We start from the raw sequence: 57671 nt of genomic DNA on the forward strand, positions 1-57671 counted from the left end.
GGTTTGGCGTAAAACCAGTAAGAAGAACTTCAAGAATACTCAAGTCCTCGCGATACTGCAAGGCTAGTTCCGGAGAGAAGAATCCAAGTTTGGCCTTGTGATCCCAGATGTTGAGACCGTGGCCCGGGCGTTCCCCCAGGAGGGTAATGTCATTATTGTAAATCTGCGGATGGTCCGCCGTAAGCATTCCCATGAGGGTACTCTTACCGGCACCATTCTCGCCCATCACAGCCCAGTGTTCGCCCTTACGAACAGTCCAGTTCAAATTCTTGATAACGTCAGTTTCGCCAAAGCGAACATTGATGTTCTTCAATGAGAAAAGCTCTTCGCCATCAGATTCAGACTTGAATTCAGCCGCAATGTAGGATTTACCGGCCTTCAGGTCCACCACTTCATAATCCTTCAATTCCTTCTTGGTGAACTTGGGCTGGGCTGCCACTTCAGGCAACTTTCCTTCGTACTGGGTAAAGGTCTTATCCGCATATACAAAGGCAGGAATTTCCGGCAGCAGTTCGTCTTCGCGGGCAAGGCGTACGGCAATCTTCAGCCCCGGGCGTTTTGCCAAGTCTGCAACACGGCCAGCCAAGTGGGCGCGATATTCGGGATCGAGACCGCCAAATAAATCGTTAAAGTAGACCCATTCCGGATTTTCCATCCACATGCGGGCCAAAAGCACGCGACGCAATTCGCCGTTAGAAAGACTCAGCAACTTGCGATCCAAAATACCTTCCGCAAGATCTGCAATCTTCAATGCTTCTTCCAGCTTTTCAGGATCCGTTTCCGGCCAGGCCATGTCGTCAATATAGCGGTCCGTCTGCAAAAAGAACTTCTTGTTCAAAAGCAGGTTTCGAACCAAAGGGGCCTCGGAATCACCCAAGCTAATAAAGCGCTGCTGGAAGAACGGAGCCAAGGCCTGCTGGATCTTACGCTGCATGGCCTCCGACATGGTGGAGACATTCTTCTGCTGATTCAAGAAATGAGTAATGACCCGGTCAAGATCCTCGCCCTCGGTGCTGAAAATCTGCACCTGCGGGAACTTCTCGATCAAAGCCTCAAAACGTTTAAATTCCATGGCGCCAAATGTAGAAAAATTTCATTTCGCCTACCACGAAAAAACTCCCGGCGAATCCGCCAGGAGTTTTACATCGAGAGAATTTTTCCAGTCGAATCACGCGAATGAACTTCGTGAGCCACAAGCGACTTGTATTAACAAGTCGTGGTGGCGAGAGCTTTGCTCAGCCGCAGGTTCTAAGCCCGCGTTTAGAGCAAAGCGGTCATATTAGAACTGGGTGAAGAATTCCCATGTTACCTGAGGTACCCAGGACTTGGTCTGGCCAGGATCCTTGTGGTCCCAGATATGGCCACCGTTCTGAGTACACCACTTCACAGGGAAGCGTTCATCCACAGTCTTGTAGTCATAGCAGAGATGAGGACCGGAGCCCTTGTATTCTTCGGCCTGTTCGCCGCTGGCATCCGTAAAGTTCGGGCCATTGTGCTTGAGGGCTGTGTTACGTGCTGCACGACCAAGGTCCGGACGGCACAGGTCGTCCTGCAGGCCAAGCACACCCATCCAGGCAATGGACTTGCCGGAGTGAGGCGGAACATAAATGTTGATTTCAGCCGTTTCGTAAGCTGCTACACCACGAAGCACATGCTGATGGTCGCGGGAAAGGCCGTTGGTGAACATGGAGCCATAGCTGAAGCCGGCGGAGAACACGCGGGAAGAGTCAATGCAGAGATTGCTCTGGAGATCAGCCAAAAGTTCATCGAAGAGGATGTAGTCATCCTGAGCCCAGGGAGCCTGATTGCCGTTACCCTCGGGAGCCACAAAGATAGTGGTCTTTTCTGTGTCCAGAGGCTTCATGCCATAGTAGCCTTCCTGCTGAACGCCACCTGCCCAGCCGCCCATGCAGTGCATACCGAACACAAGGCGATAAGGCTTGTTGTTGTCGTAGTTGTCGGGAATGTCGATTCGGATGGTTCGCTTACCCTTGCTCCACTGGAAATCATAGCTACCAGACTTCACGCGGTTCCAGGTCTTGCCGCAACCGCGGGTAGGAACGGGAGCATTGCCCTTGGCCCAGCCAAAGTCAAACTGTTCTTCAACACCGGCAGCCTTTTCCAAGGTCAGTTCCACGTTGGTATCCAGATTGGCAAGGGCTACATTCAAGGTGTCGAAGCCATCAGCCACCACCTGGAGATTTCCGCCGGCAGCATCCTTCTTCAAGGCGTGTACAACAGGGTTGCCGTAGGAAGCGCCATAAGTGCCACGAGCAGTAAACTTCATATTCTGAATGGCATTGCCCATCTTGACTCGGGCAAAGTAAGTTCCTTCAGCCTTTACAAAACCGCGGAGATCTACAGAGCCGGAACCGTAAAGATTCTTGTCCATGACGCGAAAACCCATGGCATCAAAAATCTGCACTTCTACAGGGCCCGAACTTGCCTGGGAAAAAGAAAGAACGCCATTATTGACACCCACGTAACCCGGGTTCACAACATTACGGATTGCTGCAGGATCAGTAGGCTGTGAGGGATCACTAGGTTCATCCACAGGATCTGTATTCATGGGCTTATCGCGAAGCGTAAAGCTACCAACGCCATCGGTACTTGTAGAATATTCAGTACCGACCAATTTGACGGAAGCCCCCTTGACAGCCTTGCCCTTGGTATCGGACACAGAACCTGTCAAAACAAATGCATTTGCGCCTACAGCCAAAGCTGTTGCCAGGCCAAAGGTAGCCAAACCAAACAGTCTCATAATATCTCCTTTTTATATGAGAATCCATTCACTCATTTTAAAGATACCTCCAAAACAATTCAAAACACACTGGTCAAAAAGTGATTCCGTGGACAATTAGTCCACACCCAATACAGGAAAATTCCGCATATCCACAGAACTAATCCAAAGCAAAAACCATATTCTTTGCTATCTTAAAAAACGATGAATGAATTACTGCAAAAAGCAATTGACGGTGCCAAGAGCTCTGATCCGTCAAGATTTCGCCTCAGCCCTGCCGAAGGCCTGGAAATCCTAAAGAACATTCCCTGGACCCAGGTAGTGGAGGCAGCCGATCAGGTACGACACGCCAAGCTCCCAGGAAACAGGGTGGGCTACACCGCCTTCAGGATTGTGAACTACACCAACGTCTGCGAAATCACCTGCAGTTTCTGCAGTTTCTGCCGCCCGTACCACAGCCCCGAAGCGTACGTCCTTTCTCTGGACGAAATCCGCCAGAAAACCATAGAAGCCAAGGCCAAGGGCGCAGACCAGATCTTTTTGCAGGGAGGCGTCAACAAGGACATCCCTCTTAGCTACTACACCGATGTACTGAAAATGCTCACCCAGGAAATGGGCGTCACCGTCCGCGGTTTCTCGCCCGTGGAACTGGTCCGTATGGCTGAGTTTAACAACATGGAGCTGGACGAACTTCTTGACATTCTCAAGGATGCAGGCCTCAGCTCCGTTCCAGGTGCAGGTGCAGAAATTTTAAGCGACCGTATGCGTCAGATGCTCTCCCCCAAGAAGCTTACCGCGCAGAAATGGTGCGACACGCTGGCCGCCTGCCACAGGAAGGGCCTTCCCGGCAGCGCCAACATCGTGTTCGGTAGCATCGAAACTCCGGAAGAAGTCATCGAGCATCTGGAATACGTCCGCAAGACCCAGGACCTGGCCCGAAAAGCCAACGTTGCCGGCTTTAACAGCTTTGTGGTATGGACTTTCCAACCCCAGACAGACAAGTTCCCCATCCGTCACGTCCAAGGGGATGAGTACCTCAAGCTTTTAGCTCTTTCCCGACTGTACCTGGACAACATCCCCCATATTGAGGTATCCCTGCTGGGGATGGGGCTATCTTTAGGTGAATTAGGTCTTCATTCCGGCGCCGACGACATCAACAGCATCGTTATTGAAGAAAATGTGCTTACAAATCACGGACTCACATCCATCGAACAGGCAGAAACCTTCATCAAAAATGCAGGTTTTGTCCCGTACCGTCGCGATTTGAACTTCACTTGCGACAAATAATCCCCAGAATCCTATAAAAACAAAAAAAAACGGTCCCCCTCAGGGCCGTTTTTCGCTTTTTTTTCAAGAAAACTCGCGATTAAGCGTGCTTCTTGTTGTACTTCTTGATGCTTTTGACCAACAGGGCAGCGAGAATGCAATACATAGAGACTCCTTCTTTACTCAGTATTACGTTTTTCTTTTTTAGCGACTTTTTATCGCCGTTTTTTGACGTTTCGTCGTTGATTTTTACACCTTCGATTTAACGGCGCCAATATTAACATTTTTTTACTAACGTTTCAAGGGAAAAAATGATATAGGGAATAAAAATTTTATTTACGAACATTACATTTTCAGGTCGTTTTACCTTTATCGGCAAAATCGCCTTCAATTCCCCATCTACAGCACTAAATTTTGGTAATTTTGAGCCTATGAAACGATTTTTGTTTGCATGTCTTAGCTTGGCGATGATTGCGAATGCCCGTCCCTCCCTCCAATTGGACCGGGAGCGTATTGAAGCGGGCAAGGCCTTTGGATTACAGCTTGTATACCCTCTGCAGGAAATCCCCGAAAACAGGGCCTCCCTGCAGCTCGAACCGCAAAACGGATTCGTCTTCTCGGGTATTGACAGTACCGACCAGGTTATCCGTCCCGGATTCGACGACATGTTCGATTCCTTCTTTGGCGGTGGTCGAAACCGCGCCGGCTACAAGGCACGTGTATACACCTTCAAAATGAAGGCTCCCAAGAAAACTGGCCAGATCAACGTGGGCCAAATTTCCTGGGTCATTGACGGGCAACACCATACCATTGCAGGGAACATTCCCGTCAACGTTCAGCGCGCCTACTCCGACGACGCCCTGACCGTCTCCCTAAAGCCCAGTAAGACCACCATCTACGAAGGCGAACAGATCTACGTTACCCTGGGTTTCCACACCTACGAGCATTTCGAAGGCAACCTGCAGGCAACAGACATGAACACCGGCGACGACTTCATCGTCCATCGCAGTGATCTTTCCGAAATGAAGTTTGAACCTGTGGAGAACGCCCGCCGCGAACTTCAGGCAAGCGCCAAGTTCGCCTGGCTCTCTCCCACCAAGAGCGGCTCCCTCCAGATTCCGCCCTTCAAGTTCAAGTACACCAAGAGAGGCGAACCCAAGGTTGTCGAAGAAAGCAAGCAGATGGGCGGCATGTCCTTCTCTAGCCGAAGCGTCAAGCAGGAATCCATCGACGCCGAAGCCACCACCCCCACAGTAAAGATTACCGTAAAGCCCCTGCCGGAAGAAGGCAAACCCGCCGATTTCGATCGCATGGTTGGCAACTACAGCTTTAGCGCGGAATTCGACAAGACCAACCTGAAGGTAGGCGAAGCCCTGACCCTGAACATCAACATCAAGGGCGACGGCCTTCCCGGTTCCATTACAGACCCCAAGCTCCCCGACTTCAGCGATTTCCGCTCGGTACCTCCCGAGACCAACATCAGCAAGAAGATTTCTGGAAGCAAGGTCATTACCACCAAGAGCATCAAGGTATTCCTGTATCCCAAGAAAAAGGGAACCTTCACCATTCCAGAAATCAAGTATTCCTGGTTCAACCCTACAAAGAAGAAGTACGAAACTGCAGTAGCCGGCCCCTGGGATATCGAAGTTGAAAAGGGTGACGCCACTGCCGAGGCCATTTTCCAGTCTCCTGTAGCAAGCAATAACGGCCCAGCCGCCGTTCAAAAGCAGGAAATCGAGGCCCTGGGTTCCGACATCCGTTTCATCCACAGCATCAAGGGCATTTCCGATAACGCAGCCCCCTACAAGAGCATCCTCTACTGGATTCTCTTTGCCGCAGCAATTCCCTTCTACTTTATTGTTACTGTCGCGGTCAAGACCAAGCGCAAGCAGAATAGCAACGCCGCCCTGGTCCGTAAGGGCAAGGCCAACAAGCAACTGAAGGCACGATTCGCCAACGCCAATGCCGCTCTCCAGAAGGGCGACGCAAAGGCTCTGTTTGCCGCATTGGAAAACGGTCTTGTAGATTACCTCAGCGACCTCACCAATACAGAATTCAAGGGTATGACCCGTCCCCAGATGAAACAGGAACTTGAATCCAGGGGCGTCAAGGCAGAAACCATCGCCGCCATCGACAGTTGGCTTGAGAAGTGCGCCTTTGCAAGATTCGCTCCGGTGAACCCCTCCGCAGAGGAACAGAAGCAAATGCTTGCCGATGTGGAAAAGCTCTGCGAAAACCTTGGAAGTTTGAAATAATCTGGAGTGATCACCTTAGTGTGAAACTAAAGAAAATAGTCGAGATTAGCGAATATGAAGAACGTTCTTAAAATCTGGTTGGCCGCAGCCCTGCTATGCGTTGCAGGACTGGGCTCCGCAAACGCCAAGGAAGCTTCCTGCCCGGGAATCGAAGCAGGCGCCAAGGCCTACAATGAAAATGATTTCGAAAGAGCCGTAGACGAATGGCGCAGTTGTGTAGACAACGGCATCCAGGATGCAGACCTTTACTACAATCTAGGCAACGCCTACTTCCGTAGCACCAAGCTGGGCTTCGCCATTTTCTACTACAAGTCAGCCTTGCGCCTCCGTCCGAACGATCCAGACATTCAGCACAACCTGGCTTACGCCCAGGCCATGACCAAGGACAAGGTCGAGGAGGATGACGAAGAGAACCCCCTGCTTGCAGGACTTTTCAAGGCTCATCACGCCTTGAGTCTTAAAGTTCAGTTGTTCATTCTGCTCGGTCTCTTCTGGATTATCGTTCTCGCTGCCGTGGGCAACAAGATTTCCGTAAGCGAAAAGGCAAGGAACGTATTCATGGGAACCATCTTCGCCCTGACCGCAATCTTCTGCGTCATCGCAGCAAGCGCCGGCTACAAGGTGTTTGTCGCTGAAACTGAAATCACTGGAGTCGTCACCGCCGCAGACGCCGACGTCACCAGCGCTCCAAGCGACAAGTCCCAAACCCTAAACACCCTCTCCGAAGGAACCTCCTTCGAAGTTCTTTCCGAACAGGGGCAGTTCGTAGAAATCCGTCTTGGCGAAAAAGTCAAGGGATTCGTAAAACATAGCGACGTGGGAATCATCAAGTAATTTCGGAATGTTCATTAGGCGATAGTCCACAGCACATTGCCATCATAAGAAAAGGCCTCCCGAGGGGAGGTCTTTCTAATTGTCTCGACTAGTTGAATCGTAGCATCAAGGCGATTTCAAATTGGAGAATCTGCCTCAGGTGCGGAGTTTCGTCATCCAGCTTTTCGTGAATCTGGCGGTATTCAATATAGGAGCTCATGGAAGCCATCTTATTGAACTGGTAACTTGCTGCCGGACGCAGGAACCATTCGTGAGTTCTAGACGGAACCGTACGATCGGTCAAGCTAAGCTTCGGATTGTAAACCGTAACTTGCTGCTTATCCTCGCCCTTGACACCGGAATCAAAAGTCCACTGCCTAAAGATGCCATCGGTACCGCTGTCCTTGTTCCACATATCATAGCCTTCGTCAGGATCGTATTCCTTACGGATGGTTTTCTTGTAGTCATAGCCCGCTGTAAACTTCAGGTCTATGCTGTTCTTGAACTTGAAGAACCACTTGAAGAACTTTACGGCCTTGTCAAGCTTCAGCGGGTAGGTCACAGTCACGTCGTCACCGATATTGAAGGCGAAGTCGTTGTACAGCGAAGTATGGATCCAGGGAGTATTCCAGAAGTACTCGGAAGTATCGCGGCTATTGCCGACGGAATCAGGCCATGCAGTACTGTTGATTACTTCTTCCTTCGGGCGGCGATCCGTATCGTCAATCTTCATGCGGACCGCATTTTCAATGCGCATGTTGTTCTGCAGCAAGAAGGTAATGCGGACCAGCGGGTTGAAATTGATCGTCTGACTCCAGGAATCTTCAGCACTCTGGAAAGGGTGTACCGTCGTGGTGTAGGTGTATTCAAAGCGATGGTTCGTAGAAACACTGCGGAAGCCATTCAAGAAACTGACTCGCTGGGCAAAGTTCGGAACATTGACGCCAATGCCAATCTTGGGCCATACGGTGGTGGTATCAATGTACAACGGGTACTCACGAGACTGGGAGAAATCTTCCTTCCACTGCAAATCACCGGTAACGCCGATATCCCAAATAGGCAGTGTAATGCCGGTACCCATCTGGAACTGGCGAGACACAGAATGACGGAAGTTACCCTGGTACACAAGGGTATCAACATGATGGTTGCGGTACTGGGCAAAATGACGGTAATCATCGCGATGGTCCAAGCCCATGTCACCAGAAACAATGTTGTAGAGGCCTCGATTACGATAACCGTTGCCTAGACCAAGGCCGTACAGATAATACTGCATCGGGGTAACGCCTTGTTCTTCATAAAGCTGTGCCAGGGTGAAGTTTTCGCCCACCGTATTGGTACTTGCGTTCCAGTTAAAGCGAATTTCACGCCACTTGATCTTGTCAAGGGCTCGAGCAACCATGGATTCCTTGCCGAAGCTCCGCACGAAATCCAGGATCTTAAAGGTCGGAGAAAATTCAAAGCGGTTGGTCTGGGAAATAGTCCAGTAGTTCTTCTCAATGGTTGTTTCATCCCTAAAGTCAAAATCGTTGGGGATAGTCTTCTGCTGGTTAAAGTCGGAACTAAACGTAGAGTTAAAGGGGATAAACGGAATCAGGCGAGGATTGAAACCAAGTCTGAACTGTTGAGAACGGGCTCGTTCGTTACGGAGAATACCATAGGAACGGCCGTATTCCCTATGACCAACGCTATCAACCTTATAGAACGTAGTACTGTCGTAGAGAATTTCGTAGGAATCCGGATCCAGCATGTCAATGGGCAGCGTATCACCATTGGCCGAAATCTTCGGGATGGTATCGTACGGAATAGCCACAATACTATCAGCAGACACATAAACCTTGCGGTCGGTATGGTCGAAGTCAAAGATGTAATCGTTGGCGAAGAGGCCGCCATCTCGAGAAGTAAAGAAGTTTTCCTTTACGAAGCCTTCCCTATCGCCACCGCCGTACATATCACGCTTAATGTTCAAGGAGTAGCTTGTTGTCAAGAAGGACAAGATATTCCAACGCATGTTCAGCTTGTGGTTCAATTCGGTCGTGTAGGTAACAACCTTGTCTACCTGAGGTTCAACAAAGTCCGGATCACGGCTCTGGTTCACATAGCGAACATAGTTCAAGTCAAACAGAGTAAGGTCGAAAGTCTGGGGCCAAGGTTCAAATTCAGTTCTAGAAATATCCTTAAGCCAGTCATATTTCTTCAAGCCGTCGAGGGGTTTGAACTTAAAGAGGCTAAAGGTACCCAGCTTATATTCCAGGATGGTGTGGTAAGAGTAAGTCGAGTCAGATGCTGTTGTGGCACGGCCTTCGGATTCCGTGTAGGAGTAACTTACTGCAGGACGTTCCAGGAACATCTGAGAAAGCACTTCGCCAACAGCGGTCTCGCTGGCCTTGTAATCCTTACGGTAGCTGATGCCGAAGTTCTTCTCGCGAACGTAGGACTGGTAACCCTTGGACTCAGCATCGTCACGAAGAGCCTGTTCTTCCTTGTCCGTCTCGACACTCAATTCCTGCTGGAACATGTCTCCGGTCAAGTCAACAAAGCTGCTCTTCTTCAAAAGCACATCATCCGTAGGCTTCATGTAGGGGCGCTTGGTGGAGCTATGGTAGCCTAAGGAAAGAGGAATATGGAAACCAGCGCTATCATTCAGGAACTTATTCAAGTTCATGGTGAAGTCGCCAGCAATATCCAACTGAGAAGCAGCCTCGGAAGTTCTCGGCTTGGGAGAGCCATTGGATGTAGAAAGCGTAGCAAAGTCACCATCCTGATAGCGGACCGTTCCGGACAGCGAGATAAAGTCAGAGAAGTTCACCTGGCCAGCAACACGGGCTGCATAGCCCCAGTCCGTATCCATGTCGGAAAGGCGCAGGTCGTTCAGCCAGAAGGTACCCTTCAGGTCATCGGCAGAGGCGCTGGAATCCGCAATAATGACAAAGCGCATCCAGTCGATGCTGGTAACAGAGGGATTACCAACAAGGCGAAGCTTTTCTTCACGGTCACCACCGAGGTCCTTTTCTACAGCCTTTATGAAAGGCGGACGGCGTCCACGCTTCAAGTCGGTAAAGTCAGCAACATTCAGTGCAAATGCATTGTCAAGCCAGTTCTGTTCGTGGCAATCCTGTTCGCGAGCGCAATCGTTTCTCAGGTTGACCGGGCGGAAACTCCATTCGTAGTAGTCATTGGAGCCTTCCAGGGAACCTTCACCGAACTGGATTGCAAAGCGAATCGGAACATTGTCCGCCTTGGTCTCGTAATGGATTTCCATCTTCACAGACTTATAGCTGGAGAAATCCTTCTTGTCGGTTTCAAAGATTCTTGTAACACCAACTTCCTGGCCCGGACTCATGTTGTGGTAATCCAGGACAAGGGCGGTTTCCTTCAGAGGGGCGTTGGAATCGGAATCACGCTCTGTGGTGGTATTCGGAGACTTATGATACTTGTTCTTGTCTTCACGGTTATTAATGGTGGAGACGCTGATGAAAGTCGTATCCTTGGAGCTGACGGACTCGGATACCTGAGTTTCCACGCCGTTCACTTCTACGATCTGGGAATTTTCTGTAGAAGAAGTACGGTAGTAATCCGCGACAGTGGTTTCCTCCCAGGAATTTCCAACAACAGCCAGATGGACAATCTGGGCCTTGGCTTCGGCCACACCAGAAGTAAGCTTACCCATCCAAAGTCTTGTATACTGGGCTTCGGCAAGAATAGTCAAATAATCGCTACCCATTGCAGAAACTATGGTATCATACTGATTCAAAGGAATACGCCACTTGCGCCAGCCATTCTTCAAAACTTCAAAGTTAACCTGGTCCGTATCAGACAAGTCAATGCGGTAACGGACAAAGCTGATATCCGTATCCAAGGAACCGTTCTTATTGATATCTTCGGTATCGTAGGTTCGTTCACCGGAGTTGTTTTCAGTACCGTTGATATATATGGGAGGATCGCTTTCGTCGTCAAGGTCGTCATTGAAATTATCGCGAGCAATATCCGTAGTAGAAGCATCGGAATTCAATGTGTTATAGATGGTGGATACACATCCAGAAATTCGGCAGTCCCAAACCTGACGAGTTTCATCAGAACCGGAAACCCCATCCAAGCCCTTGTCGTGAAGTGCCGTGGTCGTACCAAGATCATTTTCACCATCGTAACGACCGTTAGGAGCATAACCGTTAATGGAAAGGTCTTCACTGACAAGACCAAGATCCAGATAGATGGAACCCACGTTACCGCGAGCAACAACTTCGATATACTTCATGTCGCTCAGATCCTGGTAATAGGAACTGTTCGGACGCATCACGCCACCCCAGGAGTTTCCAGACAGATTGTCGTTCGCCCTAAGGGTCATCTTCAAAACGGTCAAGTGCTGGTTGTCCACATCGGAATTACCGACACCCGGATAGATGTTCTTATAAAGTTCAGTATTGTTGCTGTGCCAAATGAATTCACCCTGATGACGGTAGTCAAGGTTCTCGATGTAAGTGGACGGCACATCTTCCACGCCACCCGGAGGGGACGCATGGTACCAAGAAAGCCTAGACAAGGAATAAGTCAAACCGGACTGGGTAGATTCGAAATCTTCCACCAAGGCAGACTTGGCATCGCTCGTATTTGCATTATGGTGACTTGCGGCAAATTCTGCTTCAAAGCGCCAGCTGGAAGGATCCGTCGCGTTGATTCCCGGAATGGCGTTCACCAGTTCGGTCAAGGCGCGCACCGTATCCTGCAAACGCAGGTTCATACCCCAGAGGAAGCTGGAGTAGGGTTCGTTACCCAGGGTCGGAGTCTTTGCCGTCGTACTCTGGCTCTTGTAGAGAGCGGTAATACCGAAGACAGAACCGGCGCCCATGCCATACAGGTCAAGGGGAAGCTCAGCACGGGCACCAAGCAACAGCTTGTTGTCGATAGAGAAGAACGGTTCGCATTCGTAACTGACCTTGATTTCCTTGTTGGGATCAAGAGCTCGTTCACTCAAAAGTTCAATCTGGCCCAGTTCATAGTTGACTTCGTAGTCCGTTCCGCGGATCAAGGTCGTAGAGCCTGCAGTAACCTTTTCGGTTCCCGGAGAAATATCCATACAGGAACTACCGTTGACGGAATAGCTGGAATTGGGATCGCGAACGCTAATCATGGAGTTGCGGCGTTTACCCACAGATTCAAAATAGAAGCGGCTTGTATAGCGAGACAAGTTGTAGACAGGCAGCGTATAAAGCTGAGCCATGGCCGCAGAAGAGTCAAGGTTACGCAAGGGTTCCAAGCAGTTCTGGGTAGCACGTTCCAAAGCCCTTGGACCATCGTACTCTTTCAACTGCTTACAGGGCAGCCACATTTCACCCGTATAGGAACCAGCCGGAGTCTTGGTAAAGATGGTTGCATCGTTCACCATCGGGCTTCCGGTACTCTTGTCCACAAGGCCCAGGGAATCCAGGTAAGTGCCTGCAATACCAGACTTGTTCTTCATGCGCAAGATATAGTTGGAAGCGCTAGCATCGGAAATACCGACAGAGTAGACATTTCGAAGCATCAACTGGTCGATGTCTACCAACTCAGAAAGGGTTGCGTCCCACTGAATAAGGACAACCTTTGCACCATCACGAACCGTGGTTGTGTTTCCACGACCGGAGCCATCGCCACTCCAGCTTGCAGCCACCAAGGTGTTGCGATTCACACCGTTAATTTTCACAATACCCGTCTTGGCATCATAGGTAAATTCCGTGGAAGGAATTTCAACCATACGTTCCACAAGCTTTTCGATGATCTTGCCCGAAGGGGTCTTATAGACCACAGTCACATTGTCAATAACGCCCGTCGTGGTGTTCGTGGCGCCACGCTTATAAAGCTTCAGGTTTGTCGCAGGATAGTTGGAGGTAGAACGCCCACCAATATGGGCCTTAATGTATTCCGTCCTGGCATCATGGTTCAGGAAGTAGTAACGATAGGCAATGAACTGCTTATCCAGCACCTGGAATTCAGAGGTGGACTCGCTGGCCTTAAGAGTATAGTCTTCCTGTTCACCCCCATCCTGGGAAGCAATGGTTGTCAGGCGCCAGTCACCCAATTTCCAGTCAGCCTTGATACCGAACAGGCCCTGGTGGTTTTCGGAATAACCGGTAAGTTCCGTACCCGTTAAAGCAAGATTCGTGGTACCAGCTTCCACACGCTGCAGAATGTAGTCCTCGAACTCGTCCTTGTAGGATTCCTCGTAAACAACGCGGACCTGATTCTGGGCCCCAAGGCCTTCTTCCACATTGTTGATTTCAACAGTGATGTAGGGGCCAATCTTACCCTTCACCATAAAGTTGGGAGTATAGTTCAAGGTGGGGCTGGGCCAAAGGCTCGTCTTGGTACTGCCTTCGGCATCGTCCTTTTCGCCATAGCCCTTCAAACGGATGTCCATGGTACCCTGAAGCATCAGCTTCGGCTTATCCAGCCCAAAGTCACGCATCCAGGCCGGCATGGTCACAGGGATAGTAATGTCGAATACGGAACCCGTTTCCGGTGTCTCATAGCCTTCGTTAGCCTGACCTACAAGACCATTCAACCACAGGCTTCTACGGCCGGTGTTGTACATGTCGTTCACGTAATCCGTAAGTTCCGGGTAATGAGCAGTCCACAAGGTGGTCGTGTCGCGAGAAACAGAGTTCACGTGCTTTTCGCTAATGTCCATTTCACGGGTTGCCACATCAATGTCATGGCTAAAGACCTGGCCCTTGGAGTTGTTCATCAACCTTGGAGAAGAGCCTACACCACCAAAGGGAAGCATTCCACTTAGGGGATCTACAGAAGGCGGCAGCGAGATATACTGGTAAGTAGGCTGCCATTCCGTTTCCGCAGGGTCTGCAGAGGCTACGGTCACAGATTCGTCAGAGGGCGTAGCCGGCGGTGCCGGAGGAGGCTCGACAGAGGAAGAACTTTGCGGGATTTCTACGGATGAACTGACAGGTGCGGGAGCGGGTTCAGCAGGAGCAGGCTCAACAGGTGCGGGCTCAGCAGGAACTTGTTCGGCAGAAGCGGTTTCCTCGACCTTCGGGGTTTCTGCAACAGGAGCTTCAGAAGATGCAGCAGAAGATTCCTCCGCGGCTTCTGTAGGAGCAGATTCTGCAGTCGCCGTCTCTGTTGGTGCAGGCGCAACGGTAGCCGCAGAATCAACGGATTCCGGTTCTGCAGGAACAGAATTTGCCACAGAAGCGGAATCACTCTGTGACCAGGCGAATCCTGCGGCAAAGGCTACTCCAAGAGCAAGCCACCAATGTTTAAAACCTTCAAACGACACGTAATCTCAGTTCAAAAAAGCCTAACAATCCCTAGACAATTATCCACCATACAAAATACTGAATTTCAAGTCAAAAAATCCAGTTTCAAAGGGCGGATACGCCTAGAATTTGCGGGAAATTAGCAAAATATTCCAAAGAAAAATGGATTATTCCATCAAGCAAGCCTTTTTACGCCCCATTTTTCGTTCCAAGCACTAAACAAGTGTTTAGAACAAACTAATAAACACCGAAAGGAATCCTTTTATACGTAAAAAAGCACTTGGCTTTATACCAAGTGCTTTTTTGAAAATTATTCTGTAAAAATTACAGCGGAATATTAGCGTGTTTCTTCCAAAGGCGCTTCTGATCCTTAGTCTTCAGAGCGTCAAAGGCGCCAACGAGACGCTTACGTACGTCTTCCGGCTTGATGACTTCGTCAACCACGCCCATGGCAGCGGCAACGTAGGGGTTCATCAATTCTTCTTCGTACTTGGCGATGCAAGCGGCACGAGCAGCAACCGGATCCGGTGCAGCAGAGATTTCCTTCTTGTTGATGATTTCAACAGCACCTTCTGCACCCATCACAGCCACCTGGGCAATAGGCAGAGCAAAGACGTAGTCTGCGCCCACATCCTTGGAGTTCATGGCGATGTAAGCACCACCGAAGGCCTTACGGAGAATGAGGGTCACCTTAGGCACGGTTGCTTCGGCGAAGGCGTACAGGAGCTTTGCACCATGGCGGATAATGCCGGAGTATTCCTGCTTGCTACCAGGCATGTAACCCGGAACGTCTACGAGAGCCAGCAGCGGAATGTTGAAGGCGTCGCAGAAGCGAACGAAGCGGCCAGCCTTGGAGGAACCGTCTACGTCGAGGGAGCCGGCGAGAACCTTGGGCTGGTTAGCAACGATACCGATGACTTCACCGTTCAGGCGGGCAAAGCCGATTACAACGTTCTTGCCCCAGTCCTTCTGGACTTCGAAGAAACTGTCGGAGTCAGCGAAAGCAGCGATCACGGCGCTAACGTCGTAAGCCTGCTTGTAGTTATCCGGAACGATGTCCTGGATAGTGGAGCTCTTGTCTTCAACAGCTTCGCAGGTTGCTTCCTGCTTATTGAGGAACTTCTTGAAGAGTTTCTTGATGCCGTTTTCATCCGCCTTTTCTTCCAGCTGTTCTGCAGCAGGAACGGGCTTGCACTTGTTACCCTGAGGCAGGTAGGAAAGGAGCTTGCGGACGCCTTCCAAGGTCTGCTTGTCGTCATCGAACATGAAGTGAGCCACACCGGACTTTGCGGTATGCACAGGAGCACCACCCAGTTCTGCAGCAGTGATGTTTTCGCCCATGACCTGCTTAACAACAGCGGGACCAGTGAGGAACATCTGGGAAGTGGACTTGGTCATGAAGATAAAGTCAGACAGAGCCGGAGAATAGCAGGCGCCACCAGCGCAGGGGCCCATGATCACGGCAATCTGAGGAATCACGCCAGAAGCCCAGACGTTACGGGCCATGATGGCACTATAGCCAGCCAGGGAGAACACACCTTCGTCGATACGAGCTCCACCGGAGTCGTTCATGGCGACAAAGGGGCAACCGGCTTCAACAGCCATGTCCATGACGCGGCAAATCTTTTCAGCATGGCACTGACCGAGAGCGCCACCGCCAACAGTAAAGTCCTGAGAGGAAGCAAAGACCAGACGGCCATTCACCTTGCCGTAACCGGTAACCACGCCGTCACCCAGGACGACCTTGCTTTCCTTGAGAACGCGGTTGCTGGACTTGCGAAGAGCGCCAACTTCCACGAAAGTACCTGCGTCGAACAGCATTTCCATGCGTTCGCGGGCAGTGCACTTGCCGGACTGGTGCTGCTTATCGATACGGGCAGCGCCACCAGCAGCCTGAGCCTGGCTCAGATACTCATTCAGTCTGTTAAGATGTTTTTCGTTCCACATACTGTAAGAACCCCTTGTGTAAAATTTTCGCAAACAAAGATAAAAAACGCAGTAAAAGCGGTCAACTTATATTGGTTAAATTATTGCGTATAAGTAAGTTGGTAGAAAATTGTAAACAAGAAAGGCTCCCGGCAATTCGCCAGGAGCCTTTTGCAAAAGCAGTCTTCTTAAATAAAGGCTTCGATACCTTCGCGGCACTTTTCCCACTGCTTGTTCTTCTTGCACAGAAGGTCAAGCATCTTTTCGTAGGTAGCCGTGTTGGAGAAGCCCTTCCACAGGCGACGTTCCACAGATTCACCGCTATCCTTGTCGATGGTGGTGATGGTGTCGTAGTAGTTGGAGTTATCCTTGAATTCGCTGATGAGGATGCCCTTCAGGTCTTCGGTATAGATTTTGGCGGCATACTTCAAGATGGATTCGTTGAAGTTCAGTTCGTTTTCAACCAGCCAATCGAAGTCCTGGATCGGATCGCCGTAGATGAGCCAGTGCTTGAGGGCGAGAGCCACAACCAGGTCCTTGACGGCGCTGCGGAAGATGAACTTGTCTTCGAGACGGCCGTTCCAGGTGATGCGGGTCAGCGGATTATCGTCGTTAGCTTCGATGGACACGCCCTTACCCGGGGTAACCTTGCGGATCTTGATGGGAAGGCGAGAAAGGAGCTGCCAAGCCTTGGTGAAGGCGATGGTCTTGCGGACGAAATCGCGTTCCTTTTCGGGAGCAACACGTTCGAATGCGCCGAAGCAACGCTGGTACAGGGTTTCCTTATCGAAAATGCAATCGGAAGAACGGCATTCGCTGAGCTTGCCATCCATCATGAAGAGGGTCTTTGCAAGTTCGGGGCGCATACGGACTTCCAGCTTACGGGTACGAGCCTTCAGGCGGACACCGTCCTTGTAAACGTAGGTAAAGCCTTCTTCCTGGTAACGCTGCCAAATGAAGAACTGCAGGTCGTCGGCAGCACGCAGATGATAGCTGAACACCGGGTTCTGACGGTTGTTGGCCATGGTCACCTGGTTCAGGAAGCTGTCGGAACCCTGGTAGGGAACCACAACCTTAACGAGAACCTGGGGGTTCACCGGCTTCTTGCTCTTCTTGGCATACTGTTCGTAGGTAAAGAGAGACTGGGCACCGTTAATAATCTTGGGACGTTCGATGAGCAAGACCTTCTTGCCGTCGCGTTCCTTAAGACGCAGGTCATCGCCAGTGAGGGTCATACCGTTGTGGAGGAACGGGAAATCGTCCACATTCACATTCTGGTCATCGTTACGTTCCATGGTCTGGAAAGCGTCGATGAGGGCTGCGTTGGTGTGAGTCAGGTTACCGAGGTAGGTACGGATGTTACTGGAGACGATAGCCATGTTGTGCTTGGTCTTCAGGCGCTTACCCAGGTTAACGTGATAGTCAAAAATAGTGCGGATGGGGCAGAAACCGAGGAAAAGTTCGCCGTGGTCGCTGGTCAAGTGCAGCGGTTCGGAATCCATCACGATTTCCAGCTTATCGTCGGCAGAGCGGATATCGCGGGTCAGGTCGTCGTGTTCTGCAATGATTTCCAGCTTGGCCTTGATTTCAGCCTTCCAGAGACCCAGCTTGCGGCGCATATCCTTGAGGGTACGTTCCAATTCGGAATCGGTAATGTCGCGGCTAGAACGGGTACGGAGAACGGTGATTTCGAGGGTTTCCATGTAGGGACGGCTTGCCGGAGCGTCATCGTCTTCTTCTTCGGCGTCGTCGGAAATCTTGTTTACGGCCCAGGGGTCAGCTTCTTCGCGGAGAGACATGAAGAACGGGTTCGTGGGGTCGCTAGTACGGAAAACAGCGATCTGCAACTGCTTCAAGTCGGAATTCAGGTGAGAAACAACCTTTTCGAGGGGGGTGTCTTCATCAAGGAAAATGAAGAATTCCATGAAGCCCTGGGTGTACTGGAAACCGTGGAAGCAACCATTTTCGTCTAGATTTAGGTGTCTGAGTGCCTTAATGCGATCTGTAGGATCATTCGGGTTAAGGCTCAAAAGGTTAGCCACAAAGGCAAGACGACGTTCCTGCGATTTCGTTAATTCCATTTTTTTCCTCGAATCTAATAGCCAAAAGTCGGGAGCATAGCCTGCTCCTTCCCCTGTACCATATTTACATTATAAAAATAGTTTCAATTTGGACTATTTGAGTACAAAAAACTTAAACTTTTTAATTTTTTTTTCGATTTAGCCCGTTTATTAGTGAACATTTGCGCAATTTTTAAACTTTTCACCTTTTTTCCCCATGTTTTTCATCTTTTCAAATTAAAAATGCTATGATTTACACCATAGGAGTATCGTTATGAATTTGCTAGATGTAATTGCAAAAGCCAAGGCTGAAAAAGCAACAACACTGGACCTTTCCCAGCAGAACCTCCGTCTCCTCCCGCAGGAACTTTTCGAACTGGAATCCCTGGAGGAACTGATCCTTGACCGTAATATGTTGGTGGAACTCCCCGACGACATCGGCAATCTCAAGAATTTGAAAAAACTCTCCGTCAGCGAAAACGACCTGATGGAACTTCCCGAGACTATCGGCGAACTTACCAAGCTGGAACACCTGTACCTAGGTTACAACAGCCTGTCCGAACTTCCGGACTCCGTGGGCAACCTGAAGAACCTCCAGCAGGTAAACATCGCCAAGAACCAGCTTCTTGACCTGACCAACGAAGTAGGCAAGTGGACCAAGGTGACAAAGCTTAGCCTCCACGACAACATGCTGGCAGAAATCCCGGCAACCCTGGGCAAGCTCAAGAAGCTTAAGAAGCTTTACCTGGATAACAACGACCTCTCCAGCATTCCTGCCGCCCTCGGCAAACTGGAATCCCTGGAGATTCTCATGGTATCCGGCAACAACCTGGGCGCAATTCCCTCCGAATTCGGCGACCTGAAGAAGCTGAAGGAACTGGTCCTGGACGCAAACCAGCTGGCCACCCTGCCCGAAAGCCTGGCCGAATGCGAAAGCCTCGAGACAATTTCCGTTATCGAAAACCCCATGGAAGGCGGAATCCCTCGCGTCCTGCAAGACAAGAAGGGCCTGAAAATCGACCAGTAGTTTAACCTGAAGTTCAAAAGGTTAAAGGGGCATGAAGGTAAACCAGGAAAGAATTCCCGCAAAAACCGATGTGAAAAAAACTCCATCGGTTTTTTGCTTTTGGGTCATTCTGTTATCTGCAGTATGGTTAGCGGGTTGCAGCGACTTCCTTTCGCCAGTAGATAGTACCCCCTCCCCTACCGAGTACTCCTACAACTACTGGCTTCTAGAAAAAACCTTCCTCTTTGAGGAGGAACTAAAGGAACTGAACCTTCCGGCAGAAGGGGACTCTGTTTCAGACCTCTACAAGGCTGTGAAGCCTATCGATCCGTACACTCGCTACTACCCACCGTCAAAGAGCGAAGACGTTAGCATCGCCATCAACACGAGTGTTGTCCAAGGTGACGTTGGCATGGAGTACGTCCTGGGCAGTACTGATTATCCTTTGTTTATTTACCGAGTCTACCCGGATGGTCCAGCAGGGCGGGCGGGCGTTCCGCGCTACGGAAATATCATCCAAGTCAACGGGCTCGACATCATGGGAGAAAGCGCCTACAGCACCTACGATTCCATCCTGACCTACTCCAAGACCATGTCCATGACCGTTGTCTCCCTGGCTCAGGATACACTACGCTTCGAGCTGACAAAGGAAGACGTCTACGCCCCCACCCTGTTCGTCGACACAACTGCTGAAGGCGTCATCGTCATGAACATCCGCGAGTTTAAACTGAATACCGCAGACAAGGTCAACGGATCCCATGGAGAACTAAAGGCCTATCTAGACTCCACTGCAAATGAAACTGCGCCGCGAATCATTGACTTGAGAAACAATCCCGGCGGCCACGTGCAACAGTGCATTGCCATGGCAGACTTGTTCGTGAAGCAGGGGCCCCTTTCCACAAGATCCTGGAGAACCTTTGACGCCTACGGAAACTCGCAGCACAAGAAGGCAACCGTTTCTGCCAGCTCCGGAGATCCTGGCGAAAAAGGCAAGTTCATTCTGCTGGTGAACAGGAACAGCGCCAGTTGCGCAGAAATTTTTGCAGCAGCGGTTTCCGAGGGCGCAGGCGTTCCTGTGGTCGGGGAAAACAGCTTCGGCAAGGGCATCGGCCAAACCACATGGAAAACCTATGCCAAGGGCCTCGCCATTATTACCAACCTGGAATTTCTAACCCCAAAGGGAAACTCCTACCACAAGAATGGCATTCAGCCAGACTACCCCTGTGAAAACGTCTCACTCCAGTGCGGGGTCGAGGCTATCAAGAAATATTACGGCCAGAGCAAGGCTGCAAAAAAAACACAGTCGGAACAAGGGCCTCTGTTTGAAACGGATTTTCCCATCGTTAGGAATCATCAATTTATCGGGGGGGCTCTGCTTGACGAAGCTTATGTCAGGTAACCCCATAAGGAGAAACAATGAAATTATCTAAAGTCTGTGCGGCAGTGGCACTAAGCCTTGGGCTATCCTTCATAGGATGTTCTTCGGACGGATCCAGTGATGGAATCAACCTCCCTCAGAACCAATGGGACCCCGAAGATGGCACTTACACCCAGGAAGAAATCGAGTTGCTGTTCAACAACGAGCTTCTCGGTTTATTCTATATGGAAGCCAAGAATGAACTGAAGGACGCTGACGCCTATATGGGTAAGGGCAGCACCAGCAGCGTGTATTCCAAGAGCGCCTGTACCGGTCCCTATGTGGATGTGTGCTACATGTACGAACAGTTGAGTGACAACTTTACCCGATACTTCGATCCGAATTACGCCGCTCAAATTCTTTCCTTGCTGACTGAATCAGAATCTGCCGTAGGCGTTGGAATCCAAGTTGAATTGACACCCGATGGAAGCATCGTCATTACCGAAGTGTGGGACAACAGTCCTGCCAGCGGCCTGCTTTCCGTTGGCGACACGATTGTTTCCGTTGACGGAACAACGCCAACCTCTATTTCCGCCTTTGACAAACTGGTTTCTGGCGACGAAGGCGATAAAATCGTTTTCGAGATTCGAAACGAAAAGGAAATCATGGTCGCCGTCACCCTCGGCGAATTCTTGGCACCCACAGTCTATCTCGATTTTGTCGATTCCATCCCTGTTGTACGGATCACAGAATTTACCGAGGAAACATCCAGCGATAGCGGAACCTACGGCGAGTTCATGAGCATGGCCAAGAAAATCAACGACTACAAGTCCATGGTCGTAGACCTCCGCGGTAATCCCGGTGGAGACGTCAGCCAGTGCAGCAACATCGCTGCCGAATTCCTGAGCAAGAATGACACCATTATTACCTTAGTCGAAACCAATGTTGACTCCACGGTAAAGCACGGTGTTGCCATCGACTACTTCCAGATCTTAGACACAACAACGTACATTGCCAGCGAGAACGGAGTAATCAACGACAAGTACGTGGTTTTCCTTGCCGACGAGAATTCCGCCAGCTGCGCAGAAATTTTGTTAGCTGCAGTCACCGCACAAAACAAGACTCCTGTTGTAGGCAAGACCACCTACGGAAAGGGAATCGGTCAAATGGTCATGACCACTTATGCAGATGGCCTTGCTCTCATCACCGGCCTTAAGATGATAGACAAGAATGGCGATTCGTACCATAAGATGGGCATTGAACCCGACCATGTCATCACCGATGCAGACGAACAGTTGAAAACAGCTGTGGACATCGCCAAGGAAGCCTCGGAAAAACGCGTAGCGGGCTACGGCAAGGTTCCCACAGGCAACTTCAAGAAAGTCAAAGCCCTCGGCCCCCTTGGCATTCCCGCAAGCAAGGCAGACTTCTACAACCTGCTGACAGGCCCCTACACAATAAAGAACTTCAAGAAGTAACGCAAAAGACCCGGATATCTTCCGGGCCTTTTTCATATTCTGAGCTGCTGTTAAATCTTAGTCCAGGTTTCTCATACGGACCATCACATCGGTGGTATCGTTGGCCTTGACTGCAGGCGAAGCCAAGGTCTTTTCGATCTGCGTACGGATTTCAGCAACCTGCTTCTGAAGGCGGCCAAGACGTTCGCCCTCAAGCTTAGGTGTAGCAATCATGGTCTTGCTGGACGGATTAATCCAGGAGCCCTTTTCGTTCTTGAAGCCAAAATGAAGGTGAGGGCCAGTGCTACGTCCTGTGGAACCCACACGACCGATAACCTGACGGGGAGCCACCTTGGCTCCAACGCCTACCCCACGGGCAGACAGGTGCATGTACCAGCTTTCGGAATTGTCACGATGGCGGATTGCAATCTTGTTTCCACTATATTCGTCATAGCCAGAAACCGTAACCACACCTTCGGCAACGGCATAGACCGGCGTTCCAGAAGGATTGCCGTAGTCAATACCATGATGAGCCTTACGCTGACCGGTAATAGGATGGATGCGAGTTCCGTAGGGGCTAGTCACATGCAAACGGTCCAGCGGGTAGCGGAGACCATCGTATACCAGAGCCTCGCCTGTTTCTGTATAGTGTGCGTTAAAGGAGCTCTTGGGATCTGGATCCTCGTAGCGGAACGCCTCATGATGACCAACGATGCGGCCGTCGAACTCGGCATACACAACCTTACCGCTAATCCAGATGGAATCCTGGTAGAAGGTTTCTTCCAGAAGGATGCGGAACTTGTCACCGGCTCGGGCCATAGGGAAAGCCACCTTGCACTGGAGAACTCCGCTGACGATTCCCACCATACGTCCCGGGATACCCACCTTGAACAAGGTTCCGTTCAAGGTACTACCTTCGGTAAGGGCGCCCTCGAAGACAGACTGACGACGAACAACGGGCTTTTCAATACGGCTGTAGACGTAACCCGTGTCGGTCTTACTCATAATGTGAATTGTCGCGGGATTGGGCGCATAACGAAATCGCTGGACACTGCCTGTAGAATCCAACGCTGCAAAAAACACCTGGCCTACGCGAAGCTTGGAAAGTTCAACACTATCCTGCATTCCGAGGACAATCTTACCACGTTCCGTCTGGGAAATACGCATGCGCTGAAGCACCTGGAACAAGCCATCCCCAGCACGAACCGTATCGTTTTCCACAGTCCAATTGCCAGGTAGCTGCTGCGTTTGCGAAATAACCTGCTGCAAGGAGTCTATTCTTGCGCGTAAACCTTCGCCTTCTTCTTTCAAGTTCTGAATTTTTTCTTGCTCGTTACATCCCATTAGACAAAGAGCAAACAATAACGCGGTCAGTGTAAAACGAAGCACAAAGCCCTCAACAATTACAAAACAAAAACAAGCTTAATGGCTCAAAGTTAAAAAAAGAAATAAAAAAAGAGATTCCCCAATCAGGAAATCTCTTTTCAAATTGCGAATCTAAGTAATTGAACGCGAATTAGTTTGCTGCAGCGGGAGCAGCTTCAGCAGGTGCGGCAGCGGGTGCTGCGGCAGGAGCGGCAGCAGCAGCGGGCTTTGCTTCAGCCTTGGGAGCAGCCTTCTTTGCAGCCTTGGGAGCCGGCTTTGCTTCAGCCTTAGGTTCTTCGACCTTGGGTTCTTCTGCAGAATGAGTATCGATCAATTCCATTTCGAATACGAGAACGCTATTGCCCGGAATCTGCGGAGCACGACCACGAGGACCGTAAGCGATATCGCTAGGAATCCATGCGGCAACCTTTTCGCCAACCTTCATGAGCTTGAGCATTTCGGTCCAACCCGGAATCACGGCGTTGATGGGGAATTCCAGAGGTTCGCCACGGTCGACAGAGCTGTCGAACTTGGTGCCGTCCAGAAGAGTACCGGTGTAGTGAACCTTGACGATATGGCCATCAGTCGGAGTTGCGCCATCGGCCTTACCTTCGGTAATTACCTTGTACTGAAGGCCAGATTCAGTGGTAACAACGCCTTCGGCAGTCTTGTTCTGAGCAAGGAATGCTTCACCAGCAGCCTTGTTATTTTCGGCAGCAATGCTATCCTTGGCGGCCTTTTCAGCCTGACGAGCCTGGGAAAGGTCGGTCAGAGTCTGGAAAATGATGGAATCGTTCATCAGGAAATGAGCGGAATCTTCGTTATAACGTTCCTTGAAAGCCTGAATGAAAACGTCGATATCCAAATCGATGGAGTCGCGGGTGACCAACTGGAAATGAGCCTGGTTACCAAAGTGAGCACCGAGAGCGTAGCTGTACTTATCCTTATCGGTAACGAGAGTAGTCTTAGTCTTTGCGGCACCGCCATTGCAAAGCTGGTCACAACCAGTCATGGCGAGAGCGAGAGCACCTGCGGCAACAATCATTTTTTTGTTCATAATATTCCTCTTTTTTGTTAGACGATGTGAAAAATAACAAATTGAACAGCAAAAGGACCAATTGTAAAATTTTTTATCAAAAGTTTTTCATATATTAGAACCCTGTAATAAAAAGAGGTTTTTGCATATGTGCGGAATTGTTGCCTACATCGGCCAAAGCGAAGCACTTCCCATTCTCGTGGGAGGTCTCAAAAAACTGGAATATCGCGGCTACGACAGCTCGGGTATTTCTATTTACAACGATGGGAAAATCAGCACAGTCCGCGCTTCGGGCAAGATCAGCGCCTTGGAAGCAAAGCTTTCCGCAAGTCCGGTCTTTGGACATATGGGCATCGCCCACACCCGTTGGGCAACCCACGGAGCCCCTACCGAGCAGAACGCACATCCCCACACCAGTTTCGACGGAAAGATTTCCATCGTACATAACGGCATTATCGAAAACTACGCTGTCTTAAAGAAGCGTTTGCAGGCCGAAGGCATTGAATTTAAGTCCGAGACCGATACCGAAGTCGTGTCCCATTTGATTGCAAAGTATTACAAGGGCAACCTCAAGGACGCCGTACTGAAGGCAATTTCCAAGATTGAAGGAACCTTCGGCTTGGCAGTCATCTGCACTGAAGAACCCGAAACCATGATTGGCGCACGCCGAGGCAGCCCCTTGATTCTCGGCATTGGCCAAAACGAATTCTACCTGGCTAGCGACGTTTCCGCCATCATCAGCCACACCCAGAAAGTGGTATACCTGGATGATAACGACGTGGTTGAAATCAAGAACGGCAACTACGCTCTGCTGAACACCAACAGCCAGCCAGTCCGGCACGAAGTTCAAGACGTTGAATTTGATGCCGACGCCATCGCCAAGGGCGGTTTCGCCCACTTCATGCTAAAGGAAATCTTTGAACAGCCCGAAGTTCTTCGCAACACCATGCGCGGCCGCCTCATGTTTGCCGAAGGCAATGCAAAGCTCGCAGGCCTCGACACCAACATCAAGGAACTGCGAAACATCAACCGAATCATTATTACCGCCTGTGGCACCAGCTACTACGCCGGTATGGTTGGCGAATACATGATCGAAGACTTGGCAGGCGTTCCTGTTGAAGTGGAATACGCCTCCGAGTTCCGCTACAGAAACCCCATTATCAAGCCGGGCACCCTTGTTCTCGCCATCAGCCAGTCCGGCGAAACCGCAGATACTCTTGCTGCCCTTAAGGAAGCCCAGCAGAAGGGAGCAACCGCCCTTGCCATTTGTAACGGAGTCGGCTCTACTATCGCCCGTACAAGCGATGGCGGCGTATACCTCCATGCCGGTCCCGAAATCGGCGTTGCCAGCACCAAGGCCTTCACATCCCAGGTTACCGTTCTCGCCATGATCGCCCTCTTGCTGGGTCGCCAGCGTAGGCTTTCCTTCGAAGGCGGCGCTGACCTGGTCAAGGCTATGCAGGAACTTCCGGATTTGGCAGAGCAGACTTTGAAACTTTCCGACCAGATTGCAGGCATCGCCCAGAAGTACGCAAAGGCAACCAACTTCCTGTACCTGGGTCGCCACTACAACTACCCTGTGGCCATGGAAGGCGCTCTGAAGCTCAAGGAAATCAGCTACATTCATGCAGAAGGCTACCCTGCTGCAGAAATGAAGCACGGCCCCATTGCCCTCATCGACGAAAACATGCCGGTGGTGGTTATCGCTCCTAAGGACGCCCTCTTCGACAAGGTCATCAGCAACGTTCGTGAAATCAAGGCCCGCGGTGGCAAGGTTATCGCCATCACCACCGAAGATTGCCACCCGCTGGATGAAATTGCAGACCACTTGATCAAGGTCCCCAAGACCAGCAGCATGTTAATGCCCATCCTTACCTGCATTCCTCTGCAGCTTATGGCCTACCACATCGCAGTGCTTCGCGGCAACGATGTGGACCAGCCCCGTAACCTGGCCAAGAGCGTAACGGTGGAATAGCGGTTAGTGATATGCGTAACGCGAACGCAGCGTCAGAGTTTGCTCTGAAATTGCGAGCACAAGCATCCTTCCGCCCTAGCCCCTAAACTAGGGATTAGAAACTAGAGAATTTTCTACATTTATTTTTCATGGAAGTGGAACAGGAAGTTTTGGAACAAGACGAATACGAGGTCCGCATAGGAGCCTTCAATGGCCCTATGGATCTTTTGGTGTATCTTGTCCAAAAGAAAGAAGTTCCCCTGGAGCAGATTTCCATTGCAGAAATTGCCGACCAGTTCCTGAAATGGGTTAACGTCTATAGCGAATCCGCCCTAATGGACCTTTCCAAGGCAGGCGACTTTCTCTCAATGGCAAGCCGTCTCATGGCCCTCAAGGTCCAGGAACTGCTCCCTGCAGAAGAACGCGATCCCGAGATGGAAGCGGAATACAACGAGGACCGCGAACAACTCATGAAGGAAATGCTTGAATACCAGCGATTCAAGCAGGTGGCCAGCGGACTTCAGGAAATGGAAGGCGAAAACTTCGGTACCTATTCCCGCGGACGACTGGAAAAGACCCAGTCCGACGAAGACACCCTGGCAGACGCAAATATCTGGCAGCTCTTTAGAGCCTACCAGAAGAGCCTCAAGACAAAGATTTCCGACACAGTCCACCACATTGAATTGGACTACGTCACCATTCAGGACCGCCAGCAGGCCATCAACAACTACCTAAGCGTAAACGGCAGGGCCTTGTTCGAAGACCTGCTGGATAACGACTCCCACCCCATCGTGGCAGCCGTTACCTTCATGGCCATGCTGGAAATGATCAAGACAGACGAAATCGTTTTCCGTCAAAGTGAACTTTTCGGCCCTATCTGGATTTACCGTAAAAAGAACAATGCGGAATTCGCCGACGAAATGGCCCGCGAAACCGTATTCTTCAGCAAGGATCCCGACGTCAAGCCCGGCCTTGTGGAAGCAATCCGCAATCAGGCCATGGCACGTTCCAAGGAACAGACCGTTGGCGACCTGGCCGCAGTCATGCGCGAAGCGGTTCAGTGGACTGAACACGGCCGCAACGTTTCCGAGGAAGACCTTACCGCCATGCTAGAAGGCAAGGTGGACATGTCCGACGTTCTGGAGAACCCCTTCGCCGAAATGATGAAGGAAGACGAAGCCGCAGAACAGGCTGCAAATGGACAGCCCGCTACAGCACCTGCAACACCTGCCGAAGCCGCCACGCCTGTTGAAGGAGTCATTCCGGCTGAAGGCGCCACCCCTGTCACAGATTCCGCAACCGAAATCAAGCAAGAATCCGTAACAGAAGTGTCCGAAGAAGACAACACCGAAACCCCTGAAGAACCGGTTGTTGAACGCCTTGCCGAATTCATGGACGAGGACGAACTTGAAGAGAGTGAAGTTTCCTCTGCAGACCAGCAGATGTCCGACGAAGAATTTGCAGAATTCATGCGTAAGGCCCAGGAATTCTACAACAACGGTGGAAACGGCGAGGTTCCCTCTACAGCCGCAGAAACACCCCAAGAATTAGACGCAACTCCGACAATAGAATCTGCAACGTTCGAATCTACGACAGTCGAAGTCCGTTCCTCTTCTGACGAAGACATCCCCACAGTCCAAAAGCCCCAGGAATCTGAAGAGGAAGAGGATGAAGGCCCTATCTTCGCTGGAAACGAAATGACCGACGCCGAATACATCGCTTATCTAACCAGAAGCGCAAAGAACTTCGGCAAGAAAGACTAACGAAAAAGCACCGCCTTTGCGGTGCTTCTTTTTTAATACTAAAATCGATTTCAAAGTGAAAATCTAATCGTCATTGCGACCGCCAAGCAAGCCCGCTCGATAAGCCCAGTACAACAGCTGAAGAATGGAGCCAATGGCTGCAGCCACATAGGTAAGGCCTGCAGCAAAGAGCACTCCACTTACCGCATTATATTCACGGCCCTGGGCGACAATGTCCATGCGGGCAAGAGCTTTCTTGGCTCGGCTAGACGCATCAAACTCTACAGGAACTGTAACCAGGGTAAAGAGCGTAGCCAAGGCGAAAAGCAACACACCCACAATGGCCAGGGAATATCCGAGAGCTCGGCCTGCACTCATCAGGACGATTCCAAGAATAACCAGCCAGGGACCCAAATTGGAACCGATATTTGCAGCAGGAACAATGGCAGAACGCAACCACATGGGGAAATAATTCTGGGCATGCTGAATGGCATGGCCAACTTCATGTGCGGCAACACCAGCAGCACTAGCGCTACGGCCGTAATAAACTTCCTTGGACAGGTTCAAGGTCTTGTTCAGCGGATTGTAATGATCGGACAAAAAACCGCTATGCACCAATACCTGGACATCTGTAATGCCAGCATCCATTAGGATAGCCTTGGCCACATCAGCCCCTGTCAGACCGCTGGAAATAGCCACTTTCTGGCCAGCCTTGAAACGGGATTTCACCATCATGGAAACACCACCAGAAAGGGCTAGCGTAACCACAAGAATCGTCATATATAAAGGATCGAACATCATATACATAAATGTATAAAAGAAACGGGCATGAAACCTGCCCGTTCATCAACAAATATTTTTAATTCATCAGTTATTTTACAGCAATCCTGTGATTTGCCACTCCACCGGTAGACTGCGTGCGAACGATATACGAACCCCTCGGCAAACGATCTGTCTGCAGGGATACATTGCCCCTGGCAAGATTTTCAAGGTTTACAACAACCTTTCCCAACGCGCTGATTATCTTGACGGATTCTACATTGCCAAATGAATTATCCACAAACCACAGGTTACCCTGTCCAAAGATCTTTCCCGAGGCTGCGATACGCGGGGATTTACTTAGGCCAGTCTGGGCTTCCGCACCAAGCAATACCGCGGTAATGGACTTTGCAGGAAGCTCAATGGACACCTTGCCTTCCGCAATGGAAGAGGCACCACTCTTAAGAGCGTTCACCTTGTGAGATTCAAAGGTTTCCCCGGAAAGACCCGCCAAGGTAAGAGTTGTCACCCCGGCATTTACGTTCTTCAACCCCTTCACGTCCAAGGAAATCTGCTGAGTTTCCTTTTCGGAACGGTTCACCAGAATTACTGTCATGGAATCCATTGAAGGATTCACAGAGGTATAGGCGGATACGATAGAATCATTGGAGGACACAGACTGAACTCGATTCTCATGACCATAGCGGCTAAACAGGTGCAATACTTCATACATGCCCTCGCGCCAGGACCAGGGCGTAAAGATTTCAACGCCGTTGTCCATGAAGGTTCCAAGCCAGGACGCATAAATAATGGCGGTGGTCATGGCGTCTCCGCTGCCGCCCAGGTCTGTCTCGGTAAGTCCCAGGGTAATGCCGTGACCTTCGCCGAAGTACTGGTCCAGCCAATCGTTGATGCGCTTGAAGATGAATTCCCTGGTAATCTTTTCGTCCCAGCCGCCGTTCACCTGCTTGATGCTGTTGGCGCCAGGATAAACGTAGCTGGTGTCAAAGAACACGCGATGCCACTGCACCTGGTCGGCGTAGTTTTCTTCGGAAGGATACCAGTGGATATCCAGCACGTCCAACAGGCGCTTGCCCGAGGCCTTCTGTTCTGCGGCCACCTTCTTGATAAAGTACTCCAGCCAACAATAGTCGCGTTCCTCGCCGGAGGCGTCCTTCTTGATGCGGCCAGAGGTTCCGCCCTTGTAGGCGATGGAGCACCAGTACCATTCATTGGCTACCACAGGACCGGTGAGCTTGATATCGGGCCAGGCGGCACGGGCCTTCTTGGCCACGTCCACGTAGCGTTCCACCAAAAAGTCGCCGGTCACGTCCAGCTGCAGGTCGCTATGGGTGCCAGCCCAGATTTCCATTTCGTTATCCATACTCCAGTACTGGAAGCGTTTCATGTCGTACTGGAGTTCGTCTTTCCAATGGCCAATAATTCCGACTGTAGAATCTGCAGGCCAGGGTTCATTATACAGGCTATAATCGCCAGCCTTGATGAGGGTCTTGCCATCATCGGCAACTTCGCCACCACCCGCAAGGTCTAAAGTAGCCTGGGCCCACTTGTTGTCATGATTGATATAAAAATCCCAATCCGGGAAATTATACTTATTGGTACTTGCCGCATATCCCGTAAGCTGGAATGCATACATGGCATCGGTCCCGGGCATTTCATCCTGGATTTTCTTTGCGGTAATATCCCAGTCGACCGGATTCACATTGTTGTACCAGTCCGGATGCACCGTCATTTTCTTACGCCAGTTATAGCGGGTAGAATTGTTCCCGTAATTGGCTCGGATAAACCTGACGCCAGCCTCGTTCATCAAATCTATGGAAGCCCGATCTTCCTCACTGATACGGGCACTATCTGCACTAACCTTGTCTATGTTCTTGCCGTAAAGATAGGGCGATATTTTCTTGACACCTGCAGTTGCATCAACAGAAATAGATATTTCTGCCTGAGCAAAGGAAGAAAGCAATCCAAAGCCGGCCACCAGACCCAATAGGGATTTTTTATTCATAAACACACTCCAAACATCCTTCCAACCAATCGGTCGTTTGTATTAAAATATACAGAAAAACAAAAAATGTCCTGAAAAAAATATCAGAACATTTCAAAGCGTTGTCATTCGGCCAACACGACTCTCTACATATCACCGGTTTTTAAGCCAGTCTTATCCCTAATGCGGGTCAAAACCAATCCTAAGAGCAGGTAGAATACCGCCTGTATGGCCAGGGGATACAACAGGGAAGCCGCATCGTAGATATCAGCGCCACGCTGTTCTATGGCAAGCCAGGCAGGAACCGCAAAAGTTGTAGGCAAAATGCAGGACAGCCCTTTCATCCAGGCAGGAATCAAATAGGAAGGCCAGCTAAAGTTGGCAAGGAAAAGTATCGGGATGCTCATGTACAAAAACAGCTGCATGCTGGATTCTCGACGGAGAAAAACCTGAGAAAGAACCATCCCGAAATTGATGGTGGAGAAAAGGAACACAATGGCAAAAGCCACCATTGGAAGGACTTCCCCACGACGGGGGAAGCTGAACACATTGTAGATGACAAAGTGGTAGAAAAGGATAAAGGAACAGTAATGAACAAAATAGGCAAAGGAACGGCCAAAATAGCGGTAGGGCATCTTTTCGTTTTCCACAACGCTATCCCGGAACTTGCCTCGGAACTTTCTGTGAGCGCGGGCGCCACCGAGAATACAGATACCTATCACCAGCGTCTGTTGCAAGATAAGAACCAGCACACTTGGGACAACATAATTGGAATAGCTGCCCGTGTTGTTATACATGGTCTGGATACTGATAGGAACAGGATCTCGCATTGCCATGGCCTTGGCTGCCGGGGCCTTCTTGCCCAAGGCAATCCGTTTCACCTTTGTAGTTGCTCCAACAGTAAGGGCGCATGTGGTAAAGGCTGTCCCGATATTGCCATGGAGCATCACGTAAGCCCCATGGGTAAATACATTCACATCCACGTCGCCGCCATTGCGCAATGTCTTTTCCATGTCCTGGGGAATGACCATGAAGCCGAAAATATCTTCGCGGGCCAAGGCCTCTTCTGCCTCGCGAATATCCGAATAGATGTAACGAACATCGATCTGCTGAGCGGCAGCGGACATCTGCGTTAACTGGCGAGACATGACCGTATGATCCAAGTCCACAACAGCCACGGGAGCCTTAGTCACCGTCTGGTTCATGTAAGGAGTTGGATAATAGAAAGCGTAAAGTACACCAGCCACCACAAGCAGCAGCATGGCGGCAGGATCCGTATAGAACAGTTTCCATTCCGCAAAGGCAACCTTGAACAAGCGCTTAAAGAGATCAATCATCGTCAACCTCCTCGACGCCAGCAGATTCATGATTTGCAGCCCGTTTCCAGCGCATAAACATTAGACGGCCAGCAAGAAGGTGCCAGAACAAGGCCATGCCCAACAGGATTTCAATGGATTCCCACGCATGAGCCTTACCGATGGGACCAAGCAACATGGCCGCCTGAGCCTTCAGGATATGGGTCAGGGGCAACATAAAGGCAAAGCAGCGAACCGCAAAGGGCATGGCCATCAGCGGGAAGGTCTGCCCGGCGAAAGCGAAGGCCGGGCCTGCGATAACGCCGGCGGCACTGGAGGACATACGCATGTTTCCTGTAATCCCGACAAAAGCCGCACCCAAGCCTGTACAAGCTAGAACCATCGCCAGGTGGCCTGCGGACACCACAATGAACTCATCCAACGTCATGGGCGTAAGGAACCGATGGGTATAGGCGTACACAGCCATCAGCGACAGCCACAGGATGACAACTAGCGGCAAGATGGAGGCTAGGCCCAAAACAACACGGGAACCGCCGGCGGCGTCCAGAAATTCCTTGACGCGCCTATCGCGGAACGGATAGCTCATGATGTAGACCGCAACAAGAATGGCTGCCAAGTGGAACACCGCTGTAACAAGGCCCATCCCGAGGAAGCCCTGGTAGTTTCCGCTGGTATTGCCCACGGACTGCAGCTGGACACGAACAGGCTCTGCCATAGATTTCGTGAAGATATTCGCCCCGATGGTGGAGAACACCGTACGGATTTCCTTTGTGGCAAAGGTATTGGTCAGGTAGTTCTGCCCGCTGGAATAAATGGGAACCACAGGTGTTTCCATACGGAGGGCGCGACGTTCCATTTCATAGGGCAGCACAATGAACGCCTGCAGGTCACCGCGGACTACCGCATGTTCACATTCCGAAAGTTCCGCACAAACCAGCCTTACATCAATAACAGGACTTGCCCTAAGGCCTTGTTCCAATTCATCAGCCAGCTGGCTTCGATCCTGCTTTACAATTCCCACCGGAATATGCTGGATGATTTCAGCGGAAAACACCCCCACCATAAAGACGGAGACGCCCACAGGCAAAACAAGCATAATCAGCCACAACACAAGATTATGACTGAAATAGAGCTTGCGGATTGTTCTGAAAAAATCTTTCAGCACAGGTTAACCTGACTAATTACTTGATCTGATCCAACGGGAAAAGAACACTCATACCCGGACGAAGGTTTTCAACTTTCTTGGTGGGGCGCATTCTGACTTCAAAGCTCTTCAAGTCAAAGCCACCACTTTCCTTGGAACTGCGCCAGGTTGCGTAATCGCCGACAGATGCGATGTAGGAAACTTCCATATCCACCTGGGTATCCAGAGCAGGAATGAACATCATGAACGTCTTGCCCTTGGAAACATTCTTAAGCATGTCCTCACGAACATGGAACACTGCCCAGGAATCTTCAAGATCGGTAATGGCAACCACAGGCATTCCGGAGCCAACAACCTCGCCTTCTTCCACCAGTTTTACGGAAACTTCGCCTGCGATGGGAGCGCGAATCTTTGTTTCTTCAAGATAGGCGTCCACTTCGGCATTGGCGCCCTTGGCCTGCAACACCAGGGCATTTGCAGCAGCCTTGTCTTCGGAGCGGGCGCCGGCAAGAGCCTGGTCGTACTGAGCCTTGGCTGCATCAGCGGCGGACTGAGAAGCCTTCATCTGGGTTTCAGCCTCATCGCGCTTTTGAAGGGGAAGCACACCTTCATTATAAAGTTTCTGAACACGGTCATAGGTATTCTTTGCCAGGTTTGCAGCCTCCTGGGCTCGATCGGCCATGGCCTTCAATGCAGTAACGTCTTCGGAACGGGCGCCGTTCTTCGCCTTGCTTGCCTGGGCACGGGCTGCACCAAGAGCACCCTGAGCCTGCATCTTCTTTGCCTCAATTTCAGGGCTGCTGATAACAGCAACAATGGCATTCTTTTCTACCATGTCCCCTTCGCGGAAGAACAGGTTCTCGATACGGCCAGGAACCTTTCCTGCCACAAGAACACGGCGGGCTTCCATTTGCCCTTGCAAGTAGGCTTCACGAGGTTCTGTAGCAAACTTCTGCAATGTCATGACGCCAAAAACAATCAAGGCGATCAACAACAAAACGACGAAAACCTTTCCCAAGATCTTGATGACGTTCATTCTTTACTCCTCTTTAATTCCTTCGTTTGCATTCTCGGTTGCAACAGCCGGCTGCACATTCTCCGGTGCAGCAGTTTCCTGAACATTTCCGGCAGCAGGGACTTCTGCAGTTTTATCAGCGGCAGGTGTTTCCTGCGGCGCATTCTCGACAACCGGAGCCGGTTCCGCTACGGCATTCACCGGTTCAGCAATCTTTTCCGGTTCCTGAGTATCAACAGGTTTCAAATCTTTCAGCATGGATCCCGCATTAACAACTTCACCACTTGCCTCCAGCAGACCAAGCCATGCAATTACTGCGTCATAATGAGCCTTCAAGTCGGCGACCTGCAAACGGGACAAAGCAAGCTCTGCATCAACAACATCCAAGCCAGTTGCAAGGCCGGCTTCGTATGCCAGGGTCTGACTACGATGAGCCTCCTCGGCCAATTCACGAGTTTTCTTCAGGCTCTGTAAGCGGCTCTGGGCATGTTCCTTTTCTCGCCAACGTTTTTCTACCAGAAGGCCGATGTTATCCATGGTCTGTTCTTCCATGCTGGCAAGGGACCTATCCATGGCCTTGGCGTTTGTCACCTTGGAACGGGTCTCCCCTCCCTTGAACAGATCCCACTGGAGCTTGGCACCCACAGCCCATTCCGGCTCCAGGATAGTCAAGTCACGAGTGTAAAGTTCCTTATAGGCAAATAACGCTACCATGGGATAATAGTCACCACGAGCAGCGCTAACTGCATCCTGGCTGCGCTTTCGCTCCGTACGGAGTTGGCGAAGTCCCGGATGCTTATCCAAGGCCAACTGCTTAAATTCTTCCATGGAAGGAGTCTGTTCTGGAGCCATTACCGGTGTAATTGCCGTAAGGCTTGTATCCGTATGGAGCAAACTTGCAAGAGCCATTCGAGCAAGGCTCTGGTCACGATAGGAGTCTTCCAGGGCGTTTTCTGCTTCGGCAAGAGCCACCTCTGCACGCAAACGTTCTGCCTTGCTAATCTGGCCGCCTTCCTCGAGTTTCTTGGAACGTTCCAAATGTTCCTCAAGATTCTTCTTGGTATTTTCGCGCATGACAGTCAATTCTTCTGCCAGGCGCAAGGTGAAATACTTGGTAGCCACGTCCATCAGAACCGTATTCTGAGCCATGTCGAAAGCAGCCTTTCGGGCGTTTACGTTTTCCTTGGCAGCGTCATAGGCCGCGGTACGCTTAAAACCAGTAAACAAAGGCCAGATGGCAGTGAGCCTTGCGTTAAAGAATACATCGTCCTGAACCTTCATCCTGAAGTCATCAGACTTGTCAATCTTGGCGGAGGCCCCAGAACCGTACTCATCGGCCTTCTGCTGGGCCATGTCGTTCACATCCTTGCTTCCAACCACTCCACTCCAGATATCGCCCGCTTTCGCATCCACCGCTGCCTTGGCCTGTTCCTTGGCAGTAGCTTCCGGCATGCCGGCGGCAACCATCTGCTGCACAGCACCATCGTAAGCCTGCTGGTAGGTTTGCTTGTAAGCCTCATTATACACAGAAAGATAGGCCTTGGAGTATGCTGCCGCCCCAGCGATTTCGCTGAGAGGAGCCTGCAGGGAACTCAGGTCGATGGTAATGGGATCGTTGATCTTTGTAACACTTGCCGTCAATGTCAACGAAGGCAAGAAACGGGAGCGAGCCTCGGTCTGGCCGCTTTCAGCCATTTCGACCTTTGCCTTTTCCGCCTTGATTTGCGAATTGCTGGAACGGGCCATATCAATGGCGTCCTGCAAGGAAATCGGCATTCCCAAAGCGGGAACCACCGCCATACATGCTGCTAACCACTTAATGTTTTTCATACGGGAAATAAGATAAAAAATGAGTTTTAGGGCGACTATACCAAAACCCTACAAAAACTTACTTTTTTTAACTAAATTGCTTACAAAAATGTTACGTAATAAAATTCGCATTTTTATGACAAAAAAGGCTCCCCAAAGGGAGCCTTCTTTAAAAATACGATTTGCAGTTACTTACCCGGAGTAGGTTCCGCAGCCTTCCATGCAGAGGGGCCGTAACCCATGGTGGTCAAATCCACACGCTGCAGGCTATATCCTGCGCCGTCGGCTTCAGTGAGGCCAGCCCAAGCGTCAGAATACAAAGTAGCATCATGCCAGGAGTAGAAGAACCTGCCATCGGCAGACTTTGTATAAGGTTCCTTGACAGCAATGGTTTCACCACGGTTAGACAGCTTACCAGTATAGGTGAAAATCTGGACGTTTTCAGGAATCTTGTAGCTTGCACGAACAAGGTCCGGACCCCAGCCAGGAATGCTGACATCTTCCAGGGTTTCGGGAATAAGAAGAATCATGGAATGAGCCGGGAATACAGCCTCAGAGGGGAATTCCAAGCCAATGCCTTCGACCTTCCAGCCCTTGCCAACACTTGCATTGTAGAACTTAATGTCCTGCTCACCAGCATTCACCAGTTCCAGGAATTCAAAGGGCAAGTCGCCCTTGTCATTGGGATGATAGTGGATTTCGTTGATATACACGGAGCCAAGCTTAAGAGCGGAGTTCGGAGCACCCGGAGTGGCTTCTACAAGAGGTCCCTGTGCAACGGAGCCGTCGGCAACGTCAACGGTACCGCTGACACCAGTGCCAGCAGGAAGCCAAATGCTGGATTCCTGACCTTCAACAGCACCATATAGGTAGATTTCGCCACCCTGCTCGCTAACAATCAGCTCAGAATCAAAGGCTTCAGCACCATCAAGTACCAGATAACCGCCGGCAGGAACAACACCAGACTTAATTGTCAATGTTTTTCCAGTCATCTTCACAAAGACGGTCCAACCCGTTACATCAACAGCTTCGGAACCAGAGTTGTAAAGTTCCATCCATGCAGTTTTTCCAATGGACCAAGGCATCACTTCATTGATTCGAACCGTGTTAACGACATCAACACAAGCATCATTGCCAACACCAGGGTTTCCGCCAGCTGCGGCACTAGCACACCAGGAAACAGACTGAGCAGCAATGCCACCAGTATACACCAGGGTTCTGCCCTTTCCATCAGCAAGGCTCGGCCAAGGAGGTTCACTGCTGAATGCACAAGTCACGTCGCCTTCGCCGCGAACCTTCACATTTACAACGCCACCCTCATTGATCATCTTACCCGTCATGCCGCCAAAGACACGGCCAGCAAAGTTGGGATAGGCAGCATTGAACAAAGCCAGGTCGTTAGCGACAACAATGTACTCACCCTTCTTCAAGGGTTCTGCCGGGAAAGAGAAATCTACATCACCGCTCAGGTGCAGCTGGAAGTTCTGCATGTTGTCCATGTCAGAACCACCGGCAATATATACTTCCACCCATTCCAAGGCGGAACCATCGGGAGCGTTGTACATGATTTCAGAACAAGCCATCTGCGGTTCGTCCGTATCGGACAGAGACGAACTTGAAACCAAGACGTCATTGGAAGGCTTATTGGAAGAACTAGAACCAGGATTCTGGGCAGAGCCAGAATCAGAGGAGTTATTCCCTGGTGTGACAGGAACGTTGTCATCCGGAGGAGTTACCGGAGAAGAGCTATCATCGGAGCATGCGCCCATCACGGAGAGAAGGGCGGCGCTTGCGCCAGTCAAGAGAATCTTTTTGATATCCATAGGAGACATCCTTTTAGAGCTTTTACTCTATATTACAAATTTTCTTCCAATGTGGGTCCCAGTTTGGTCCAATAGGGGGTCTTAAATCCCTTAGGATGTTCGTATACCCTGGACCATTCCGCAGCAGCATTGCCAAATTTCGAGAAACCACCCTGTTTCAAGTTCAAGAAACGGATCAGGTCGATCATCCAATAGGGAACCTGCAGGCAGGGGCACTTCAGTTCAAGCACAGCATCGCAACCCGGCAGGAAAAATCTCGGCAGGCCGGTGGAATGCATGTAGTGGGGGTCCACCGTGTAGTCAAAGCCATTTTCTTCACGGAATCGCATGCCCGTATCAATGGTAACGCGAGAATACTCCTCACGAAGGCCAAACCAGGCACGACGCTTGTACTGTGTCAAAAGACGAGGATGAGCATTATGCAATTCAGTCTTGTACAGGAAATCCTTGAGATACTTGCGGTCCTTGTCAGACTTGCAGGGCCATTCCTCCGGCTTCATATGCCACACATCGCCAGGGCAAATTCCCTTGATGGTTGCACGGCTCTTGTAGCAGATGTTCTTGATCTTGCGCTTCACCTCAAAATGGAAAGTTCCATCCTGTGCAGGGTGTTCCCCGTAGGTGCGGATGCGCATGTTGAAGCGGTCCAGCAGCTGCTTCTTTTTCCAGCCGAGGAAAGTCCAGCTAGGAGAATCCAGATACAGGTTGGTAATCCAGTAGAAACCACCCGGGGTAATCTTGGAGTAATAGTCTTCTTCGCAATAGGGCGCAATGAAGGCGCCGATCTTGTCGGCCCATTCCACAGGGATGTGGTACTTTAGCTCGAAACGTTCGAGAAGACTGAAACCGCGGGCTTCTGCCATGCTACTTCAAGCCCTTCTGCAGATGGTTCTGTACACCTTCCTGGCCAAGAACACCGGCGTATTCCAGCAAGGTCAGGTAACCGCTATAAATTTCATTTTCCAGCTTGATAGCCTTCATGTCGCTTTCCAGAGCGCTTTCACGAGCACGCAGAAGCAGCAAGGGATCGGAGCCAGCATCCTTGGCGAACTGCTCAAAAATGGAACCGGCGTTAACCTTTTCTACAAATTCCTTCTGAACCTTCCACTGGGCGATAAGCGCATTGATATCTTCCACCAAGCGGGCAACCTTCTGGTTCACATCGCGAACCTTTTCCATGTATTCGCCTTCGGCGTCCAACTCCGCAACCTGATCTCTAAGATCAGAGTCCTTATTGCTGTCGAAGAAAGGCAGACGGAAAGCCACGTTTGCAAAGAACTTGTCAGAGGTCTTTCGATTATCAGTTTCGGGAACAAGAATTCTTGCTGTTGAGGTACAACCCAATTGAGAGGTACAACCGGTTTCCTTTTCGAAATCCGATCTATAGTCACTATAGGAACCGGTGCCATAAACGTCGTATGCATCCAGGTCCTTATACTTTTCCATCAAAGATTCCACCTTCAAGGAATAGCCAATACCAACGTGGGAGATGTAGTCTCGATCCTTGGAAGCGTCCTGCTTAGCCTTGGACTTTTCAGACTTCATCTTGCCCGCAGCCATAGCAATTGCCGGGAAAGACTCATCTACAGTCAAGCCATTTGACAGCTGTGCTTCAATTTCTTCCATGGAGGGAAGCCACGTAGTGTCAAGATCCACCTCGTTAAAGTCCGGAACCCAGATCCTCATCTTGTTCTCAGCATTCAACAAGGAGGTGCTGTCATTCATGATGTCGGCCCTGAGGGAAGATTCCTTTTCCAGGGAGGTCATGAGATCCTGGGGATTAAAAGTCGGAGAACCGGCCTTCATGTGGAGAACTTCAATACGGTCAGAATTGACCTGGTAGAGTTCCTTGTTCATGGAAGCAATACGACGACGGTTCAAATAATGAATCGCACGTTCATAACGGTCATAGAGGAGGACGGCACGGTCTGCAACCAAGTGAGCCTTCTGGTAGGCAACCTGGGCATCCCAGTGTTCCTTGTCGGCAGCGCCTTCACCAAAGGACTTGGGAGTGACACGCAGTTCAAAATCGTGGCTTGCAAAGCTGAAACCATCCAGCTTGTAGCGGAACTCCAGCTTGTCCCAGAGTTTGGTATTCCTTTCGGTAGAAGTCATCTCGGCGCGCTTTTGTGCGGCCTGGTAACGGGGGTCGTCATCAACAGACTTCAGCAGAGACTCCCAAGTAAGGGGAGCGGCAAAGGCGGAAGCAGACAAGGCGAGAGAAATCAACCCAAACTTATTCATCATTCAAAATACCAAACTAAAATGTTCTGTTTTCAAAGACGTGCATTACTCAGAAATGGAAACCATTTCACCCAGGAGGAAGGGATTGTCTTCGGAGATCTGGATAATGACTTCGCGACCGTGAATCGGCATTTCGGGCATCTTCCACATACGGGTGGGGAATTCCACGATGCGGCTGGAAAGACCAATGACCTTGCCCTTAACAGCCTTGCCATTTCCACCAAGGGAATGAACCTTGACTGTTTCGCCCAGGTCCATGTGCTGGTACATGCGTTCGTGAATGTAGCCACGGATCAGGGTCGGAGACCTGTGAGTAAGGGTTACGACAGGAGCAAAGCTGGAAAGCTTTTCACCATCGCGAGCATTGACGGAACCAACAACCCAACTTTCCTTAGCAATCTGGATCAATTCTTCCTGCTGCTTCTGGAGTTCGGCAAGTTCCTTCTTCAAGTTTTCTGCTTCGGTCTTGCCGGTAGTCTTCTGCAGGCGGCCGCTGCTTCTCAAAAGCTTGATCTGCTCATTTGCGTTGGACTGGAGAACGGCCAATTCGTTCTTGAGGCTCTTGATGCGCATTGCCATAGCATCGTTACCGTCGGATTCCGCATTGGAATTCTTGAGGCTCTTCAGCTTGGCTGCGATTTCCTTATTCTTCTGGTATTCCGTTTCGAGGTTACGGATTTCAGACTTGAGGGTAAGGCTTCTTGTGGCGAGGTCGGCCTTGACTTCGGCAACCTTCTGGTCGATTTCAGCGGTAGACAGGTTGCTGCGACCTTCAAGGGCATCCAGTTCACGAGTGAGTTCCGTAATGCGCATGGTCAGGTCGGGGCGGTTCAGTTCCACGATGGTATCGCCAGCTTCGATAGACTGGCCAGGCATCACATGGACCTTGACCACTTCGGTGGGGCTGGGCAAGCTGATAGTCGTTTCAGCAGCTTCGGCCACACCTTGGAACATGGACACCTTACCTTGATAGACAATACCAAGAATGATTATGACAACAATGCCAAGCACCCAGGCAAGAGAAAGCTTATGCTTATAGACGTGAGCAACACCCGGGTTTGTCTTGTGCTTGTTCCAGAATGCGTCAAGAGCTTCTTCAATCTTATTCATCTTAAACTCCCTTACATCTCGGTGGTTGCGTCTTGCATCATGAACTGAACGTCGGAGATGCCTTCAATCTTGGAAAGTTCTTCCAGGATTTCTGCAGCAGGCTTGCTTGCACGAAGACGGACCTGGTAGGCCACATCAACGCGGGCACCGCCATCCACTTCGCGCATGGTAATCAAGATATAAGTCTTAAGGCTCTTTCTCAGGACATCTTCAATAGCCTGTCGGGGAGCAGATTCATTGGGAAGAGCAAAACGAAGCATGCCGTCAAAGAAGTGCTTGGTGCCAAGGCCCGTACGAGAAAGAAGGAATGCAACGATACAGAAGGCGATGGTACCGCCGGCAGCAGCACCCCATGCATAAACACCGCAACCGATACCTGCGCCCAGGGAGGCGAAGATGAACATGATGTCGCGGGGATCCTTGAAGCTGGTACGGAAACGAACCACGGAAAGTGCGCCCATCATACCGAGGCCACGGCCCACGTTATCACCGATGGCAGACATCACCATGGCGGCAACCACAGAACTCAGCACGATACCCTGGACAAAGTTACGGGAATAGGAAAGTCCGAGGAAGGTCTTCTCGTAGGTCCATGCAATCACAGAGGAAAGGATAAAGGCGAGAATTAAGGTATAAGCCAGCGTAATCAGGGAAGCATTGGCTGTACCAGATTGGACCGCGAGTAGGTCGAGCATAGTGACTCCATTTGGTTTACAAATACAACTTTACACCTACAATTTACTTTAATAACAAACCTAGTTAGGTTGCATTATTGTAAAAATAAGGTGCATATGAAACCAATCACATCACAACCACGGGTAATATAAAATATTTTTAACCAATCTACCCGCAAATTTTTGTTAACTAAACCGACCTGCCACCTGTTTACGGCGGCGTCCCCTCTCGGAAATCAAGGCTTCAAGCAGGAACAACAAGGCGGCAAGGCCAAGGAAAATCTGGTAACGATCCTGGTAATTTTCCATACGATCGCTCGCCTGTTCCTTCTTTTCCAATGTTGCAATTTCAGTCAAGACCTTCTGCAACTGGAACTCGCCAGGGCTTGCGTAAAAATACAGACCGCCGGTCACGCTGGCAATTTCTTGAAGGGTTCCGTCTTCAAGGCGGGTCGTGACGATATTCCCTTGCACGTCCTTCTTGTAGGCGACTTCACCATTACGGCCCGGCACAGGAATAGGCACGCCTTCGCGAGAGCCAATACCGATGGTATAAATACGGATTCCCATTTCGGCCGCTTCCTTGGCGGCGTTCACTGCGGCAGCCTCAAGTTCTTCGCCATCGCTCATGAGGATCATGACCGCATACTGGGCGGAGTTCCCGCGATACATGGACATTCCCTTACGGATGGCATTTTCAAGGTTGGTGCCCGGCATGAGCCAGCCCGGAGTAAGTTCCTTCAGCATCATCTGGACAGTGCCGTAATCAAGAGTCAGCGGCACCATGACCTGAGCTTCGCCGGAGAAAGCGACCAGCCCTACGCGGTCACCGGAAAGAGATTCCAGGAAGGCGGAAATTTCGTGACGGCTGCGGGTAAGACGGTTCGGCTTAACATCCTCGGCCAACATGGAAAGGGATATGTCCTGAAGAAGAACGAGGTCCAGCCCCTTACGCTCGATATGTTCCATCTTGCGGCCCCACTGAGGGCGGGCAAGGGCAACAAACAAGAAGGCGATGGCCAAAAGCAGTATCAACACCTTAGCCAGTCGACGCCAAGGAGACACCGAGGTTGAAAGCTTTGGCAGCATGGTCAAGGAGACAAAGCGTGCGGCCAGCTTCTTACGGCGATGAAACGCGTAGACAAAAAGCAGGGCGAAAAGCGGAAGCGTCAGCAGGCCCCACAGAAAACTCGGTTCAGCAAAGCGCATTACGGAATCCTCACAAAGCGGGTGTTAGCCAGCAACAGTTCAAGCAAAATCAGCAGAGCACCTGCCAGCAGCCAAGGGTAGAACTTTTCTGCATAGCGGGCGTAGGCAATGGTTTCGATTTCGGTCTTTTCCAGTTCATCAATCTCGGAATAGATTCGTTCCAGTTCTTCCTTGTTTTCGGCACGATAGAATCGACCGCCAGTCTTAAGGGCAACGCCCTTCAACACATTTTCGTCAATTCCTTCTTCCGGAGTGATTTCACGTTCACCCCAGCTGATTTCGCCAGTCCAGGGATTCTGTTGGAAGGATAGAATCTTGCCTTTCTTCTTACCCACACCGATGGTGTAGACCTTGACACCAAGGGACTGAGCCACTTCGGCCGCACGCATAGGCGGAACAAGGCTTGCGTTGTCGCGGCCATCCGTCAGCAGCACAACCACCTTGGACTTGGCTTCGGACTTTTGCAAACGTGCAAGGGCATTCATCAAACCATCACCAATGGCGGTACGGCCAGCAATAACGGAATCCTTAGCCAGGTCATCGCTGGCCGCAAGGATTTCAAGCAGGGAGCCATAATCCAAGGTCAGGGGGCACTGGGTCATCGCCCTGGAACCAAAGGCGGAAAGACCAATACGGTCGCTATGGCGCTTCTGGATGAACTCGGCAATGACTTCCTGGGCGTAACCCATTCGGCTGTATTTCCAGTAGTCACCAGATTTCAGAATGCGTTCTGCATTCATCACACCGAGTTTTGCCTGTTCGGCGCGTGTAAGCATATCCAAGGTACCCATGGAACCAGAAACGTCCAAGGTCAGCATGATATCCACCCCATCGGTAGAGGTGTATTCCACTTCCATGGCATTCTGGGGGCGGGCTAGGGCGAAAACGAAACAGCAAAGGGCAGCCAGTCGCAGGGCCGGCACAATATGGCGAAAACGGACTCGGTTACTGGGGGCAGCCTTCTTGGCAATGGAAAGAGCAGGAAACTTAATGGTACTTTTACGACGGCGATTACGGTAAATGTAGGAGGCAATCAGAACCGGAACCAAAACCAAAAGCCAAAAGGCCTCCGGATTCTGAAAGTGTATCGATCCAATATCCATAAAATCTCCAAAATAGCACAAAAATCTATCAGTACCCAAAGAATATACAAAAAAGCCAATCCGTCAACCACAACCCCGTTCAAGGGAATTCGGCCCAGTTTATTATTTTATGGCACATAACTGTAAAATACGGACACGGAATATCGAGGATTTTCAATGAATTCTTGCAAAGACTGGTGGAAAAGAACTATCGCCTATGAAATCTACCCCAGCAGTTTTCAAGACAGCAACGGAGATGGTTTCGGAGACATCAAGGGCATCATCCGTCGATTGGACCACCTACAGTCCCTAAGTGTTGGAGCCCTGTGGCTTACTCCGGTATACGCCTCCCCCATGGTCGACAACGGCTATGACGTTTCCGACTTTTACAAGATCAATCCCCTTTACGGCACCATGGACGACATGGACAACCTTATTGCCGAAGCTGCCAAGCGAAATATTAGAATCGTAATGGACCTGGTATTCAACCACACTTCGGATCAATGCCAATGGTTCCTGGAATCCAGAAAGAGCCAAAACAATCCTAAGAGCGACTGGTATATATGGCGTGACGCCATCGAAGGCGCAAGTGGACGAGAAGTCCCTAACAACTGGCGAGGAATCTTTGGCAGTTCCGTATGGGAATGGTGCAAAGAACGTGAGCAATACTACATGCACACCTTCGCCACACAGCAGCCGGATTTGAACTGGGAAAACCCGGAAGTCCGTAAGGCTCTTTACGACATTGCAAATTTCTGGATAAATAAAGGAGTTGGCGGTTTTAGGATCGACGCCATTCCCTACATCAAGAAACCGGCGGACTTCAAGAGCGGAAAGCCCGACGCAAGCGACGGGATGGTGAGCGTCCATACCATGACAGTCAACACCTCGGGAATACTTGATTTCCTGCAGGAGTTCAAGGTCAATGTCACCGAGGGAAAGGACGTCTTTACCGTAGCCGAAGCAAACGGCGTTGGGCCAGAAGATCTCAAGTTCTGGGTCGGAGAAAAAGGCGTTTTCGACATGTTATTTGAATTCGGTCACCTTCATGATGTTGAACTCTGGTGCAAGCCCTCCCCTTATGGCATCAGCGATTTCAAGCGCGCCCTCATCGCAAGCCAGCGAGCTATAGCAAACAACGGATGGTATCCAGCATTCTTCGAGAATCACGACAAGCCCCGTTGCGTCCATAACTTTTTCAGCCCCGCAGTAGCAGAAAATCCAGAAACAAACAAGCTGGCAGCCAAGGCAATGGCAGCACTTCTCTTTACCCTGAGAGGAACGCCCTTCATCTATCAAGGCCAGGAAATCGGCATGACCAACGTCAAGTGGAATTCCATAGACAAATACGACGAAGTCAATTCCAAGGCCCAGTACAAATTCGCCATTGCCGAAGGACACACTCCCGAGGAAGCTATGGGTTTCGTCAACCGTTTCAGTCGCGACAATTCCCGCACGCCAATGCAGTGGGATTCCAGCAATAATGCCGGGTTTACCGCAGGCAAGCCATGGATTCACCTCAACGAAAACTACACACAGATAAACGTAGCGGCAGAAGAAAACGCCCCAGACTCCACCTTAAACTGGTTCCGCAATCTGATCAAGTTCCGCAGCAACAGTACCGACCTGCTTGAAGGAGCCTTCGAAGCTATTCTAGAAGGCCATAAACAGCTCATGGCCTATCGTAGAGGCCACAACATTACAGTCGTTATAAACCTGTCAGAAGAACCGGTTGTTTTAAGCGACAAAGAGCTTGCCGAACTAGGCGAAAAAAATATTTTAGTTTCCAATTATGACGGCTTTTCAAATTCGGAAAACCGTCAAAAGATGTGTAAAAGTCAGATAAGACCACTGGAAGCTTTAATCCTAAATTAGCGATTCCATTGCAATTTCGCTAATTTCACCAAAGACTTCTTACAAAAATACTTTTTACACACCTTTACACGTCTTTGCTTTTTGAAACACCCAAAAACTTGTGTTTAGACCAAGATTTCTTTAAATTATGCCTGAGGTGATTTTTGGGTAAACAAAAAAGGACGTTAACATGAAAAAAATGTACTTAAAGGCTATTGCATTGGGCTCCCTTGCAGCCTTGGCAGCATGCAGCGACAGTAGCAGCGCCCCCTCCGTTCCAAGCGTTAGCGAGAACGAATTCCCAGAACAGGTTATTTGCACCGACGGAAGCATTGTAAGCGACATTGCGGAATGCGCAATCGTCAGCAACGGCGTTGTACAGGAAGAGACACAGATTATGTATTCATGCGTAGACGGCACACTGGTTCCAAGCGAATCTCTTTGCCAAAACGGCGTCGCAGACTCAACCGTAACAACAACCTATATTTGCGAAAACGGTCAAAAGGTTTTGGATTCTAGCGAATGTCCGACGACAATCACCTGCACAGACGGGACCGTGGTGAATGACGCCAGCGAATGCGTACAGGAAATCATCAAGCCTGCTAGCAGCAGCTCTCAAGTCCCGGAATCTTCTACAGGAAGCGTTGACCAGGAAAACCCCGCCACTCAAGAAACGCCGATCGATCCTGAAAATCCAATCATTTCCGACAATCCCGAAACTGCGGTTTCCAGCAGTTCCATTGGGGAATCCTCCAGCAGTTATGAATCGGCATCCAACGGGAACACGCCCGCCATCGCCTACACCGCTGCAGGCGCCAGCGTTCAAAACGACAACGGATGCGTCACCATTAACGGAGGCGAGGTTGTCATTTCCTGCGCCGGCGATTACGATTTCAGCGGAAGTTACTCCGGCGCAGACGCACAGATTCGAGTCTACTCCCCCAAGGCTGATTCCGGCGTCTACCTGAATCTCCGCGGCCTAACGCTGGAGAATACGGCAGACGCTCCCATCTACGTTCAGATGGCAAGCAAGACCTTCGTTGTAGCCAAGAAGGAAACCGTCAACACCTTAAGCGATGGCAAGACCCGTACAAAGTCTTTTACCTACAACAACAGCAATGGCGTTCAGAAGACAGACACCACCGCAGCAGCCATCTATTCCAAGGACGACCTGACAATCAAGGGCGAAGGTTCCCTCACCGTTAACGGAAACTTCAACAACGGCATTCAAAGCAGCAACGACCTGCGTTTCCGTGGCGAAACCATTTTGAATGTTAGCGCGGTCAACAACGGCATCAAGGGCAAGGGAACCGTCGATATTGAAAAAGGCATTATCACCATCGCAGCAACAAACGGCGATGGCATCAAGAGTGACGAATGCACTATCAATGGTAGCGATACCACCATTACCGAAGGCAAGGGCATCGTAAACATCAAGGGTGGTACCATCAAGATTACCAAAGCTGGTGACGACGGCATTCAAGCTTTCAACTACGTGATGATTTCCGACAGTGTCAGCATTCCTTCCATCACCATCAATTCCACCGGAAAGGGCCTGGTTTCTGAAAACCGGGTCTACGTGAACGGCGGCGAAATCAATGTAACCTCCGGCGATGACGGCGTCCACAGCAATCTAAACGTCTACTTCAACGGCGGAAAGACAACCATCAGCGCCAAGGGTAACGACGGCGTTCATGCAGATTCCACCCTGTACATCAATGACGGAACTATCCATGTGAAGGAATCCTACGAAGGGCTTGAAGCATGGTACATCAAGGCAAACGGCGGCATCACCGATGTCTATGCAACCGACGACGGTTGGAATGCAGCTGGCGGCAATGACGCATCCGGCAACAACACCCAGACTGGCGGCAACAACTGGGGCGGCCGTCCCGGCGGATTCGGCGGCGGTTTCGGAGGCATGGGAAGTTCCAGCGGCTTCCTCACTGTAACCGGTGGCGTTCATTATGTCAAGACTGGTTCCGGCGACACCGACGGCATGGACAGCAACGGCGAACTCACCATCAGCGGAGGCGTTGTGGTGGTGGAATGCCAGATTAGCGGCGGTATGGGCGGATCCTTTGATTCCGACGGAACCGCAACCATCACTAGCAAGACCCTCCTAGGCTTTAGCGGCCGTCAGAAATCCGAGGCAGGAACTAACTACACCTTGAGCTTTAACACCAACAGCTACTACGGCAATTCCAACATTGCCTTCAAGCCCACGTTCTCGGGCAGCTACGCCCAGGGCACAAGCCAGGTGTCTACCGTAAGTAACGTCAACAGCTATGCAAAGAGCGTTACCCTGCCCAGTGGCAACACTATCTACTACAACTAAGTTTCCAAATCCACACAACCAAAAAATGGTCGCGAGCAATCGCGGCCATTTTTTAATTCAAAAAGAATTACGACCTAAAGAATTGTAGAATTCGATCCTTATAATCCTTGGCCTCGTCAAATACGGCGTGGCCATAACCCTCGTAGGTATAGAATTCACAAGGGGTTCTTGCAGCCTTCAGTTTTTCAGCAATCTTTACGCTGGCTTCGTAACCCACTACATAATCAGCACCTGCTCCTAGAACAAGCGTCGGGCACTTTATCTGGTCCAACTTATCGTAGGTATCAATTCCTGCACAGGCTTCTGCAGTAATGGCAAAACGCAAAACCTCTTCCGACGTCAAGTTCTTATACATCATCAAGAGAGCTCGACGATACCGCTGAACAAAAGCCTCCGAAAACGCGTTGTCGATAAAATCTGCAACAAGTTCATCGGCCTTGCCATCACGGGCAAGGCAAGCCCAGTTCCCGATAACCTCCAGCTGAAGGGGTTCCGCCTTGGAGGAACTGGATGCAAGGACCAGATGGTCAATCAATTCCGGATGTTCTATGGCAATATGCTGTGCAATCATGCCACCCTGGGATGTACCCAGCATATCTACATGCTCAAGGCCAAGAGCCTTCATAGCCGCAGCAGTATCCCTAGCCATGTCTGCAACAGAATACGGGTCAGGGATATTCTTGCGACGGTCAAAAAGATAAACCGTATAATTTTCCTTAAAAGCCCTGTAAGCCGTTTCTACAGAAGAAGCCGAGGCCATAGTGCTTCGAAGACTTAATCCAGGAATAATCACAAAAATCTTGGAGCCATTGCCAAAACGAGCGTACTCCATTTCCTGCAATTCGCCATTGGAACAGGAATCCCCGAAAAAAACGGACTGTACTAAAGAATCCGACATAAAGCCCTCTAAAGAACAACAACCTTGTTCTTGCCTGTACGCTTAGCTTGGTACAAGGCATCATCAACTCGAACGCAGATAGAATCGCTAGAGTCTCCCTTGTGCAGTTCAGTGGCGCCAAGGCTGATTGTCTTCTTTCCAACGGCAGGGAAATCGACCTGAGCAAAGCCAGTACGTACAGCTTCGGCAAACTCTACGGCTTCCTTGATTCCCATGTCAGGAAGCATTATCATAAACTCTTCACCGCCCCAGCGGCCGGCATCTGCGTCGGGAGCCGTCTCAAAGGTGGCCATCTGGATCTGCTTAGACAGACCCATAATCACGTTGTCGCCTTCCTTATGGCCAAAGGTATCGTTAACCGACTTGAAGTTGTCGATATCGATCATCACAAGAGACATTTTCTCGTTGGGATATTCTGCAAATCTTTCTGCAATACGCCTCTGGATTTCACCACGATTGTACAACCCGGTCAAGGCATCCGTTATGGAATTCTTGGTCATCTTGTTGTACATTTCCATCAATTCCGCAGACGAAACGTTGGTAAAGTTTGCAAGGCGGCTAATCACAGACACTCGGCCAGCCCGGTAGCCATCGTTCACAACCGCAGTCTTGATCCTGGCCGGATCCACTTCTCCTTCACGCATTGCCGCAACGACTATCGTCGCATTATGGAAATACAGAGCTCCTCTTGAGCGAAGAAATTCTCCCGTCGCCACAAAACCGAATGTAGGAGCCAAGGTATTGAAAGGAAGCGTTTCCTTGCTTACCTCCTGCTCACCCCAGAAAGTCTTTCGGGCAAGGCTGGAGCTCATTAGAATTACATCCGGGCAGAACTTGGACAAGCGAATCGAGCCTGCCTTTACACTTTCCATAATGGACTGGGGATCACCGTAGGCAATTCTCGTCGACGAACCGTTTTCCACATTGGAAGACAAAAGAAGTGCACCTTCCTCGGAACAAGCCAGCGGAGACCGGAGCAGATTTTCTCCGTTGTCATGGCAGAACAACGGGAATTCCAGGGTGTTGTTGTAAAAATAATAGTCGTTCTGGATATTCAGGTACTTGGAGTACGCTTCGAAAGCGGGGCGGCCATCCAGTTCCCACAAAACATTATCCATGGCTTTCGTCACCGTAAACGTTTTGCCCAGAGGTTTCCAACCAGAAATCTTTGTCGTTTCCACATGCAGATCATCACCGCCAAAAAGGACAAACACGACAGACTCATCCGAGTAACCGCACAGGTTGGAAAAGACAAAAGCCGGAGTCTCTTCGCCAGCTTGTCCAGCCACGCCACCAAAAACCTGGACATCCTTCCTAAGGGTTTCAAATCCAGCGCAGAAATTGGTAAAACAGGTAATCTTTGATGCCAAAAGTACACCCACAGCGCTAACCCAGGGGCGCTTTTCAACCTCACGAACCAGGTCCTCTGCAACAGGCTTTGCAGACTCCTCGTTCATCACATACTGGAGTACCTCAAGATGAGTGGATTCCTGTTCAAATACGGTGCAGGCAATAGTTATGGCCCCGCCCGAAAAAGATCCGTTTACAATACCGCCGTTACAGGACCCTCCAACGCAAATCGCATCGGGGAAACATTTAACAACAGCATTGCAAATGGAGTTCAGTAGTTCAAAGTCATTCTGTTCCGAGAAAATCTGGAACAACAACTTCAAAGGTCGGTTCCCTCGGAACTGATCAATATTTCGAAGTCTTGACCCCAACTGCTTGGGATTTTCATATGTGAACTGAACTTGTTTCACTAAACCTGACTGAACTCCTTTTTTTAAAAATAACAAAAAGATTCTCTTTGCCACGTCCACACACACCAAAGCATCCGAGGAATGGCTTTTTCACGGCTTTTTTGTTCTATTTTATGGACAAGGACTTGATTAAAATGAAAGTTTTCTACCACCTACCAGGACTATTCGAATTCTACGATTTGTACAAGGCGTTTCTGCCGCTATTCCGTGAACATCGGGAGTGGTTTTACGACTGGTGCGAAATTGGATCCATTTACGGCGCACCTGCCGACTGTATCTGGGGCGGAGGCCGCGTTGGCTTTGGCGACGAGCCTGCGGAGCGGGTGGCAAAACTTTTAAAGGAATATGGAATTTCTGCAAGGCTGACTTTTAGCAATTCCCTGTTAAGGGAAGAACATCTTTCGGATGCACGGTGCAATGAACTTTGCAAAATGTTTGAAGGTGGCGCGATTTGCGACGGCGCGCAAAACGGAATCATCGTTCATTCCGACTTGCTGCTAAATTATTTAAAGTCAAAATATCCAGGGTTCTATTTCGTCTCGTCCACAACGAAAGTTCTGACCGAGTTCGCGCAACTTGTGGCAGAATTGGACCGCGATGAATTCCGCTATGTAGTTCCGGATTTCAGACTAAACAAGGAATTAGATAGGTTCGCCTCGCTCACCGGCGCGCAAAAACAGAAAGTGGAATTTCTCTGCAATGAATGTTGCTGGTTCGGCTGCCAAGACCGCAAAATTTGTTACGAGAACGTGAGCCGCAAAAACTTGGGCGAAGATTGCAAGGATCACATCTGCAAATCGCCAGGCGCAAAGAAAGGCTACCGCTTTTCCGACGCCATGAAAAACCCAGGTTTCATCGGGATTGATGACATCCAGAACATTTACGCGCCTGCAGGTTTTTCCCAGTTCAAAATTGAAGGACGCAGCCTAGGCAGCGCCCTCATCCTGGAATTTCTACTTTACTACATGACCAAGCCGGAATACCAGCTGAACGTCCGCGAGGAAATCTATCTGGACAGCACGCTGGACTTGTTCTAGCATAGCAGCAAAAATTTCACTTCGAGTCATTATACTATACACTTTATAATACAAGTCGGTAAAAAAACAGAATTTTCGCACGGCAAAGTTCTCCACGATTATTACGTGGAAGTTTATATTTTGGTTGTGATAAAATCTGTATTTGAATACGAAGACTACCGCCTCTTCATGAGCGATTATTACCAGTGGAAGAAAAAGACTTCCGCTTTTTCCTGGCGAGAATTTGCAAAAATTTGCAGTTTTTCATCACCAAATTATCTGAAAGTTGTTTGCGATGGCAAAAGTGGACTGTCCAATCCGGGCGCAAAACGCGTTGCAACGGCTATGGGACTTGTTGGCGCTGAATATGATTACTTTCTACAGCTGGTCAGATTTGCCCAAGCCAAGAAAGATGCAGAAAAAGAAGACGCCTACGCCGAGATGATCAACATTGTAAGTTCCCACAAGGTCCGAGTACTGGAAGGCGAGTCTATTTCGTTTTATGAATCCTGGAAATATCCCGTACTCCGGGAATTAGCGCCCATGATGCCCGGTGCAAAACCTTCGGATTTGTCAAAGGCATGCGGCGGAGCATTCTCTGCAGAAGAAGTCCGCAATGCACTAGCATTTCTAACTCGCGCCAAATTTCTTAGAAGAACTGCAAGCGATGTCTATGAGTTAGAGGACCGTTCACTTCAGGCATCTGTGGCGGCCATACCTACGCAGGTTCGCGCCATGCACAAGGAAATGGCAAACTTTGCAGGTGAAGCCATCGAAAAATATTCCATAGACGAAAGAAATTTTTCTGGCGTCACCATCGGAATTGACGAAGAAGACTACGCCAAGATCGTAGAGGAACTTGACGTCTGCCGAAAGAGAATCATTTCCATAGCGACAGCTAAGAAAGGCGGCAATCGCGTTTACAGATTAAATCTGCAACTATTTCCGCTAACTGAAAAAATCCAATTAGACGAACCTGATACAGCAAGTAAGGAATGAAAAAATGAAATTCAATAAAGTTGTTTTATTCTGTTCACTGATTTTATTCTTGTTTGCATGTTCCGAATCAGACAAGGTTGCTGGCGGTTCTATTGAAGATCAGAATGCTTATACAGATAATGAGGAAAACATTCCGTCCAGTCCTGCGATAACGGATAGGGATACTCTTACCCCTACTGAAAACAAGTCATCAAGTTCAGCGGCATCCATTATTGTACCTGCAGATTACAGGATTTCTTACGTAGCTCGCATCATAAAATTTACATCGGAGTCCTCCGATAAAATTGACTATGGTTACGCATCTATTTCAACTTACGAGGCTGAGAATGGAGCTTCTGGCGGCTGTTCTTCGGACAATCAAATCTTTGAAGGCGCCACAAAGATCATGGGAGACACAATTGCCACCGTATTCCGTGGTAAAAACTTGAAAGACCATTTAGCCTCGTTTACGGAGCTGGTACAGGGCGGCTGTGTTGCTGCGGGAGGAACAATTCTTGTGGACACGCTGATTGTTGAGGGAACCGACTTCGAATACGCCTGCCTCGTGACAACGAATTTCACAGAAATCAATGGAAAATCATTGAAGTATCTTGGCGATGTCCTAAGTCAAAGTTGCTACGACATGAATGCTTCTTACGGGCATTACGAAACGCTTAGCAGTTCCAGTGAGTCTAACGGAGTTAACTCCCTTGAAGAGATTGACGCTCCCGAAACTTGTGAAAACTGCGGTACAACCAACAACCAGAAAACATCCATTGACAGCACTCGTACTCTTGAAAACTACGTTCTACAATATGTTCCGAATGCAGAACAACTTTCCTTTGACGATCGCGTAGTTGCCTACAACGGAACGGCCTCAATGGCTTGCATGGATTACGCCTACGCAAAAACAGGAATCTCTCCCACGGACATGGTGCTAAAAGCGCCTCTGTTCCAGATAAATCAAGATGACATTTCCGTCTGTTTTCCGATGACCGCCAAAATCATGAAGGAACATCCCGCAAAAAATAAGGAAAGTTGCCGGTACTATATGACCATGGTTGATGATGGAGGCCAGCCAATGGGACATGTGTTGACCAGTATCTCTGAAGAAACCCTAGAATTTACCAGTGTAATTCCTGGAGGAGAATGCGTGCGCTATAACACCATTTTCCCGGTGTATTTCCTTGTTGAAGATTGTGACGGTAGCATAGGGGCTACCGAACCGGAGAGTATTCGCAAGCCCTTATCAAGTGAAATTTGGAAATGCGAAGAAGGCTGTTACAGTCCGAGCACAAATGCCATTTCATACGGAGAATGGTTTAAGTCTTCTCTGCTGTAAAAACTAAACGACAACATTATGGTTGAAACAAAAGGAGTGCTAGCGCAACTAGCACGTTACTCACGTATGCCCACTAGAAATTTTGAATTTCGTTGCATCGTCGGCATCATCGCGTGTTTCGCATTTTTGCAATACGGGCAAATCCGTGTGGAGAGCGTGATTCTTCACCAAGGAGAAAACGACGAAAAGACATCGCTGCCGATTTCCAGAAAAATGAATCGGGGTGAAAATTTTCGCGTTAGCTTTGTCATCTCAAATCCGCTGAATCTTCGCTATGATCTGAACATCATCCCCGATGATTGCGCAGAATCGCTAACGGTCAACGGAGCGGACATTCCCCTGTCTAATTATTCTGGCAGATGCAACTACAGCAAGGGATTTGTGCTAGCAGATTCCGTTACCGCGCCCCATCGCCTTGGCCCTAGAACGACTTATGAACTTTCCCTGAAAAATGGCGGAGGTTCCGGCGGAATCAATATTTTCCCCAGGGGAATCGGCTTTACGAACGCCTTAGAAATCGTGATTGCAATCCTTGTGGGATTGACGTTTGCATCCTTATGCAAACGCCGCAAGTGGCATTCATTTTTACAGTTTTGCATCGTGTTCGGAGTGTTCCTGCGATTTGCCATGTTCAGCGCTCTGCCCTACACTCAATTTGCAAATGATGTGGAAGGTCATTTGGCGTACATTCAGTATATTGCGGATAACCTTGCGATTCCTGCGGCGGATGAATGTTGGACTTGTTACCACCCACCTATTTATTACACGGTGGCAGTTCCGTCACTTGTTGCAAGTAACTTGCTAGGATTTGCATCAAGTGCTGGCGTTCAGCTATTTAGTTTGGCGCTTTCAATTCTCGTATTGATTTGTGGTCTTGCCCTATTAAAGAATCTTGTGGATGGTAAATGCTTGACGGTTGCCGCAACCCTTTGGACGGTGTGGCCAACCTTACTTTTAGTCGCTCCAAGAATCGGGAATGACCAGATGTTTTATGCGCTGCATGTTCTTTGTCTGCTTTCGGGCTTCAATTACATTAAGCGTGGGAAGGGTTCATTTCTTTTTTTGCCGTAGTTTGCGCGGCTCTTGCAATCTGGACGAAATCAACAGGCTTTATCTCTTTGGCACTTGTAATACTGATGGCTGTTGCTGGCTATTTCAAAAATCGTTCGCCAGAAAAAATCACACCAGCCAAACCAGAAATCACAAGCTGGATTTTATTACTTCTAATCTTTGTTGGATTGACCTTCGAAAAAATAATGGGCGAAGGAGACCTAGTTTCTAACGCAAATAGTTTGCATTCTGGTTTAAAAGTAGGAAACGACGCCGGAAATTTTCTTTATTTTGATTTGAAGTCTTTCCTGACGGAACCTTATACCAGCGCATGGGCCGACGGTCTGGGACGAGAATATTTTCTCAATTACGCCTTAAAATCGTCCTTGTTTGGAGAATTCAAACTTGTTGAAACCGCATTCGGCAAAACTTTGGCGTCCTTGATTAGCGCGTCTTTCCTGGGCTTGCTCGTATTTGCGATTCGCGGATGGTGGAAAACGAAACTGGATGTTTACCATTGGATTCTTTTTATTCAAGGAGTTCTGTTCTTTGCTGCATTGGGCTACCTGCGTTACAAATATCCCTATGCCTGCAGCAACGATTTCCGCTACATCATGCCAGTGTTGTTGAGCTTTATTCCCTACGTGGCCTTGGGCGTATACCAAAAAGATTTTCCCCTCAAGTGGAAAATTCTAGGTATCACTACAGTACTTGTTTTTGTGGTATGTTCCGTGCTACTGATGGGCTGCGTGTTCGTCTCAATCTTTGGTACCGTCTAAACCTCATACTTTGTTCGCACGTCTGCTGCCGACAGCCAGCCGGATTCCTTTGCAGATTGCTCTCCCTCTTCCAGCGATTTTTGCAACTTATGCTCGGCGGCCAACACAGGAGACTCCTCAGAAACATTCTGAAGGTCCTCGTTATAATTTCGCAAATCAGATACAGGCAGAATACACAGCATACAAAACCTTCTTACCACAATATGCAAAATTTTTAAGTAAATACAAACAAATATCGAAAATATCATTCGTTTCGCAAAACGCTTTTTTATATTTAGTATGACATAGTTCGGCCTTGCGAAAGCGAGGCTGAACGACCGGTTTTATAGAGTTTTTGCTCTTATTCTCTGTCCTGAAACTACCACTTTCTAATGCACTTGAGAATAAGGCGAATGCTCACGTCCCATTTGGGGCGTGGGCCGTTCGTGCTTATTTTGTGCAAGGGTGTGGTAGCCCTCAGGACAGATAAGTGCATTCGGTTCCACGCCTTTTTTGTTTGGCAAAGCCGAAGTCCTTTTTGAATTTGAGTGGAAATGAAAACACTTTTATTTGGATGGGTAACACAATGGCAAAGCAAGAAATCAATACGGATTTTTGGGTACGCGACCTATTAAAAGAAGCAACAATAAACCTTGACGCTCAGGGCAGCTCTATTAAAGAACTCGATGATGCTTTAAAAACAGCTTCAAAAAAAGGCAACGGCAAAAAAGGATATCCTGAATACGTTGGTGTTGTCAAAGATTTTTTAATTGTCATTGAAGATAAAGCCTCTTTACATGATCACGAATTAAGGGATGACGACAACCTATATTCAATGGAACCAAAGAACGTTCAAAAATACGCCATGAACGGAGCGTTCTTTTATGGAAGACACTTGATTCAAAATACAACCTACAAAAAGGTCTTTGCAATCGGCGTCTCTGGTTCAGAAAAGAAACACCGAATCACTCCCATTTTTCTAGATGATCGATGCAATGTTTTCTATTTGGACGATGTCGAGTCCTTTATTTCCTTTAACGAAGAAAATATCGATGAGTATTACCATCGCGATGTTCTTAAGGAAAAAACGGACAGCGAAAAAGAACTTAAAGACATTCTAGATGATGCGAAGGAACTTCATGAACACCTCCGTAATTACGGAAATATGAAAGACGAAGAAAAGCCTTTGATTGTTTCTGGAATTCTCCTTGCCTTACGCGAACGTGATAAGAAAAACTTCAGCATAGATTCACTAAACGGTGA

Annotated in this window: 39 protein-coding genes (2 of these 39 cut by a window edge); 16 read left to right on the forward strand and 23 right to left on the reverse strand. The window is 49.7% G+C overall.

Annotated features, from left to right (window positions below; genetic code table 11):
• Positions 1–1072 carry the 5' portion of an ATP-binding cassette domain-containing protein gene (locus MJZ26_00275; protein ID MCQ2104201.1) on the reverse strand. 338 nt of this gene lie to the left of the window's left edge, so only the first 1072 of its 1410 coding nucleotides appear in the window; the start codon lies at positions 1070–1072; its stop codon lies beyond the left edge, outside the window.
• 207 nt (positions 1073–1279) lie between these two features.
• On the reverse strand, positions 1280–2761 hold the full coding sequence (locus MJZ26_00280; protein ID MCQ2104202.1) for an esterase: 1482 nt from the start codon (positions 2759–2761) through the stop codon (positions 1280–1282).
• Positions 2762–2944: 183 nt separating this feature from the next.
• Here MJZ26_00280 and MJZ26_00285 point away from each other — a divergent pair, with 183 nt between their 5' ends.
• The 3 genes from MJZ26_00285 to MJZ26_00295 all read left to right on the forward strand — a co-directional run bounded on the left by MJZ26_00285 (position 2945) and on the right by MJZ26_00295 (position 7095).
• Positions 2945–4027, forward strand: a complete 1083-nt coding sequence (locus MJZ26_00285) for a CofH family radical SAM protein (protein MCQ2104203.1) — start codon at positions 2945–2947, stop codon at positions 4025–4027.
• Positions 4028–4437: 410 nt separating this feature from the next.
• Positions 4438–6261 carry a BatD family protein gene (locus MJZ26_00290; protein MCQ2104204.1) on the forward strand — a complete coding sequence of 608 codons (1824 nt, stop codon included), beginning with the start codon at positions 4438–4440 and terminating at the stop codon, positions 6259–6261.
• A 54-nt stretch (positions 6262–6315) separates the two neighbouring features.
• Positions 6316–7095, forward strand: coding sequence for a tetratricopeptide repeat protein (locus tag MJZ26_00295; GenBank protein MCQ2104205.1), 780 nt, complete (start codon positions 6316–6318; stop codon positions 7093–7095).
• 88 nt (positions 7096–7183) lie between these two features.
• Here MJZ26_00295 and sprA read toward each other — a convergent pair whose 3' ends face one another.
• From sprA to MJZ26_00310, 3 genes are all read right to left on the reverse strand, one after another.
• Positions 7184–14341: a cell surface protein SprA gene (sprA, locus tag MJZ26_00300; protein ID MCQ2104206.1), complete on the reverse strand. Its 7158-nt coding sequence runs from the start codon at positions 14339–14341 to the stop codon at positions 7184–7186.
• Positions 14342–14645: 304 nt separating this feature from the next.
• Positions 14646–16268 carry an acyl-CoA carboxylase subunit beta gene (locus tag MJZ26_00305; GenBank protein ID MCQ2104207.1) on the reverse strand — a complete coding sequence of 541 codons (1623 nt, stop codon included), beginning with the start codon at positions 16266–16268 and terminating at the stop codon, positions 14646–14648.
• A 167-nt stretch (positions 16269–16435) separates the two neighbouring features.
• Positions 16436–18328: an AIPR family protein gene (locus MJZ26_00310; GenBank protein ID MCQ2104208.1), complete on the reverse strand. Its 1893-nt coding sequence runs from the start codon at positions 18326–18328 to the stop codon at positions 16436–16438.
• A gap of 253 nt (positions 18329–18581) precedes the next feature.
• On the opposite strand from MJZ26_00310, the gene MJZ26_00315 reads away from it, so the two are divergent.
• Genes MJZ26_00315 through MJZ26_00325 form a run of 3 tightly spaced genes read left to right on the forward strand, consistent with a single transcriptional unit; the run spans position 18582 to position 22148 of the window.
• A complete protein-coding gene (locus MJZ26_00315) occupies positions 18582–19334 on the forward strand; it encodes a leucine-rich repeat domain-containing protein (protein MCQ2104209.1) in 753 nt (250 codons plus the stop codon).
• Positions 19335–19365: 31 nt separating this feature from the next.
• Positions 19366–20712 carry a S41 family peptidase gene (locus MJZ26_00320; protein MCQ2104210.1) on the forward strand — a complete coding sequence of 449 codons (1347 nt, stop codon included), beginning with the start codon at positions 19366–19368 and terminating at the stop codon, positions 20710–20712.
• 17 nt (positions 20713–20729) lie between these two features.
• Positions 20730–22148, forward strand: coding sequence for a S41 family peptidase (locus MJZ26_00325; GenBank protein ID MCQ2104211.1), 1419 nt, complete (start codon positions 20730–20732; stop codon positions 22146–22148).
• 57 nt (positions 22149–22205) lie between these two features.
• Here the strand turns inward: MJZ26_00325 and MJZ26_00330 are convergent, their stop codons facing one another.
• Both MJZ26_00330 and MJZ26_00335 read right to left on the reverse strand, forming a co-directional pair.
• Complete coding sequence (locus tag MJZ26_00330; GenBank protein MCQ2104212.1) at positions 22206–23516, reverse strand: M23 family metallopeptidase; 1311 nt, start codon at positions 23514–23516, stop codon at positions 22206–22208.
• Between the two features lie 127 nt (positions 23517–23643).
• A complete protein-coding gene (locus tag MJZ26_00335) occupies positions 23644–24549 on the reverse strand; it encodes an FKBP-type peptidyl-prolyl cis-trans isomerase (protein ID MCQ2104213.1) in 906 nt (301 codons plus the stop codon).
• A gap of 127 nt (positions 24550–24676) precedes the next feature.
• Between MJZ26_00335 and glmS the strand changes: the two genes are divergently transcribed.
• Both glmS and MJZ26_00345 read left to right on the forward strand, forming a co-directional pair.
• Complete coding sequence (gene glmS, locus MJZ26_00340; GenBank protein MCQ2104214.1) at positions 24677–26503, forward strand: glutamine--fructose-6-phosphate transaminase (isomerizing); 1827 nt, start codon at positions 24677–24679, stop codon at positions 26501–26503.
• 128 nt (positions 26504–26631) lie between these two features.
• On the forward strand, positions 26632–28245 hold the full coding sequence (locus MJZ26_00345) for a segregation/condensation protein A (protein ID MCQ2104215.1): 1614 nt from the start codon (positions 26632–26634) through the stop codon (positions 28243–28245).
• A 63-nt stretch (positions 28246–28308) separates the two neighbouring features.
• Here MJZ26_00345 and MJZ26_00350 read toward each other — a convergent pair whose 3' ends face one another.
• The 13 genes from MJZ26_00350 to MJZ26_00410 all read right to left on the reverse strand — a co-directional run bounded on the left by MJZ26_00350 (position 28309) and on the right by MJZ26_00410 (position 44435).
• Entirely contained in the window at positions 28309–29025 is a 717-nt protein-coding gene (locus tag MJZ26_00350; GenBank protein ID MCQ2104216.1) for a zinc metallopeptidase, read from the reverse strand.
• A 70-nt stretch (positions 29026–29095) separates the two neighbouring features.
• Positions 29096–31009 carry a T9SS type A sorting domain-containing protein gene (locus tag MJZ26_00355; protein ID MCQ2104217.1) on the reverse strand — a complete coding sequence of 638 codons (1914 nt, stop codon included), beginning with the start codon at positions 31007–31009 and terminating at the stop codon, positions 29096–29098.
• A 125-nt stretch (positions 31010–31134) separates the two neighbouring features.
• Complete coding sequence (locus MJZ26_00360; protein ID MCQ2104218.1) at positions 31135–32325, reverse strand: ABC transporter permease; 1191 nt, start codon at positions 32323–32325, stop codon at positions 31135–31137.
• Positions 32318–33469, reverse strand: a complete 1152-nt coding sequence (locus MJZ26_00365; GenBank protein ID MCQ2104219.1) for an ABC transporter permease — start codon at positions 33467–33469, stop codon at positions 32318–32320. Before MJZ26_00365 ends, MJZ26_00360 begins: the two co-directional genes overlap by 8 nt.
• Before the next feature lie 16 nt (positions 33470–33485).
• Positions 33486–34484, reverse strand: coding sequence for an efflux RND transporter periplasmic adaptor subunit (locus MJZ26_00370; protein MCQ2104220.1), 999 nt, complete (start codon positions 34482–34484; stop codon positions 33486–33488).
• 3 nt (positions 34485–34487) lie between these two features.
• Positions 34488–36293 carry a TolC family protein gene (locus MJZ26_00375; protein MCQ2104221.1) on the reverse strand — a complete coding sequence of 602 codons (1806 nt, stop codon included), beginning with the start codon at positions 36291–36293 and terminating at the stop codon, positions 34488–34490.
• 167 nt (positions 36294–36460) lie between these two features.
• Positions 36461–38095 carry a lamin tail domain-containing protein gene (locus MJZ26_00380; GenBank protein ID MCQ2104222.1) on the reverse strand — a complete coding sequence of 545 codons (1635 nt, stop codon included), beginning with the start codon at positions 38093–38095 and terminating at the stop codon, positions 36461–36463.
• Positions 38096–38127: 32 nt separating this feature from the next.
• Positions 38128–38958: a polyphosphate polymerase domain-containing protein gene (locus tag MJZ26_00385; GenBank protein MCQ2104223.1), complete on the reverse strand. Its 831-nt coding sequence runs from the start codon at positions 38956–38958 to the stop codon at positions 38128–38130.
• 1 nt (position 38959) lies between these two features.
• Entirely contained in the window at positions 38960–40342 is a 1383-nt protein-coding gene (locus MJZ26_00390; GenBank protein ID MCQ2104224.1) for a hypothetical protein, read from the reverse strand.
• A 42-nt stretch (positions 40343–40384) separates the two neighbouring features.
• Complete coding sequence (locus MJZ26_00395; protein MCQ2104225.1) at positions 40385–41449, reverse strand: HlyD family efflux transporter periplasmic adaptor subunit; 1065 nt, start codon at positions 41447–41449, stop codon at positions 40385–40387.
• An 11-nt stretch (positions 41450–41460) separates the two neighbouring features.
• Positions 41461–42144, reverse strand: a complete 684-nt coding sequence (locus tag MJZ26_00400; protein ID MCQ2104226.1) for a DUF4956 domain-containing protein — start codon at positions 42142–42144, stop codon at positions 41461–41463.
• A gap of 165 nt (positions 42145–42309) precedes the next feature.
• Positions 42310–43332 (reverse strand): VWA domain-containing protein, encoded by a 1023-nt coding sequence (locus MJZ26_00405; GenBank protein MCQ2104227.1) that lies wholly within the window; start codon positions 43330–43332, stop codon positions 42310–42312.
• Positions 43332–44435: a VWA domain-containing protein gene (locus tag MJZ26_00410; protein ID MCQ2104228.1), complete on the reverse strand. Its 1104-nt coding sequence runs from the start codon at positions 44433–44435 to the stop codon at positions 43332–43334. The genes MJZ26_00405 and MJZ26_00410 overlap by 1 nt, the downstream gene beginning before the upstream one ends.
• 156 nt (positions 44436–44591) lie before the next feature.
• Between MJZ26_00410 and MJZ26_00415 the strand changes: the two genes are divergently transcribed.
• Complete coding sequence (locus tag MJZ26_00415; protein MCQ2104229.1) at positions 44592–46289, forward strand: alpha-glucosidase; 1698 nt, start codon at positions 44592–44594, stop codon at positions 46287–46289.
• Positions 46290–46458: 169 nt separating this feature from the next.
• A complete protein-coding gene (locus MJZ26_00420; protein ID MCQ2104230.1) occupies positions 46459–48606 on the forward strand; it encodes a carbohydrate-binding domain-containing protein in 2148 nt (715 codons plus the stop codon).
• 67 nt (positions 48607–48673) lie between these two features.
• Here MJZ26_00420 and MJZ26_00425 read toward each other — a convergent pair whose 3' ends face one another.
• Positions 48674–49504, reverse strand: a complete 831-nt coding sequence (locus MJZ26_00425; GenBank protein ID MCQ2104231.1) for an alpha/beta hydrolase — start codon at positions 49502–49504, stop codon at positions 48674–48676.
• An 8-nt stretch (positions 49505–49512) separates the two neighbouring features.
• Positions 49513–51177: a diguanylate cyclase gene (locus MJZ26_00430; protein MCQ2104232.1), complete on the reverse strand. Its 1665-nt coding sequence runs from the start codon at positions 51175–51177 to the stop codon at positions 49513–49515.
• 221 nt (positions 51178–51398) lie between these two features.
• Here MJZ26_00430 and MJZ26_00435 point away from each other — a divergent pair, with 221 nt between their 5' ends.
• From MJZ26_00435 to MJZ26_00455, 5 genes are all read left to right on the forward strand, one after another.
• Positions 51399–52301 carry a hypothetical protein gene (locus MJZ26_00435; GenBank protein MCQ2104233.1) on the forward strand — a complete coding sequence of 301 codons (903 nt, stop codon included), beginning with the start codon at positions 51399–51401 and terminating at the stop codon, positions 52299–52301.
• Between the two features lie 105 nt (positions 52302–52406).
• Complete coding sequence (locus tag MJZ26_00440; protein ID MCQ2104234.1) at positions 52407–53279, forward strand: TIGR02147 family protein; 873 nt, start codon at positions 52407–52409, stop codon at positions 53277–53279.
• Positions 53280–53283: 4 nt separating this feature from the next.
• Entirely contained in the window at positions 53284–54600 is a 1317-nt protein-coding gene (locus tag MJZ26_00445; protein MCQ2104235.1) for a hypothetical protein, read from the forward strand.
• 18 nt (positions 54601–54618) lie between these two features.
• On the forward strand, positions 54619–55671 hold the full coding sequence (locus MJZ26_00450) for a hypothetical protein (protein ID MCQ2104236.1): 1053 nt from the start codon (positions 54619–54621) through the stop codon (positions 55669–55671).
• 65 nt (positions 55672–55736) lie between these two features.
• Positions 55737–56429: a hypothetical protein gene (locus MJZ26_00455; protein ID MCQ2104237.1), complete on the forward strand. Its 693-nt coding sequence runs from the start codon at positions 55737–55739 to the stop codon at positions 56427–56429.
• Here the strand turns inward: MJZ26_00455 and MJZ26_00460 are convergent.
• Entirely contained in the window at positions 56426–56611 is a 186-nt protein-coding gene (locus MJZ26_00460; GenBank protein ID MCQ2104238.1) for a hypothetical protein, read from the reverse strand. The genes MJZ26_00455 and MJZ26_00460 overlap by 4 nt on opposite strands.
• Positions 56612–56994: 383 nt before the next feature.
• Here MJZ26_00460 and MJZ26_00465 point away from each other — a divergent pair, with 383 nt between their 5' ends.
• Positions 56995–57671 carry the beginning of an N-6 DNA methylase gene (locus MJZ26_00465; protein MCQ2104239.1) on the forward strand. Its footprint extends 1789 nt past the window's final position, so 677 of the gene's 2466 nt are visible here — the first part of the coding sequence; its start codon is at positions 56995–56997; its stop codon lies off the right edge, out of view.

This window comes from Fibrobacter sp. (genome assembly GCA_024398965.1).
Classification (GTDB): Bacteria; Fibrobacterota; Fibrobacteria; order Fibrobacterales; family Fibrobacteraceae; genus Fibrobacter.

What these genes read in the sequence shown, in the direction of transcription:
- MJZ26_00280 (MCQ2104202.1), bottom strand. Translation starts at nt 2,761, where the DNA reads ATGAGACTGTTTGGTTTGGCTACCTTTGGCCTGGCAACAGCTTTGGCT.
- MJZ26_00285 (MCQ2104203.1), top strand. Translation starts at nt 2,945, where the DNA reads ATGAATGAATTACTGCAAAAAGCAATTGACGGTGCCAAGAGCTCTGAT.
- MJZ26_00290 (MCQ2104204.1), top strand. Translation starts at nt 4,438, where the DNA reads ATGAAACGATTTTTGTTTGCATGTCTTAGCTTGGCGATGATTGCGAAT.
- MJZ26_00295 (MCQ2104205.1), top strand. Translation starts at nt 6,316, where the DNA reads ATGAAGAACGTTCTTAAAATCTGGTTGGCCGCAGCCCTGCTATGCGTT.
- MJZ26_00305 (MCQ2104207.1), bottom strand. Translation starts at nt 16,268, where the DNA reads ATGTGGAACGAAAAACATCTTAACAGACTGAATGAGTATCTGAGCCAG.
- MJZ26_00310 (MCQ2104208.1), bottom strand. Translation starts at nt 18,328, where the DNA reads ATGGAATTAACGAAATCGCAGGAACGTCGTCTTGCCTTTGTGGCTAAC.
- MJZ26_00315 (MCQ2104209.1), top strand. Translation starts at nt 18,582, where the DNA reads ATGAATTTGCTAGATGTAATTGCAAAAGCCAAGGCTGAAAAAGCAACA.
- MJZ26_00320 (MCQ2104210.1), top strand. Translation starts at nt 19,366, where the DNA reads ATGAAGGTAAACCAGGAAAGAATTCCCGCAAAAACCGATGTGAAAAAA.
- MJZ26_00325 (MCQ2104211.1), top strand. Translation starts at nt 20,730, where the DNA reads ATGAAATTATCTAAAGTCTGTGCGGCAGTGGCACTAAGCCTTGGGCTA.
- MJZ26_00335 (MCQ2104213.1), bottom strand. Translation starts at nt 24,549, where the DNA reads ATGAACAAAAAAATGATTGTTGCCGCAGGTGCTCTCGCTCTCGCCATG.
- glmS (MCQ2104214.1), top strand. Translation starts at nt 24,677, where the DNA reads ATGTGCGGAATTGTTGCCTACATCGGCCAAAGCGAAGCACTTCCCATT.
- MJZ26_00345 (MCQ2104215.1), top strand. Translation starts at nt 26,632, where the DNA reads ATGGAAGTGGAACAGGAAGTTTTGGAACAAGACGAATACGAGGTCCGC.
- MJZ26_00350 (MCQ2104216.1), bottom strand. Translation starts at nt 29,025, where the DNA reads ATGATGTTCGATCCTTTATATATGACGATTCTTGTGGTTACGCTAGCC.
- MJZ26_00355 (MCQ2104217.1), bottom strand. Translation starts at nt 31,009, where the DNA reads ATGAATAAAAAATCCCTATTGGGTCTGGTGGCCGGCTTTGGATTGCTT.
- MJZ26_00360 (MCQ2104218.1), bottom strand. Translation starts at nt 32,325, where the DNA reads ATGATTGATCTCTTTAAGCGCTTGTTCAAGGTTGCCTTTGCGGAATGG.
- MJZ26_00370 (MCQ2104220.1), bottom strand. Translation starts at nt 34,484, where the DNA reads ATGAACGTCATCAAGATCTTGGGAAAGGTTTTCGTCGTTTTGTTGTTG.
- MJZ26_00375 (MCQ2104221.1), bottom strand. Translation starts at nt 36,293, where the DNA reads ATGAAAAACATTAAGTGGTTAGCAGCATGTATGGCGGTGGTTCCCGCT.
- MJZ26_00380 (MCQ2104222.1), bottom strand. Translation starts at nt 38,095, where the DNA reads ATGGATATCAAAAAGATTCTCTTGACTGGCGCAAGCGCCGCCCTTCTC.
- MJZ26_00385 (MCQ2104223.1), bottom strand. Translation starts at nt 38,958, where the DNA reads ATGGCAGAAGCCCGCGGTTTCAGTCTTCTCGAACGTTTCGAGCTAAAG.
- MJZ26_00390 (MCQ2104224.1), bottom strand. Translation starts at nt 40,342, where the DNA reads ATGATGAATAAGTTTGGGTTGATTTCTCTCGCCTTGTCTGCTTCCGCC.
- MJZ26_00395 (MCQ2104225.1), bottom strand. Translation starts at nt 41,449, where the DNA reads ATGAATAAGATTGAAGAAGCTCTTGACGCATTCTGGAACAAGCACAAG.
- MJZ26_00400 (MCQ2104226.1), bottom strand. Translation starts at nt 42,144, where the DNA reads ATGCTCGACCTACTCGCGGTCCAATCTGGTACAGCCAATGCTTCCCTG.
- MJZ26_00405 (MCQ2104227.1), bottom strand. Translation starts at nt 43,332, where the DNA reads ATGCGCTTTGCTGAACCGAGTTTTCTGTGGGGCCTGCTGACGCTTCCG.
- MJZ26_00410 (MCQ2104228.1), bottom strand. Translation starts at nt 44,435, where the DNA reads ATGGATATTGGATCGATACACTTTCAGAATCCGGAGGCCTTTTGGCTT.
- MJZ26_00415 (MCQ2104229.1), top strand. Translation starts at nt 44,592, where the DNA reads ATGAATTCTTGCAAAGACTGGTGGAAAAGAACTATCGCCTATGAAATC.
- MJZ26_00420 (MCQ2104230.1), top strand. Translation starts at nt 46,459, where the DNA reads ATGAAAAAAATGTACTTAAAGGCTATTGCATTGGGCTCCCTTGCAGCC.
- MJZ26_00425 (MCQ2104231.1), bottom strand. Translation starts at nt 49,504, where the DNA reads ATGTCGGATTCTTTAGTACAGTCCGTTTTTTTCGGGGATTCCTGTTCC.
- MJZ26_00435 (MCQ2104233.1), top strand. Translation starts at nt 51,399, where the DNA reads ATGAAAGTTTTCTACCACCTACCAGGACTATTCGAATTCTACGATTTG.
- MJZ26_00445 (MCQ2104235.1), top strand. Translation starts at nt 53,284, where the DNA reads ATGAAATTCAATAAAGTTGTTTTATTCTGTTCACTGATTTTATTCTTG.
- MJZ26_00450 (MCQ2104236.1), top strand. Translation starts at nt 54,619, where the DNA reads ATGGTTGAAACAAAAGGAGTGCTAGCGCAACTAGCACGTTACTCACGT.
- MJZ26_00455 (MCQ2104237.1), top strand. Translation starts at nt 55,737, where the DNA reads ATGGCTGTTGCTGGCTATTTCAAAAATCGTTCGCCAGAAAAAATCACA.
- MJZ26_00460 (MCQ2104238.1), bottom strand. Translation starts at nt 56,611, where the DNA reads ATGCTGTGTATTCTGCCTGTATCTGATTTGCGAAATTATAACGAGGAC.